Annotated in this window: 60 protein-coding genes, 6 tRNA genes and 1 pseudogene (1 of these 67 cut by a window edge); 38 read left to right on the top strand and 29 right to left on the bottom strand. The window is 44.9% G+C overall.

Features of this window, described 5'->3' with window-relative positions:
* On the top strand, positions 1 to 188 hold the 3' portion of the coding sequence (locus PN466_RS05755) for a hypothetical protein (RefSeq protein WP_271937685.1). 4 nt of this gene lie to the left of the window's left edge; 188 of the gene's 192 nt are visible here — the last part of the coding sequence; its start codon lies beyond the left edge, outside the window; the stop codon is at positions 186 to 188.
* Positions 189 to 377: 189 nt separating this feature from the next.
* Here PN466_RS05755 and PN466_RS05750 read toward each other — a convergent pair whose 3' ends face one another.
* The 6 genes and pseudogenes from PN466_RS05750 to PN466_RS05725 form a co-directional block, all read right to left on the bottom strand.
* Positions 378 to 1640: a GTP cyclohydrolase II gene (locus PN466_RS05750; RefSeq protein WP_271937684.1), complete on the bottom strand. Its 1263-nt coding sequence runs from the start codon at positions 1638 to 1640 to the stop codon at positions 378 to 380.
* 88 nt (positions 1641 to 1728) lie between these two features.
* Complete coding sequence (gene mutY / locus PN466_RS05745) at positions 1729 to 2859, bottom strand: A/G-specific adenine glycosylase (RefSeq protein WP_271937683.1); 1131 nt, start codon at positions 2857 to 2859, stop codon at positions 1729 to 1731.
* Between the two features lie 33 nt (positions 2860 to 2892).
* Entirely contained in the window at positions 2893 to 3234 is a 342-nt protein-coding gene (locus PN466_RS05740) for a DUF760 domain-containing protein (protein WP_271937681.1), read from the bottom strand.
* Positions 3235 to 3440: 206 nt separating this feature from the next.
* On the bottom strand, positions 3441 to 3830 hold the full coding sequence (gene folB / locus PN466_RS05735) for a dihydroneopterin aldolase (protein WP_313898540.1): 390 nt from the start codon (positions 3828 to 3830) through the stop codon (positions 3441 to 3443).
* A 204-nt stretch (positions 3831 to 4034) separates the two neighbouring features.
* Positions 4035 to 4949, bottom strand: coding sequence for a M28 family peptidase (locus PN466_RS05730; protein ID WP_271937680.1), 915 nt, complete (start codon positions 4947 to 4949; stop codon positions 4035 to 4037).
* 9 nt (positions 4950 to 4958) lie between these two features.
* Positions 4959 to 5519, bottom strand: a pseudogene (locus PN466_RS05725) (M28 family peptidase); the annotation flags it as partial.
* Positions 5520 to 5600: 81 nt separating this feature from the next.
* Here PN466_RS05725 and PN466_RS05720 point away from each other — a divergent pair.
* Complete coding sequence (locus PN466_RS05720) at positions 5601 to 6101, top strand: helix-turn-helix domain-containing protein (RefSeq protein WP_271937678.1); 501 nt, start codon at positions 5601 to 5603, stop codon at positions 6099 to 6101.
* 110 nt (positions 6102 to 6211) lie between these two features.
* Positions 6212 to 6652: a transposase gene (locus tag PN466_RS05715; protein ID WP_390889973.1), complete on the top strand. Its 441-nt coding sequence runs from the start codon at positions 6212 to 6214 to the stop codon at positions 6650 to 6652.
* On the opposite strand, the gene PN466_RS26205 is transcribed toward PN466_RS05715, so the two are convergent.
* Both PN466_RS26205 and PN466_RS05710 read right to left on the bottom strand, forming a co-directional pair.
* Positions 6603 to 6779: a M28 family peptidase gene (locus PN466_RS26205; protein WP_390889974.1), complete on the bottom strand. Its 177-nt coding sequence runs from the start codon at positions 6777 to 6779 to the stop codon at positions 6603 to 6605. The two genes, PN466_RS05715 and PN466_RS26205, sit on opposite strands and share 50 nt — an antisense overlap.
* A 9-nt stretch (positions 6780 to 6788) precedes the next feature.
* Positions 6789 to 7067, bottom strand: coding sequence for a hypothetical protein (locus PN466_RS05710; protein WP_271937676.1), 279 nt, complete (start codon positions 7065 to 7067; stop codon positions 6789 to 6791).
* 127 nt (positions 7068 to 7194) lie between these two features.
* On the opposite strand from PN466_RS05710, the gene PN466_RS05705 reads away from it, so the two are divergent.
* Positions 7195 to 8871, top strand: coding sequence for a M14 family metallopeptidase (locus PN466_RS05705; protein WP_271937674.1), 1677 nt, complete (start codon positions 7195 to 7197; stop codon positions 8869 to 8871).
* Here PN466_RS05705 and PN466_RS05700 read toward each other — a convergent pair.
* The 7 genes from PN466_RS05700 to PN466_RS05670 all read right to left on the bottom strand — a co-directional run bounded on the left by PN466_RS05700 (position 8858) and on the right by PN466_RS05670 (position 10160).
* Positions 8858 to 9499 carry a GNAT family N-acetyltransferase gene (locus tag PN466_RS05700; protein ID WP_271937673.1) on the bottom strand — a complete coding sequence of 214 codons (642 nt, stop codon included), beginning with the start codon at positions 9497 to 9499 and terminating at the stop codon, positions 8858 to 8860. The two genes, PN466_RS05705 and PN466_RS05700, sit on opposite strands and share 14 nt — an antisense overlap.
* Before the next feature lie 127 nt (positions 9500 to 9626).
* Positions 9627 to 9702, bottom strand: a tRNA-Lys gene (locus PN466_RS05695).
* An 18-nt stretch (positions 9703 to 9720) separates the two neighbouring features.
* Positions 9721 to 9792: transfer RNA gene (locus PN466_RS05690), tRNA-Gln, on the bottom strand.
* Positions 9793 to 9854: 62 nt separating this feature from the next.
* Positions 9855 to 9927, bottom strand: a tRNA-Glu gene (locus PN466_RS05685).
* A 3-nt stretch (positions 9928 to 9930) separates the two neighbouring features.
* Positions 9931 to 10004 (bottom strand) — tRNA-Trp (locus PN466_RS05680).
* A 3-nt stretch (positions 10005 to 10007) separates the two neighbouring features.
* Positions 10008 to 10083, bottom strand: a tRNA-Ile gene (locus PN466_RS05675).
* Between the two features lie 2 nt (positions 10084 to 10085).
* Positions 10086 to 10160: transfer RNA gene (locus PN466_RS05670), tRNA-Asp, on the bottom strand.
* 141 nt (positions 10161 to 10301) lie between these two features.
* On the opposite strand from PN466_RS05670, the gene PN466_RS05665 reads away from it, so the two are divergent.
* From PN466_RS05665 to PN466_RS05650, 4 genes are all read left to right on the top strand, one after another.
* Complete coding sequence (locus PN466_RS05665) at positions 10302 to 10628, top strand: cupin domain-containing protein (protein ID WP_271937672.1); 327 nt, start codon at positions 10302 to 10304, stop codon at positions 10626 to 10628.
* Positions 10629 to 10819: 191 nt separating this feature from the next.
* On the top strand, positions 10820 to 11308 hold the full coding sequence (locus tag PN466_RS05660; protein ID WP_271937670.1) for a hypothetical protein: 489 nt from the start codon (positions 10820 to 10822) through the stop codon (positions 11306 to 11308).
* Positions 11309 to 11458: 150 nt separating this feature from the next.
* Positions 11459 to 12613 carry an FIST signal transduction protein gene (locus tag PN466_RS05655; protein ID WP_271937669.1) on the top strand — a complete coding sequence of 385 codons (1155 nt, stop codon included), beginning with the start codon at positions 11459 to 11461 and terminating at the stop codon, positions 12611 to 12613.
* Positions 12614 to 12617: 4 nt separating this feature from the next.
* Positions 12618 to 13685, top strand: a complete 1068-nt coding sequence (locus PN466_RS05650; RefSeq protein WP_271937667.1) for a sensor histidine kinase — start codon at positions 12618 to 12620, stop codon at positions 13683 to 13685.
* Here PN466_RS05650 and PN466_RS05645 read toward each other — a convergent pair.
* Positions 13661 to 15139 carry a CIA30 family protein gene (locus PN466_RS05645; protein WP_271937665.1) on the bottom strand — a complete coding sequence of 493 codons (1479 nt, stop codon included), beginning with the start codon at positions 15137 to 15139 and terminating at the stop codon, positions 13661 to 13663. The two genes, PN466_RS05650 and PN466_RS05645, sit on opposite strands and share 25 nt — an antisense overlap.
* Before the next feature lie 101 nt (positions 15140 to 15240).
* On the opposite strand from PN466_RS05645, the gene uraH reads away from it, so the two are divergent.
* From uraH to PN466_RS05595, 10 genes are all read left to right on the top strand, one after another.
* On the top strand, positions 15241 to 15603 hold the full coding sequence (gene uraH / locus PN466_RS05640) for a hydroxyisourate hydrolase (protein ID WP_271937663.1): 363 nt from the start codon (positions 15241 to 15243) through the stop codon (positions 15601 to 15603).
* 84 nt (positions 15604 to 15687) lie between these two features.
* Positions 15688 to 16188, top strand: a complete 501-nt coding sequence (gene uraD, locus PN466_RS05635; protein ID WP_271937661.1) for a 2-oxo-4-hydroxy-4-carboxy-5-ureidoimidazoline decarboxylase — start codon at positions 15688 to 15690, stop codon at positions 16186 to 16188.
* Between the two features lie 25 nt (positions 16189 to 16213).
* Positions 16214 to 18007, top strand: coding sequence for a metallophosphoesterase family protein (locus PN466_RS05630; RefSeq protein WP_313898538.1), 1794 nt, complete (start codon positions 16214 to 16216; stop codon positions 18005 to 18007).
* A 235-nt stretch (positions 18008 to 18242) separates the two neighbouring features.
* Positions 18243 to 18458: a hypothetical protein gene (locus PN466_RS05625; protein WP_271937659.1), complete on the top strand. Its 216-nt coding sequence runs from the start codon at positions 18243 to 18245 to the stop codon at positions 18456 to 18458.
* Between the two features lie 67 nt (positions 18459 to 18525).
* Positions 18526 to 18936: an ExbD/TolR family protein gene (locus PN466_RS05620; protein WP_271937658.1), complete on the top strand. Its 411-nt coding sequence runs from the start codon at positions 18526 to 18528 to the stop codon at positions 18934 to 18936.
* A 101-nt stretch (positions 18937 to 19037) separates the two neighbouring features.
* Positions 19038 to 20675, top strand: a complete 1638-nt coding sequence (locus PN466_RS05615; RefSeq protein ID WP_271937656.1) for a DUF3352 domain-containing protein — start codon at positions 19038 to 19040, stop codon at positions 20673 to 20675.
* A gap of 98 nt (positions 20676 to 20773) precedes the next feature.
* Positions 20774 to 21346, top strand: coding sequence for a DUF6789 family protein (locus PN466_RS05610; RefSeq protein WP_271937654.1), 573 nt, complete (start codon positions 20774 to 20776; stop codon positions 21344 to 21346).
* Between the two features lie 4 nt (positions 21347 to 21350).
* Positions 21351 to 22475, top strand: coding sequence for a hypothetical protein (locus PN466_RS05605; RefSeq protein WP_271937653.1), 1125 nt, complete (start codon positions 21351 to 21353; stop codon positions 22473 to 22475).
* Positions 22472 to 23164: a pre-toxin TG domain-containing protein gene (locus PN466_RS05600; RefSeq protein ID WP_271937652.1), complete on the top strand. Its 693-nt coding sequence runs from the start codon at positions 22472 to 22474 to the stop codon at positions 23162 to 23164. The genes PN466_RS05605 and PN466_RS05600 overlap by 4 nt, the downstream gene beginning before the upstream one ends.
* Before the next feature lie 17 nt (positions 23165 to 23181).
* Positions 23182 to 23559 (top strand): hypothetical protein, encoded by a 378-nt coding sequence (locus tag PN466_RS05595; protein WP_271937651.1) that lies wholly within the window; start codon positions 23182 to 23184, stop codon positions 23557 to 23559.
* Between the two features lie 138 nt (positions 23560 to 23697).
* Here the strand turns inward: PN466_RS05595 and PN466_RS05590 are convergent, their stop codons facing one another.
* Complete coding sequence (locus tag PN466_RS05590; protein WP_271937649.1) at positions 23698 to 24441, bottom strand: DUF561 domain-containing protein; 744 nt, start codon at positions 24439 to 24441, stop codon at positions 23698 to 23700.
* 221 nt (positions 24442 to 24662) lie between these two features.
* Complete coding sequence (gene dcd, locus PN466_RS05585; protein WP_271937647.1) at positions 24663 to 25259, bottom strand: dCTP deaminase; 597 nt, start codon at positions 25257 to 25259, stop codon at positions 24663 to 24665.
* Positions 25260 to 25529: 270 nt separating this feature from the next.
* Here dcd and PN466_RS05580 point away from each other — a divergent pair, with 270 nt between their 5' ends.
* The 11 genes from PN466_RS05580 to PN466_RS05530 all read left to right on the top strand — a co-directional run bounded on the left by PN466_RS05580 (position 25530) and on the right by PN466_RS05530 (position 36444).
* Complete coding sequence (locus PN466_RS05580; RefSeq protein ID WP_271937644.1) at positions 25530 to 26960, top strand: hypothetical protein; 1431 nt, start codon at positions 25530 to 25532, stop codon at positions 26958 to 26960.
* Positions 26961 to 27026: 66 nt separating this feature from the next.
* A complete protein-coding gene (locus PN466_RS05575; RefSeq protein WP_271937643.1) occupies positions 27027 to 28481 on the top strand; it encodes an HlyD family efflux transporter periplasmic adaptor subunit in 1455 nt (484 codons plus the stop codon).
* Positions 28482 to 28483: 2 nt separating this feature from the next.
* Complete coding sequence (locus tag PN466_RS05570; RefSeq protein WP_271937642.1) at positions 28484 to 28831, top strand: hypothetical protein; 348 nt, start codon at positions 28484 to 28486, stop codon at positions 28829 to 28831.
* Positions 28774 to 29499 (top strand): response regulator transcription factor RpaB, encoded by a 726-nt coding sequence (rpaB, locus tag PN466_RS05565; protein WP_271937641.1) that lies wholly within the window; start codon positions 28774 to 28776, stop codon positions 29497 to 29499. Before PN466_RS05570 ends, rpaB begins: the two co-directional genes overlap by 58 nt.
* 90 nt (positions 29500 to 29589) lie before the next feature.
* Positions 29590 to 30645: a phosphate acyltransferase PlsX gene (plsX, locus tag PN466_RS05560; protein ID WP_271937639.1), complete on the top strand. Its 1056-nt coding sequence runs from the start codon at positions 29590 to 29592 to the stop codon at positions 30643 to 30645.
* A 132-nt stretch (positions 30646 to 30777) separates the two neighbouring features.
* On the top strand, positions 30778 to 31770 hold the full coding sequence (locus tag PN466_RS05555; RefSeq protein WP_271937637.1) for a beta-ketoacyl-ACP synthase III: 993 nt from the start codon (positions 30778 to 30780) through the stop codon (positions 31768 to 31770).
* Between the two features lie 93 nt (positions 31771 to 31863).
* Positions 31864 to 32745 (top strand): ACP S-malonyltransferase, encoded by an 882-nt coding sequence (gene fabD, locus PN466_RS05550; RefSeq protein WP_271937636.1) that lies wholly within the window; start codon positions 31864 to 31866, stop codon positions 32743 to 32745.
* 8 nt (positions 32746 to 32753) lie between these two features.
* The gene (locus tag PN466_RS05545; RefSeq protein WP_271937634.1) at positions 32754 to 33650 is read left to right on the top strand and encodes a phosphate ABC transporter substrate-binding protein; all 897 of its coding nucleotides are present in this window, start codon (positions 32754 to 32756) and stop codon (positions 33648 to 33650) included.
* Between the two features lie 12 nt (positions 33651 to 33662).
* The gene (locus PN466_RS05540) at positions 33663 to 34643 is read left to right on the top strand and encodes a Gfo/Idh/MocA family protein (RefSeq protein ID WP_271937632.1); all 981 of its coding nucleotides are present in this window, start codon (positions 33663 to 33665) and stop codon (positions 34641 to 34643) included.
* 44 nt (positions 34644 to 34687) lie between these two features.
* Positions 34688 to 35662, top strand: a complete 975-nt coding sequence (locus tag PN466_RS05535; RefSeq protein WP_271937631.1) for an acetamidase/formamidase family protein — start codon at positions 34688 to 34690, stop codon at positions 35660 to 35662.
* Entirely contained in the window at positions 35659 to 36444 is a 786-nt protein-coding gene (locus tag PN466_RS05530; RefSeq protein ID WP_271937629.1) for a sulfite exporter TauE/SafE family protein, read from the top strand. The genes PN466_RS05535 and PN466_RS05530 overlap by 4 nt, the downstream gene beginning before the upstream one ends.
* Here the strand turns inward: PN466_RS05530 and PN466_RS05525 are convergent.
* Positions 36428 to 36973, bottom strand: coding sequence for a gamma carbonic anhydrase family protein (locus tag PN466_RS05525; RefSeq protein WP_271937627.1), 546 nt, complete (start codon positions 36971 to 36973; stop codon positions 36428 to 36430). The genes PN466_RS05530 and PN466_RS05525 overlap by 17 nt on opposite strands.
* A gap of 173 nt (positions 36974 to 37146) precedes the next feature.
* On the opposite strand from PN466_RS05525, the gene PN466_RS05520 reads away from it, so the two are divergent.
* The 3 genes from PN466_RS05520 to petE all read left to right on the top strand — a co-directional run bounded on the left by PN466_RS05520 (position 37147) and on the right by petE (position 38711).
* Entirely contained in the window at positions 37147 to 37656 is a 510-nt protein-coding gene (locus tag PN466_RS05520; RefSeq protein WP_271937625.1) for a TIGR02652 family protein, read from the top strand.
* A gap of 11 nt (positions 37657 to 37667) precedes the next feature.
* Positions 37668 to 38084 (top strand): VOC family protein, encoded by a 417-nt coding sequence (locus PN466_RS05515; protein ID WP_271937623.1) that lies wholly within the window; start codon positions 37668 to 37670, stop codon positions 38082 to 38084.
* Between the two features lie 249 nt (positions 38085 to 38333).
* Positions 38334 to 38711, top strand: a complete 378-nt coding sequence (petE, locus tag PN466_RS05510; protein WP_278003000.1) for a plastocyanin — start codon at positions 38334 to 38336, stop codon at positions 38709 to 38711.
* A 178-nt stretch (positions 38712 to 38889) separates the two neighbouring features.
* On the opposite strand, the gene PN466_RS05505 is transcribed toward petE, so the two are convergent.
* The 4 genes from PN466_RS05505 to PN466_RS05490 are packed head-to-tail and all read right to left on the bottom strand — an operon-like array spanning position 38890 to position 42612.
* Complete coding sequence (locus tag PN466_RS05505) at positions 38890 to 40047, bottom strand: GTPase family protein (protein WP_271937620.1); 1158 nt, start codon at positions 40045 to 40047, stop codon at positions 38890 to 38892.
* A 27-nt stretch (positions 40048 to 40074) separates the two neighbouring features.
* A complete protein-coding gene (locus PN466_RS05500) occupies positions 40075 to 40524 on the bottom strand; it encodes a universal stress protein (RefSeq protein ID WP_271937618.1) in 450 nt (149 codons plus the stop codon).
* Between the two features lie 34 nt (positions 40525 to 40558).
* Complete coding sequence (locus tag PN466_RS05495) at positions 40559 to 41635, bottom strand: anthranilate phosphoribosyltransferase family protein (protein WP_271937617.1); 1077 nt, start codon at positions 41633 to 41635, stop codon at positions 40559 to 40561.
* Between the two features lie 29 nt (positions 41636 to 41664).
* Positions 41665 to 42612, bottom strand: coding sequence for a LysR family transcriptional regulator (locus PN466_RS05490; protein WP_271937615.1), 948 nt, complete (start codon positions 42610 to 42612; stop codon positions 41665 to 41667).
* A 201-nt stretch (positions 42613 to 42813) separates the two neighbouring features.
* On the opposite strand from PN466_RS05490, the gene PN466_RS05485 reads away from it, so the two are divergent.
* Positions 42814 to 43836, top strand: a complete 1023-nt coding sequence (locus PN466_RS05485) for a DMT family transporter (protein ID WP_271937614.1) — start codon at positions 42814 to 42816, stop codon at positions 43834 to 43836.
* A gap of 149 nt (positions 43837 to 43985) precedes the next feature.
* Positions 43986 to 46814 (top strand): preprotein translocase subunit SecA, encoded by a 2829-nt coding sequence (gene secA, locus PN466_RS05480; protein ID WP_271937612.1) that lies wholly within the window; start codon positions 43986 to 43988, stop codon positions 46812 to 46814.
* Between the two features lie 216 nt (positions 46815 to 47030).
* Here secA and hpsE (PN466_RS05475) read toward each other — a convergent pair whose 3' ends face one another.
* Genes hpsE (PN466_RS05475) through clpB form a run of 3 tightly spaced genes read right to left on the bottom strand, consistent with a single transcriptional unit; the run spans position 47031 to position 51654 of the window.
* Positions 47031 to 48005 (bottom strand): hormogonium polysaccharide biosynthesis glycosyltransferase HpsE, encoded by a 975-nt coding sequence (gene hpsE / locus PN466_RS05475; protein WP_271937611.1) that lies wholly within the window; start codon positions 48003 to 48005, stop codon positions 47031 to 47033.
* Between the two features lie 14 nt (positions 48006 to 48019).
* Positions 48020 to 48994 (bottom strand): hormogonium polysaccharide biosynthesis glycosyltransferase HpsE, encoded by a 975-nt coding sequence (gene hpsE / locus PN466_RS05470; protein WP_271937609.1) that lies wholly within the window; start codon positions 48992 to 48994, stop codon positions 48020 to 48022.
* Positions 48995 to 49005: 11 nt separating this feature from the next.
* Positions 49006 to 51654 carry an ATP-dependent chaperone ClpB gene (gene clpB, locus PN466_RS05465; protein ID WP_271937607.1) on the bottom strand — a complete coding sequence of 883 codons (2649 nt, stop codon included), beginning with the start codon at positions 51652 to 51654 and terminating at the stop codon, positions 49006 to 49008.
* A gap of 90 nt (positions 51655 to 51744) precedes the next feature.
* Here clpB and PN466_RS05460 point away from each other — a divergent pair, with 90 nt between their 5' ends.
* From PN466_RS05460 to PN466_RS05445, 4 genes are read left to right on the top strand one after another with little or no spacing between them, the layout of a single operon-like run.
* Complete coding sequence (locus tag PN466_RS05460) at positions 51745 to 51948, top strand: hypothetical protein (RefSeq protein WP_271937605.1); 204 nt, start codon at positions 51745 to 51747, stop codon at positions 51946 to 51948.
* A complete protein-coding gene (locus tag PN466_RS05455) occupies positions 51936 to 52271 on the top strand; it encodes a XisI protein (protein WP_271937604.1) in 336 nt (111 codons plus the stop codon). The genes PN466_RS05460 and PN466_RS05455 overlap by 13 nt, the downstream gene beginning before the upstream one ends.
* A 36-nt stretch (positions 52272 to 52307) precedes the next feature.
* The gene (locus PN466_RS05450) at positions 52308 to 52685 is read left to right on the top strand and encodes a nucleotidyltransferase family protein (RefSeq protein ID WP_271937603.1); all 378 of its coding nucleotides are present in this window, start codon (positions 52308 to 52310) and stop codon (positions 52683 to 52685) included.
* Complete coding sequence (locus PN466_RS05445) at positions 52672 to 53028, top strand: HepT-like ribonuclease domain-containing protein (RefSeq protein WP_271937601.1); 357 nt, start codon at positions 52672 to 52674, stop codon at positions 53026 to 53028. Before PN466_RS05450 ends, PN466_RS05445 begins: the two co-directional genes overlap by 14 nt.
* A gap of 18 nt (positions 53029 to 53046) precedes the next feature.
* On the opposite strand, the gene PN466_RS05440 is transcribed toward PN466_RS05445, so the two are convergent.
* The 3 genes from PN466_RS05440 to PN466_RS05430 form a co-directional block, all read right to left on the bottom strand.
* A complete protein-coding gene (locus PN466_RS05440; protein WP_271937599.1) occupies positions 53047 to 53883 on the bottom strand; it encodes an ABC transporter permease in 837 nt (278 codons plus the stop codon).
* A gap of 131 nt (positions 53884 to 54014) precedes the next feature.
* The gene (locus PN466_RS05435; RefSeq protein WP_271937597.1) at positions 54015 to 55313 is read right to left on the bottom strand and encodes a glutamate-5-semialdehyde dehydrogenase; all 1299 of its coding nucleotides are present in this window, start codon (positions 55311 to 55313) and stop codon (positions 54015 to 54017) included.
* A 158-nt stretch (positions 55314 to 55471) separates the two neighbouring features.
* Positions 55472 to 56740 (bottom strand): hydroxymethylglutaryl-CoA reductase, encoded by a 1269-nt coding sequence (locus PN466_RS05430; protein WP_271937596.1) that lies wholly within the window; start codon positions 56738 to 56740, stop codon positions 55472 to 55474.
* Positions 56741 to 56998 lie beyond the last annotated feature (258 nt).

Raw genomic sequence — 56998 nt, 5'->3', positions numbered from 1 at the left:
ACAACATCCTTAAAACCCGAAATTCGTCTCCTTCCCCTTCTACCCATGAAGCTTGGGACGGTGAATATAAATCAGAATCTCCTAACTGGGCAGAAAAACTCATCCGAGAAGAATCTGCACCTGATAGTGACTGGGAATGGGGACAATTCATACCCATTTTGCATAATCGTCAGTTTGAGGCTTGCTAATTAATCTCATTTGTCATGATCGCCTGGGTTCTGGATAAGCTGAAATCCTGATTCTAAATTGGTCTCAATTCCCATGCCATCATTAAATCAGTGGTCAAATTCTCTTATCCCGAACTCAGGTTATTTCAACGCCGCATCCTATCCAGTTCGTTGAATTGGTCATTTATGCTAATGGATGGGAATTAATCCCTATCCCTCTAACCCCCGACCTAACGTTTCTTCTAGCATGGCTAGATCAGGAACTTCTTCCGGTGCATAATATCCAGCCGCCCGCTTGGCCGTAATTTCGACTTGTGCATCTTTGGGAATTAACTCAGGAGGAATGGGAACACGCTCAATGACTTCAATTCCTGAATTGGTAATCGCATCATATTTCAGGTTACTCATGGACACCAACCGGTCAATGCGGGTTAAACCTAACCAATGCAAGACATCGGGCATAAATTCCTGAAAGCGCATATCTTGAACTCCCGCTACACATTCGGTGCGCTCAAAATAGGCGGTTGCTCGATCGCCTCCTTCCTGGCGTTTGCGAGCATTATAGACTAGAAACTTCGTGACTTCACCCAGGGCACGACCTTCCTTCCGGAAATAGACAATGACCCCTAAGCCCCCTTCTTGGGCAGTCCGAATACAGACTTCAATCCCATGGGCAAGATAGGGACGACAGGTGCAAATATCGGAGCCAAAGACATCAGAACCATTGCACTCATCATGGACGCGAACAGCGATGGGACGATCTCGATCCGCAATTGCCCTTAAATCGCCAATCAAATACACCGTTGAACCACCGATGGGGGGTAAGTATAATACCAAATCCGGCCGGGTCACCAACTCGGGAAACATGCCCCCTGTCTGTTCAAACAGAGCATGACGCAGATCCATTTCCTCTACCCCAATACGTTTGGCGATTCCCGGTAAATACCACACCGGTTCGATCGCCGCTTTGACCACGACTAAATCCCCACCTTCCTTTAAGATCTGGCCATCAACGTGCAACCGTCCCTGACTGAGGGCTTCCTGAAGTTCGGGCATATTGATATGGGCTTGGGTAATGGCGATCGTTGGCCGAATATCGATTCCTTGTTCGTAGAATTGCGTATAAATGTCACCCACACGAGCGCCAAAAGGGTCTAGAGAAACAATTTTATCTCGATCGGTCCAACTGGAATGGGGGCCAATGTCTGCCACGGGTGCAGTATTGGTTAGATCCGCTCGATGTTCTGGATTTAGCGCTTGACGAGCAACCGCTAGGGCGCGATAAATGGCATAGGAACCGGAATGGGTTCCTATCACATTCCGGTGAGCAGGATTGGTTAATGTAGCAATTACCGGCCCTCTGGCAATCGGATCGGAATTACCCCAATCAATGGCGATCGGTTTTGCCCCACTGCTGCGAGGATGGGAGGTGAGGACAATAGGTTTAGATTTACGACGGGTTGAATCAGCCATAGAGAGCAGGGAAGAGTAGACAAAGGTTGAAACTATACCGTATTGTGTCACGATTTTTGAGACTGGGGCAGAAAGTTAGCAATACAAGCTATTGCTTATACCCTATTCCCTGCTCGCGTAGGGCTTCAATAATTTTCAGATTAGCTTTGGGAAAGGGAAATTGGTCTAATTCTTCTAAGGTAACCCAGCGAATTTCTTGGCATTCTATGGCTTGCGGCGTGCCGGAACAGTAACGACAGTTGTAGACATTTAAGGTGACTCGAAAATGGGTATAGGCATGGTCAATGGTAATCAGATGATCTCCCACTTCTATGTCGATCGCTAATTCCTCTTGAATTTCCCGTTTAATACATTCTGGCAGAGTTTCGCCCGGTTCGAGCTTGCCACCTGGGAATTCCCACAAACCCCCAAGTAATCCTTTGTCTAAACGACGGTCAATGAGCAGTTGTCCTCGATCGTTCCAGATGACAGCAACACCGATGTTTTTGTGGGGCCGAACAGGGGGAGTTTCACGCATGGGCCAATGGGTAGGGGTTCCGGTTTGATGGGCGAGACAATGGGAATTCCAAGGACAGCGATCGCACTTTGGCACTTTCGGAGTACAAAGGGTTGCCCCTAAGTCCATCAAGGCTTGATTAAAGTCTCTAGGATTATCCCGATCTAGAATAGCATCCGATAATTCCCAAAGCTGTTTCTGGGATTTCCCTGGGGGCTTCGGTAGCGTTATTAGTCTAGCCAAAATGCGTTTAACATTGCCATCTAAAATGGAAATGGGCTGATTAAAGGCAGCGCTGAGAATACCTCCAGCCGTTGTCCGGCCAATACCCGGTAGACTTAAAACCGCTTCTAGCTGTTGGGGAAAAATGCCCTGATGCTCTTCCATGACTTGCTGGGCTGCTCGATGTAAATTTCGCGCCCGGCTATAATAACCGAGTCCCTCCCAAAGTTTCAGCACCTGTTGCAGGTCAGCTTGGGCTAAGGTTTCTAGGGAGGGAAAAGCGTGCAACCAGCGATCGTAATAGGGTAGAACCGTCTTCACTTGGGTTTGCTGGAGCATGATCTCGGAAATCCAAATGGGGTAAGGGTCTCGTTCTTTTCGCCAAGGCAAGACCCGACCCGCATCACCATACCAGCGCAGCAAAGAAGTCCGGAGATCTTCAAGAACAGCCGGTTCAGGCGACTTCCAAGGAGTTTGTAGTGATTTAGATAATGAAGACACCTGAACTTACTGGAAACTTGACTTCAGTAAACCTTATTCAGTCTCACTTGCGTGGGATTCAGAAGCTGACCAAGTATGTTCAAACATCATACGCTGTTCGGCATTACGCAAAAAATAGCCACTGATCATGGCAGAGGCTAAGAGGCGACCTAGGTTTTCTCGGTTGGTTGTTACGGTAACCCCAAACTGTTCTGATGGGAGATGTCCCAGAAGTCCCATGATGTTATTTTCCATGACTTGGAAAACTTCCGAAGAGGTAGGTTTAGAGAGTTGAGCCACGGTTTCCGGACTCAAGGATTGAACATAGTCCCATAATAAGTTATTGTCAGTGTCGCCCTGAAATAATTCAGGATTTTGATTCGACGGGTTATTCACGTTAGACCTCCGTACAGTTCACCGCGACAACTTCTAGCCTTTTAGGTTGGAGCCGCTTTTGCATTCGAGATTGAACAAGAGTCTACTGCTGTAGTGTATTGTCAATCTCACCTGCCTATAAACTAATGTAACAGTTTCTTGCAAAAGGCGGGGGTCCTCAAGCGAATTGAATATAATCGATAATCGATCTGCTCCGTTGACTGAAATTAGGCAAATTGGGGATTTGTGCGAGTAATGTCAACCGTGACTTGGCCGCCAAAGTCGGGTATGGGAGGAGATTTGATCACGCGCACGCCGACTTTTTGTAGAGGAGGACGTTGATGGGGTTGGTTTTCTCGGTTCAGCAGTTCATCGGCGATCGCCGTCGCCAATTTCTCAATTAGGTCAAATTTATTGCTACTGACAATTCCTTTAACGATCTCAATCGCTTCACAATAATTGAACGTATCATCAAGATCATCACTCGCTCCAGATACAGATACATCTAACCATAGAGACAGCTCAACTGTAAACCATTGTCCCAGTATTTTTTCTTCCGGTAAGTAGCCAATATATCCATAACAGCGAATATTGGAGACGTGAATACAATCCATCATTAACTTAAGGGCAGGGATAAAGAGTTTGTGCCGTTGATTATCCCATTATCAGGGGACAGCAGGCAACGGGAATGAGTAAGGAGTACACTTTTTTCACCAGTAGTGTAACTTGAGAATAAGATATTCCTATGAATTAAAATGATTTAGACAGAGGTAAGCATTATGATGGGTAAATACAAATTAGCCAAAATAGTACAGAACATTCTAATTGGCAACATCACGAATCACTCGCTCTAAACCTGCCACAACTCGCGCTAATTTCCCATAATTGATCTTATCTGGGGTATCTTCAACCCTATGGTAATAGGGATAGCGAAAAGGAGCAGTATCAGTAACCATTAAAGCGGGATATCCTTGCTGCCAAAATGACCAATGATCCGACCATCCAACTCCTGGCAAAAAGTTAGGCAGTGCTGCCCCCTCTGATGGAAAGAGAGTATGCTGACGAAACGATCCTATTACTTGTTGTACCCAGTTCCCAGAGTCAAGATTCCCAACAAAAGCAATAAAGTTTCCTTGCAGAGGATAAAATAAATTTAAAGGAGCAGGATACTGTTGACTCCCTGGCTTGTCAGAATAGTATCCCATAGTTTCCAGACTCATCATGCCAACAATATTGTCTTGGCGCTGCTTACAAATTTTGGCATAAACTAAACTTCCCATATCTTCTGTCCAGCCAAAAGGATTTTCTTCATTCACAAATTCTACAAATCTCAGGGTTCGCTGTTGTGGTTTTCCCGCAAACCGCCGAGCTAAGGCTAAAACTGCTGCTGCTCCCGAACCATTGTCATTAGCTCCAGGAACATGAGCTACAGAATCATAATGAGCGCCAATTACAATAATTTCCTCCGCTTTAGTTGTGCCTGGAATTTCGACTTCCAAGTTGTCAAATTCTTGGTCATCAATCCTGTATTTGTAGTGAGTAACTTGATATCCTGCACAAGTAAACTCAGTTTCTAGATACTGAGCCGTTACCAGTAAATTATTATAAGCGAGATAATTATGGGGTTCGGAGGCGATTTCCTTGACATCGACCTCTAGCTCTTTTGCTAATGCTTGCTCTTCTACCATCAAAGGCAAGAGTGCATCCTGATAACTTTCCCCTGGCATCTTTAACATAGTTTTCTATTAATTTATATAATGGGTAACATCATGGATGACTCGCTCTAACCCTGCCACAACTCGCGCTAATTTCCCATAATCAATTTTATCCGGAGTATCTTCAGCCGTATGATAATAGGGATAGCGAAAGGGAGCCGTATCCGTAATCATTAAAGCTGGATATCCCTGCTGCCAAAATGACCAATAATCTGACCAACTAATTCCTGGTAAAAGGTTAGGAAAGGCTGCCCATTCCGAGGGGAATTGAGTATGCTGACGAAACGATCCAATGACTTGTTTTACCCAGTTACCAGAATCCATATTACCAATAAAAGCAATAAAGTTACCTTGCAGGGGATAAAATAAATTTAAAGGCGTAGGATACTGGTGACTTCCTAGTTCATCAGAATAGTATCCCAGAGTTTCTGAACTTATCATCCCCACAATATTGTCTTGGCGCTGCTTACAAATTTTGGCATAGACTAAACTTCCCATATCGGGTGTCCCGAAAAAAGGGGGTTCTTCATAGACAAATTCTAAAAATCTCAGGGTTCGCTGTTGTGGTTTTCCCGCAAATCTACAAGCTAATACCCTTTCCCTATGAAGCTGCGCTTCATGGGAAAGGGTATAATAATGGGTAGAAAAGAGCAAAGGAATATAGAGGTATTTATGGCAGGTCGGTTAAAAGTGAGTGTCTCAGAAAGTGTGGGGGAACTTCAAAATCGCTTAAGCAAGTCAAAAACAGCCAGTGAAAAGGAAAGATTACAAATGCTGTATTGGCTAAAAATAGGTAAAGTATCGACGAGAAAAGAGCTAAGTCAAAGGCTATGCAGGAATGAAGCAACAATTACTCGTTGGTTAAGAAAGTATGGAAAAGGTCGAATAAGGGAACTATTAGAAGTAAAAAAAGCGCCAGGAAAAGAAAGAAAAATTAAGGGAGAGTTGTTAGAGAAGTTATCTGAGAGACTAAATGAGCCGAAAGGATTTAATAGTTATGGAGAAATTCAGGAATGGTTGCAGGAAAAACAGGGAGAGATAGTCAAGTATAAAACGGTTCATAAAACGGTGAGATATAAATTAGGAGGGAAATTAAAAACGCCTCGTCCGAGAAGCGTAAATCAGCATAAGGAAGCAGAAGAAACGTTTAAAAAAAAATCAAATCAGCCTTAAGTGTATTGTATAAGCTATTGGGAAAAGGGGAAAAGTGTAGATACTTGGCGGGAGATGAGACTCGTTGAGGACTCAAGACAATTGGGGGAAAGAAGATTACCCTAAAGGGAGTGAAACCCGAGGGAAGTGTACAGTGGAAAAGGGAGAACTTTTATCTGTATGGTGCGGTAGATATAATCAGTGGAGAAAGCTATTTTTATGAGTTTTCTCATCTAGAGGGTCAGTGTTTTCAGTTATTTGTAAATCAGTTATCAAAAGAATTTCCAGAAACTCTGAATTTTCTGCAACTAGATAATGCAGGTTGTCATAAAAATATAGATTTCCCAGAAAATATAATTCCCATTTTTCAACCGGCTTATAGCCCGGAACTCAACCCCATTGAGCGATTATGGGAAGAATTAAAAGCCAAGCTAAGATGGCAGAACTGTAAAGACCTGAAAAGCCTACAGCAAAGGCTTTCACAAGTCCTTGATTCCTTCGATAAGGTAACGATCGCCTCGATTACTGGATGGGACTACTTGGTCGATGCCTTATTAAGCGCAACTTCATAGAGAAATAGTATAAGGCTAAAACTGCTGCTGCTCCTGAACCATTATCATTGGCTCCGGGAACATGAGCTACGGAGTCATAATGAGCGCCAATTACAATAATTTCTTCAGCTTTAGTTTTGCCTGGGATTTCGACTTCTCAGTTATCAAATTCTTGGTCATCAATCCTGTATTTGTAGTGATTAACTTGATATCCTGAATCTGCAAAAGCAGTTTCTAGATACTGAACCGTTGCCAGTAAACGATTATAAGCCAGATAATTATGGGGTTCAGAGGCAATTTCGTTGACATCCGCTTCTAGATCTCGTGCCAATTGTTGCTCTTCTATCGTTAAAGGTGACAGGGCATCCCGATAACTTTCCCCTGGCATCTGTAACATGGTTTTCCATCCTCCCCAGGAAATGCTGATCAAGATCATACTCAAGATTGACAATCTGATCCAAGTAGATTTGCGCTGCAATCTCCAATTGAGCTTTTTCTTGATCATCTGGATTATTTGTCCTAAAATATCCTCAATTATAAAACAATCTCACTCTATTGTCCTGATGACTATTCCGGCGTTTGATTTCAGTCACTATTTCCCCTATCAAGAACTGACAGATTACTTAACCCAGATAGCTCAAGTTTATCCGAATTTGATGCAACTGAAAAGTTTGGGGACAACGGACGAAGGACGAGAAATTTGGTTGGCGACTGTGACCGATCAAATGACAGGAGCAGCTCTTGAAAAACCTGGATATTGGATTGATGCTAATACCCATGCAGCAGAAGTTACAGGTTCGGCAGTCGCTTGTTATATTCTCTATCAGGTTTTAACTCAATATAACCAAGATGCGCAAATCACCCATTTATTACAGAACTATACCCTATATATTTTGCCGAGAATTGCGGTAGATGGGGCAGAAAAATATCTACAAACTCCCTATAATCTCCGGTCTAGTCCCCGTCTCTATCCGGAATCTGAACAGCAAGATGGTTTATATCCAGAAGATATTAATGGAGATGGATTAATTCTGAATATGCGGATTAAAGATTCCTGCGGAGCTTGGAAGATCTCTGAGGATGATCCGCGCTTAATGATTCGTCGGCAACCGGATGAGTTTGGAGGGACTTACTATACCCTAGTCCCAGAAGGTTTAATCCATAATTATAATGGCTATGAGTTTAAGATTTCGCCAGCTTTAGAAGGATTGGATTTTAATCGTAATTATCCCTATTATTGGCAACCGGAAGGCGAGCAAAAGGGCGCGGGAGATTTCCCTTTTTCTGAGCCTGAAACTCGTGCAGAAGCAGAGTTTTGGCGCAAACATCGTAATATTAATGGGTTTATGACTTATCATACGTTTGGAGCGCTAATTTTACGCCCTTATAGTACCCATGGAGACGATCATTTGCCGACCGAAGATTTACGCATCTATCAACTGATTGGGAAAAAAGGTAGTGAATTAACAAAATATAAGTGTGTTTCGGTTTATCATGATTTTCGTTATGACCCAAAAACGGTGGTTTATGGGGCAATGGATGATTATGGCTACGATCATTGGGGATGGTTTGGGTTTACGGTAGAACTCTGGGATGCGGCGAAGGAAGCGGGTGTGGAGAAGCAGAATAATATTGAGTGGGGACGGGAACATCCAATAGAGGATGATCTGAAAATTCTGCAATGGAATGATGAGTATTTGGAGGGTAAGGGGTTTATTCCTTGGCAAAGTTTTGAACATCCCCAACTGGGAGAGGTGGAGATTGCAGGATGGGATATGAAGAGAATGTGGAAAAATGCACCCGCGAAGGCACTGCCAGAAATCTGCGATCGCCATTTCAAATTCGCCATTACCCATGCACTCATGTCTCCCCGGTTATCAGTCGCTCGTAGTGAGGTGAGTCACAAAGGGGCTGATATTTACAGCATAACCGTACAATGGGAAAATTTGGGCTTTTTGCCCACTTACACCAGTAAAAAGGCGCTAGAACGGCAAGCAGTACGTCCTACGCGAGTAAAATTAGGGCTACCGGAAGGAGTTACCCTGATTAGTGGGGAGCAAGAGCAGGAAATTGATCCTTTAGAAGGGCGTTCTAATAAATGGTTCAATGCATCTGCCAATGGGACCGACTATCGCACCCATCGCAGTTGGGTAGTAAAGGGGAAAGCCGGGAGTGAGGTAAGGGTAAAGGCGATCGCCGAACGGGCTGGAACGGTTCGAACTTCAGTTATCCTGAGTTAGAAACCATGGAAGATGCTGATGGCAATTTAACACAAATGCAGCTCTCTCTCTGAGTCAGTACTCCTTCTTTGTTAAGATATTCCACTGTTTGAGTCACGGGTACAAGGGTAAATCCCACTTTTTGATACAGTTCAACCACATAAGCAAAGTCAGGATCGCCGGTAGTCCTCAAGATATAAGGTGTAGAATCATCAAAATAAGCAAATACACTTTGTAAAAGCCGTTTAGCTAAACCTAGCTTACGATAATCCAAGGCTACTCCCACATCAGAAACACACCGGAATTCCTCAATTCTATAGTGTGTTTGCTGACTAAAGAATTCTTGATTTAGCTCAACTTTCTTGCCCTGAAAATTAGCATAAGTTCCCAGAAACGACAATTCTCTGAATTCTTTGGTCTCAGCTAACGGGAGAGTTCCAATAAAACCGATAGGTCTCTCCTGACAGTAGGCAAGATGCAAACTACCAAATTGAACATATTTTTGAAAATAAAACTCAACGTTTTCACGGACAACATTTTCATTAAATGGAGGAGTTGAAAAACATTCATAAACGGTTTGATAAAGTCCGTTGTCCAGAACTTCGTTTAGTAAAGGAAGATCGTCAAACAACTTAATTTGAATATCCATATTTAGGTATCCTCAACATGAGTAACTCTTGTAGAGCCAGATAACGGTTTAGTTTTCCTAGTCAGCTACCTGACTCCGATCTTAGGACAATAGCGATCGCCTCTTCCTATTTGTCTATAGTAGGATTTGGGGGGTAGTGTAGGAGTTGAACCTATCTGATTCTGGTTAAAAGCCGGATGCATCTACCGCTCTGCCAACCACCCAACCGAAAAATTAATTGACTGCTCCGCCAGGACTTGAACCTGGAATCTTCGCATTCAAAGTGCGAGATGTTGCCATTACACCACAGAGCAAAGCATCATGCTGGGATAACTGACAACACCCCCACATTACTCATGACCAGCGCAAAGTCCTATAGCCCCAACGGGACTCGAACCCGTGTTTTTCGATAGAAAGTCGAACGTCCTTGGCCGCTAGACGATGGGGCCATTTGGCGTAGGGATAAGGATTTGAACCTCAAATTCTAGTTTTGGAGACTAGGATGTTACCGTTACACTATCCCTACATTTGGTGGCAGTGGTGGGACTTGAACCCACATCGACCAAGTTATGAGCTTGGGGCTTTAACCATTAAGCTACACTGCTAACGAGGCTGACGGGATTTGAACCCGTGACTTCCTGTTCGACAGACAGGCGCTCTAGACCAACTGAGCTACAACCCCATAAAACGGATTTCTTTAGTTTTCAATATACATAGCTTGAGATAGAGATTTCAGGCTCTTTTTCCCTTGGCCCATCTTTATGCTACAAAAGTATTACAAAAATGTCAAGAGGGCTGTACTATCTTTGTTAAACTCTGCCAAATGTCCCCTAAAGACCAAAACCACGTCTGCATCGATACCAACCAGGCATCTTGGCAACCAGGAGAAGTTTCCGGTTTACAAATGATGCCCCTACGTTGCTTTCATACAGAACAAGTCTTTCTCATGAAGTGGGAAGCTCTAACACATTATCCTCACTATACCCATTCAAGTAGCTCAGAAGTGTTGGTTTTGGATGGAGTCTGGGAAGATGAGTATGGCAAGTATCCCAAAGGGACTTGGTTAAGGTCTCCTGTTGGTAGCAGTCATTCACCTTTTAGTCAGGAAGGTTGTCTACTTTACGCGAAAACAGGTCACTTACCCGCCTAAAGTCCAATTGATGAAATGAATCTTTGGGAGTTAAAAACCCAGTTTTTTACGACAGTTCCCTAACTTTACATCTTTCGATCAGATTGGCCCAATAGTCTAACCGCTCATTATTTCAGTACTCTGGACTCATCAATTTTTGTGGTGTGATCTACTTTTGAATATATTTCATTTTAAGCTGGATGGTCGTCCTTATGAGAATTTTACCTTACGATCGCATTACCCTGGAAACTTCAGCCTCTGTAGCCGAAGTTATCCGTTACCTAGAGCCTCATATTGAAGCCCCCAAGATCTGGCAATGGCGAGTTCCTCCTAATCATGCTCCCTATTGCGGTACGATTTCCGAAGATGGCTTTAAAATTCGGCGAGTCATTCACTATCGCAATTCTTTTTTACCTCAAGTTCGAGGACGATTTGAATCTTTACCCAATGGAACAGCAGTTCATATTACCTTGAGTCTACATCCTATCGTTAGTATTTTTCTCCTCTTTTGGGGTTCATCTTGGGGTAGCGCTTCACTCTTATTTCTATTTGCTGCGTTGTTCTCAGAAGATGTTGGTCTAGAAACCCTCCTGTTTATTCCCTTACCCTTCATCGTTCTTTTTATCTTCTGGTGTGCTTTTTGGTTAGAAGCCAATCGCGCTTGTCAAGACTTGACCGAAATATTAAGAATTCATCATTAAATTAAAGGAGCGCTCTAGTCATTTAAACTGATTCTCATTCACTAGATCTGTAATCTATTGTACTAGCAAAGAAATATTTCAGCGATCGCTCCCTCAGTCATGCTGCCAAGGTTGTAGTATTAAATGTAAACTTTCTTTAGGAATAAATCTATGTTTAAAACAGTAGTCGGCCATAGCAATGATCCAGACTCAGAGTCCGCTATTGTAGAGATTCTCAATCAATGCGATCGAGCCTTATCCGGAGACTTGCCGCAAGCAGGAATTCTGTTAGCGGCGATTGATTTCGATCATGCCGAAATTGTACAGAAAATTGTATCTATTTATCCAGAAATCGAATTAATTGGAGGCACAACTGATGGAGAAATGTCTTCAGTTCTAGGGTTTCAACAAGATTCCCTGGTTCTAATATTATTTTGCTCTGATCGCTTACAAATCCGGGCTGGAATCGGTCGGAGAATCTCACAGGATTTCCATAGAGCACTAGAAGAGGCGATCGCCCAAGCAACAACCGATCTGACCCAACCCATTAAACTCTGTATTACTTTACCTGAAGGTCTCACATCCGTCAGTGCCGTTAAATTAGTTGATTGTCTCAATCAATTATTAGGTAAAGTCCCTATTTTTGGAGGACTCACTGCCGATCAATGGCGCTTTAAGCAAAGTTATCAGTTTTATAAAAATGAAGTTTATAGCGATGCCATCCCCATTTTAGTCTTTTCCGGACATCTACTCTTGTCCCATGGATTAGCCAGCGGTTGGAACCCGATTGGTACAGTCGGTCAAGTCACCAAAGTCGAAGACAATGTAGTTTATGAAATTGACCATCATCGTGCCTTAGACTTTTATTACCGCTATTTAGGAGAACATCCTCCGTCCTCTGAATACCCCCTGATGGTGTTTGATCCCACACGGCAGTATTCTTACATGCGAGCGCCGAGTGGCTCCTACAATCCGACATTGGGAAGCGTAACCTTCTTTGGCGATATTCCAGAACAGGCAATCGTACAAATTACAGAAACAACCCGCGATCGCATTCTCCTAGCCTCTCAAGCCTCCATGCAACAAGCGATCCAGAACTATCCTGGAAGCCAACCGAGTACAATACTCTTCTTTTCCTGTGCTAGTCGGCGACAAATCCTAGGCAGTCGTACCCTTGAAGAGTATAATTTAACTCAACAGTGTCTGAAACAAACCTTAGTATCCTGTGGTTTTTATACGAATGGAGAGATTGCTCCATTAGAACAACACGGTACATCCTATTTTCATAATGAAACATTTATTGCCTTGCTCTTGGGAGAAGAATAACATCATGTCGCAAACTCTAGACACCCTAGATATGGGAGAAAAAATCGCGCGACTGGAAAAAGAAAACCGAATTTTACGCAAGAAATTAGAGCGATCCGAGAAGAACTGTCTAGAGTTAGAAGAAACCAATGAAAAAAAAGAATCTTTACTTCGACAAGTGATCGTCGAATTGAAAAACTCCCAAGAAGAAGTCGCGCAAAAGCGCCAATTAGAAGAAACTTTATCCAAACTCAAACGCACCCAAGCCCAACTGATCCAAGCTGAAAAAATGTCGAGTTTGGGTCATTTGGTTGCTGGAGTAGCCCATGAAATCAATAATCCTGTTAGCTTCATTTACGGAAACTTAAGTCATATTGAAGAATATTTTCAAGACTTGTTAGGGATGATTCATCTGTATCAAGAATACGATTCCGACCCTCAAGACGTGATTCAAGACTATATTAATCACCATGATTTAGAATTTGTGGAGGAAGATTTACCCAAAATTTTAAAATCCATCAAAATTGGCACAGAGCGTATTTGTGAAATTGTTTTATCTTTACGTACATTCTCCCGCATGGATCAAGCTGACGTTAAGGAAGTCGATATCCATGAAGGCATTGATAGCACCCTAATGATCCTACAGCATCGCCTCAAAGAGCAACCCGATCGCCCAGAAATCCAAGTCACCCGAAATTATGGCAAGTTGTCTGTAATAGAGTGCTATCCAGGACAGCTCAACCAAGTATTTATGAATATTCTCGCTAATGCTATAGATGCCCTAGAAGAACTACCTAACCCTCAAAGTTCTCAGATTATTGTCTCCACCACTACAGTGAACTCCGACTGGATACAAATCACGATCTCCGATAATGGCAGAGGTATTCCTGAAACCGTCCAACCCCATATTTTTAACCCCTTCTTCACCACCAAAGCCATCGGTCAAGGAACCGGAATGGGTTTAGCGATTAGTCATCAAATTATTACTGAAACCCACATGGGTCAAATTCTATGCCACTCTACTCCAGGAAAGGGAACCGAATTTATCATTCAAATTCCCATCTCCCCTCAACTTAAACCAACCAACACTTGATCCCAATCCTGCATTTGCTCACCCTCTTTTGCTCTTACCTCAAACGTTAAATTACAGGCTTGGGGTTGGGATAATATCTGAATAGACAATTCAGAAATATCCTCACGACTGACTTGACCACGAATATTATCCCCTTGAGCCACTTCTAAACCATTGCCCCCTGGTGCTTCAGTTAAGGCACAGGGACGAATAATCGTATAGGGAATCCCACTTTCTCGAATCGCATCCTCACCTCGCAACTTCCAGGTTAAAATGCCACCGAGTTGATCGTTGAGTCTCACGGCTGGCGGTTCCTCATCCAGATTTAAACCCGGTCTTCCTGGACGAGTCACTCCTGCGGAACTAATCTGCACAAATTTCGGTAAATTCGGCCCTCCATAGGCGCGGATGGAGCCAATTTCTAGACCAAAGCGTCCTGGAGAAAACTGAGGATTGAGACCTCCATCATACTCAAATTTACTGAGCATCAGTTGAATAGCATAGGTCTGACTGGGGTCAAATGGCGGGGCACTCGGCAAGGTTTTAGCGCGAAAAATGGGAATCAGGCGATCAAACGGAATATCCACCGTCATCCAAGTATTATTGAGGGTATCAAAGGAATAGCAATAACTGATCCCATCCCATCGAGCCTCATTGCGGAGAATAAACTTATAACGCTTACCATCCCCTTGTACTCGCAGACTAATCCCTTCATATCCAGCTAAATTCAGACAGGGTTCAAAGTTCTTTGTGCGAATGGAAACAAATCCTCCAGAGTTAGCAGTAGAAACTTCGCCCGTAAATAAACCATAGTTCGGAGTAATGCGTAGTTCGCTCGAACTCACTCCCCCCATCACCACATCATCAATCACTCCCCAAGTGGTCTTCAAACTTGATGAAGGATTGGTAAAATCGAAAATCATCCGTTCATCCGCCCGACTTAGGTAGGGGGCTACCCTGCGGATCAGATTTTTCATGCCATTATATTCCACCATTTCTGGACTATCTACCACTTCCGGCAGATAGAACTTTACCCCTTGATAATACTTCTCACGGTTGGGGGTATCGCCCTCGACGGGTTGCACGCGAGTACCCGAACAGCAAATAACAGAAATGACATCTTGCATCATTTCCGGTTTCAGGGTTTCGGAAAGGGTTAAATCCGCTTCAAATAATTCAATTCCTTGACCTAAAATAGATTCTGCTCGCTTGGTATCACGCACCAGAGCGCGGACGGGTATCTTACGTTCGACTAAACGGCGAATGACCCGTTTTCCGACTCCACCCGTGGCTCCAACAACTAGAATTGTACCCATAGTTTGTCCTTTTGGCGGTTGAGGTTGTCCGGTGAGGGTTCGTAACCCACGCTGAAGACTACTGAGAATCGGAAACACTTCAAAGGTGTTTAGAGTGTCAATCAATCGATTGAAATCCCAGGGTTTCCGACTACCTTGAACGCGAGTTTTAGAAGCCATTCTCTTACGCTGTGTAGATTGCTCTCCTTGTTTATCTTAACGGAGGAAGGCAAAATGAACGGAAGATTGAGTAACCTAGGAAATGGAGTCAGGATGAGGATATGGTTGGTCAATTAACAACTCATGTATTAGATACGGCGCAAGGTTCTCCTGCTGTGGGAATGGCATTGGAGTTATGGGCAGTCGATCGCAAGTCGCCGATTAAAACCCTGCTCAAACAGACGAAAACCAATGAGCAAGGCCGAACCCATGTTCCTTTATTGGAAGAGGGCGAGTTGGAAGTTGGCACTTACGAATTAGTTTTTTTTGTCGGTGATTATTTTCAGCGTGCGATCGGAAATTTACCAGAGCCGGTCTTCTTGGATCAGGTTCCCATCCAGTTTGGAGTATCTAATCCCCATAGTCATTATCATGTACCTTTGTTGGTGTCTCCTTGGTCTTATACGACTTATCGGGGAAGTTAATTAGGGAATAGGGAAAACCGGGTTCCACTTTTCTACTTGTGAGTTAAAAAAATGTACATAGTCTTAAGTTTTCACGATTAGCTAATGACCTATACGATCGCGCAAATTAATCAAATGAGTCAAGAGCATTTTGTGGAAGCTTTGGGTAGTGTCTTTGAAGATACGCCAACTCTTGCAGCTCAAACTTGGAAAAAGAGGCCATTTCGAGATACGGAACATCTTCATCAAAGCTTCATCTCCCAAATGCTGGAGTTGAGTGATGCGGAAAAAATGGCGTTAATTCAAGCGCATCCTGATTTGGGGAGTCGAGTAAAAATGGCTCCAGATTCGATCGCCGAACAAGCGGGTGCAGGTTTGGATCGCTTGAGTCGCCAACAGTATGATCGGTTTATATCTTTGAATCAAGCTTATCAGGATAAGTTTGGTTTTCCCTTTATTATGGCAGTGAAAGGACAAACCCAAGATAAAATTTTAAAGGCTTTTGAAGAACGATTAAATTACAGTCGGCAAGCAGAGCGAGAACAAGCGCTAGATGAGATTACTAAGATTGTACAATTTCGGTTGGGCGATCGGGTAGTTAACTAAACATTAAAATTTGGGTTTTGAACCTATGGGTCGAAGTCGGCGGTGGAATAACGGTATAATTCTGCTGATTAGCACGTTGGTGCTAATCGCTTTTGGTTGGCTTAGTGGTCCATTTATCTCTCCTCCTTTTTCTATGTTTCCTGCATATCTGCTTACCGATCCGTTTTTACAATTCCCCACTGAAAGTACGGTGCAGGTGGTTTGGTTTACCCCATTTCCGGGAACTGAGCATTGGGTGGTTTATGGGGAAAAGTTAGAGCGTCAAGTGAAGGCAAAAACGACGAAGTTATCGCGCACCCGTGAGGATAAAATCTCCCATATTGACGAAACTTTGCTTGGGGAGCAAGGAGAGTTTCCGGTACTTCGAGATATTTGGCGACATGAAGGGGAAATTACGGGCTTAATGCCTGGGAAAAAGTTGCCCTATGAAGCGATTAGTTTCCATGATAATGGTCAGGAAATTCGCAGCGATCACTTCACCTTAGCCCCCACTCCCCAATCGGGAATGCCATTAAAAATTTTACTCACATCAGACCACCAGCTTAAGCCCATGACTGCGGCAAATATTCAGAAAGTTGGCGAAACCATCGGCTCAGTTGATGCGATTTTCTTTGCTGGAGATTTGGTTAGTATTCCGGATCGGGCTTCCGAGTGGTTTGATGATAAACGAGGAAATGCCTTTTTTCCAGTCCTGCAAGGACGGGCAAATCATGACCTAGAAAAAGAGGGAACAAGAACGACCTATACAGGAGCTGCTTTAATCCAAAATGCCCCCCTATTTTCCGCTTTGGGTAATCATGAAATCATGGGACAATGGTCTGAGGAACAGGGATTAAATAACCAATTTGATGGTTCCTATCCTCGCCAAGCAGCGCAAGCGGATTATGAACAGCAAGCCGATCGGATTAATCCCAGTGGCGATGCGAACATCAAAGAAGATTGGATTAAAGACCATAGCTTCAATAGCGATACCTACGAACAGATTTTTAGTTTACCCAAAAGTCCAGGGAATGGGCGATATTATGCCATCAGCTTTGGCGATATTCGGCTGGTGGTTCCCCAAATTACGAATATGTGGCGATCGCCGAATTTATCAGCCAATACTCAAGGACGCTTTCGAGAACGCGATCGAGACTTAGATCAACCCCAAAATTGGGGCTACGGGCAACATATTTTTGAACCCATAACTCCGGGGAGTCCCCAGTATGAATGGTTGAAAACAGAACTAAATTCGCCGGAATTTCAAAGGGCAAAATATAAAATTGTCATGTTCCATCATCCGCCCCATTCTGTGGGAGAAAATATTGTGCCTGCTTATACCGATCCGGTGCAAATTATTGATCGCGATCGGGATGGGAATCCCTTAGTCATTCGCTACGAGTATCCGAAAGAAAAGGATTATATTATCCGAGATGTAATCCCCTTATTAGAAGAAGCAAATGTTGACCTCGTCTTATATGGTCATTCCCATCTATGGAACCGGTTTGTTAGCCCGAGAGGCATGAACTTTTTAGAAACATCTAATGTCGGCAATACTTATGGGGCGTATAGGGGTGAATCTCGCCGTTATGTGCCCCCTGCTTATCAACCTGAATATTCGCCTGTAGGCGATCCGAATGGCTTAGAGCCGATGATTCCTAGCCTAGCACCACTCAGAGAAAACAACCAACTCTTACCCTATATTGCTAGTAATAATATAACAGTATTTAGTATTCTAGATACGGAAACAGCAACCGTCAGTAGCTATTTCTTTGATACCCGCGAGCCAGATTCTAATGTGGTTAAGTTCGATGAATTCTCAATTCGTCGTCAAGGATAAAATAGACTGCTTTCACAAATCAGAGAATATTATTAATATTAGTAAACAAATATGAAGTTTTCTCTCGAATCACCATGAAATTTGAATTTATTTCTAAGGCATGTTGCATTAGACAAAGGATTGTAAATAAAAAAAGAGAGTTGTTTTCACACTGATTAAAAGTTTATTAAAAGCCCTGATTAAAGGCTGACCATTGTGTTAAATTTTTCTCCAAGAGTTCTCAGGAGAGAGAATCATGACTTTCTTAGATTCATCTGGTATTAATCTGTTTGGTGAAGAAGATTTAGTAGAAAAAGTCTCTAGAATTTATAGCACAGGTTTCATTAGTTCAGATGAGTATCATCGCTTAGAATCCTCGGCTACCTCCTCTAGGCTGGCAGCAGAAGAGTTAGATATGATCACTCGTTTGCGTCATGCAATTAAGCGAGGATGGGTGAAAACAACAACCTAAGCTTGATTGGCTTCCCTAGTTTTACGTGCATTACACTAGGAGTGGTAATTGACCTAGACTGTAATTCATGCGTTTAGTTGATGACGATCCCGATCTGCCGCCTCAAATCAACATCTTGCCGATGATTGATGTGATCTTCTCAATTTTGACGTTTTTCATGATTGGGACGCTGTTTTTAACCCGTAATGAGGGGTTACCGGTTAATTTGCCGGAAGCAGGAACGGGAGAAGTTCAACGGCAAGAGCGCATTACTGTTTCGATTAATGCCCAAGGCAAGATAGGCTTAGATGAAACGATGATTCCTTTAGAGCAACTGGAGGCAAGGGTGGTTCAGTTGATGCAAGGGAAATCAACCCAGTTAGTGGTGATCAAAGCTGATGAAGCGATCGCCCATAAACGAGTGATCGAAGTGATGGATCGCCTCAGAACCATTCAAGGGATTCGTTTGGCGATCGCCACTGAATCAATGAGAAATTAAAAATTACGTCCCATTACCCATGACCGATTACCCATTACCAGGGCAGTGCCCTATATAGTATGATGGGGCTTGGCTCATCGAATGGTAAGGGTGAGGGAATCATGAATCTAGCCCCGATCGCCCAATGGGGTAAAACAATATTAAAAGTATCTACGCTGGTCGCCTGTGGATTGGTATTCTGGTTAAGTGGATGTGCGCGATCTCCGGTTTCGGGAGATTTGTCGGCAGTGGAAGCGTTGGAAACGGCTCGCTTTATCTCTAAACAAGCGCCTGTAGTGGTGTCATTATCCCAGAAACCGGAGCAGGTGTTATCGCAGATAAAAGGATTAGATCGGCCAGACAAACTCCTACAAAATACTCTCCTCGATAATACTGGATTGGACTATAAACAGGATATTCAGCCTTGGCTCGATGGGGGTGGAATTTGGGCGATGACGAGTACGGATGTCGATCGCCAAGGGGAGAATGGACAACAACCCGGTTATTTGGTGGTGTTACCGACGAAAAATGCCCAGCTTTCCCAGGAATTATTAGAAGTCTATTGGCAGCGAGAGGCGATCGCCGGCCAAGATTTAGTCTTTGAACCCTACAAAGGCACACAATTAATTTATAGCCAAGAAGAGAACCGCATTTCTACAACGGTTGTGGGGTCACGGTTTGTATTATTAGCCAATTATTCTAAAGTTCTCAAAGAAGCCATCAATAATGTACAAGTTGCCGAACTGAGTTTAGGCGCAACCCCAGACTATCAAGAGTTACAAGAACTCAATAGCGAGAAGAAGGAGGCGATCTCCTGGCTCAATCTTCCCAGGTTAGCGCAAAAGTTGGGCATACAAGTCAATCATCCCCTGTATCAAGCCTTGGGAATGGCGGTGCAGTTGCAACCGGAAGGAGTTTTAGCCCAAACCCACTGGTTACCCACCGATCCAGCGTTGCTTGAAGGAGCAGAAGCGCCCTTAAATTCCTCGTCCTTATTAGCCTATCTCCCCTCCAGCAGTTATTTAGCGATCAATGGGGTGAATTTGCGTCAGTTTTGGCAACAAATGCAAACAGAAACTGCTGGTTATGGCAACATTTCCGAGATTATTCGCCAGCCCTTGCTCGACTGGGGGAAACAATGGAAATTGGATGTGCAAGCCGATATTCTTGATGCGATTGAAGGAGAATATGCGATCGCCTTGTTACCTGATGAAGCAGAAAAGGATTTAGATTGGATTGTGATTCGCGAAAACACGGGAGAGAGTTTAAGCGATCGTTTGGATCGCATTCTTAACCAGCAAGGCTTTAGTATTGGCTCATTTCAGTTAGACGATCAAACCCTCGTCGCTTGGACACAATTAATCGCCGATCCGATAACCGATGGAGAAGAAACCGCTAAAAGTCGGGTATTAAAAGCCAAAGTGCAAGGAGTGCATACCACACTGAACCAGTATGAGATTATTACCTCGTCTATTGCTGCCATGGATCGGGTACTGAAAGCCAAAAGTACAGGCAATTCCCTGGCAACCGATGCCCTGTTTCAAGCCAGTATCGCCCCTTTACCAGAAGTTAACCAGGGCTATTTCTTTATCAATTGGCGATCGGCTCAAAAACCCCTCGAACGTCAAATTCCCCTGTTAAGGCTAGTAGAATTGGCAACCAAGCCCCTCTTTGACCCCTTAGAATCGGTCGCTATAGCCAGTTATGGTGATGCCCAAGAGCGTCAAGCCGATGTCTTCTTGAATTATACCCATCCTTAAATCCCCATAATTCGATCGAATAATATGATTAGTGTTAGGTAATACTAATGGGACATACAAAGTATCCAAAACCGCACTTGATTCTAGGGACTGCTTCTATGGCAAGTGGTGCAGCATTAGTCATCTCGATCGTCACTAATGCATCCTTGCCAATAATACTTATTTGTCTGGGAATATTTGCTGGATTTCTCAGCATCTCAAAATGGTCTCGTTCCTCCCATCAAGAGCGTAAGATCATCCAAGCAAAAGCTATAACAGGTGTAGTGGCAGGAGCTATTGCTACAATAGCTTATGATGTTTCCAGGGAATTGATAGTCAGGTTATTCAATATTCCATTAGATCCATTTAAGGCATTACCTGTATTTGGCGAACTGATTGTCGGTTCTAATGCTCCTGAAACGACAATCATTATTTCTGGCATCCTCTATCACGTTCTGAATGGAGTCTTATTTGGAGTTGCTTACTGTTTCTTTTTTGGTAATCGAAACTGGAAATGGGGAATTGTTTGGGCTATGGCGTTAGAGATTGCCATGTTTACTATTTATCCCACATGGCTTAATTTAGATGCAGTAATGAGAGAATTTACATTAATTTCAATGTCAGGGCATATTGTTTATGGGGCTGTTTTAGGACTCCTATGCAATCGCTGGTTAAACATTAACAATAGGTGAAGTGATGGAAGAAAAGCTCAGAAATATTTGGTGGCATAGACTCCCCTTATGGGGAAGTAAAATTTCTATTTTCAGTTCAGTTGTTTTAGCAGATGGCATTTATCTCAATCACTGGAAAAAACTTGCAGCTTATGCTCACCCCATTTCACTCATCTTGGGATTCTTAATAGGGTGGTTGCATTTTACGCCAGGAAATACCTTTACCTATTCGATTGCTATTATGGCCATCCTAATGGCAATTTCTAGTTTAGGTGCAGGATTAGGGAGTTGTTTGCTTTTTGGGTATGCTGTCGGCGATTTTTTTCTATTTCAACATCCAACTAGAAGTGATATCATACAGACTTTTCTCTTAGTTAAAATTCCCTTGTTACTTTCCTATGGTCTGTTATCAATCCTGCTCATATCAATTCCCTTAGCTGCTCAGGGACTGCGCTTGCAAACCGTCCCTCGCTTAAAACAATTTGGAGTGCTTGGTTTAGGTGTAGAAGCATTCCTTCAAGCATTAATTCAGAGTGGTTTAGTATTTGTTTGGACGCAAGCAGTACCTATTCTAATTCGTCCTGTGTATACCTGGCAAGGTAGGACACCACCAATACAAGCAATACAACCACTTCAAGAAAATGGGCATATCCTGGCATTATTTGCCGCAATTCTAGGTGCTTTCAGAATATTCCTAGAATATAAAAGCTCATTTGATACACAAATCACAGAACAAGCAGAGCAACTTCGAGATGATATTTTGCGTCTTGAAAATGAGCATATTTCATTACCCACTGTAATTGTTGTCTTACTAAAAGCAGTTGCTTCTACAGCGATGCTTTCAGGAATGTTATCGAATTGGTTTGAGGCAATTGTTCTAGCAGCATCTATGGCTGGAGTCCTGTTGTTACGAGAAAAGACTCCAAAGATCTTACTGAAATGGTCTAACTTAATGAATTATATTCCTGTCATATTACGATTAATTGGAGCGACAGGATTGAGTTATTGGTTAGCATTAATAATTATAGATGCTATGTGGAGAGGAAATTCTTTCATCTCAATTATAATTTCAACATTGGTTGGTATTATCGTATTTTCACTGCTAATCCCTAATCCTCAGTCTACCGTGTTGGAGGATTCAAACTCATGATAAAGAAAATATGTTTTCTGGTTGTAGCTTGCTGTTTCCTGTTGTATGTACAACCAGGATATGCGGATAACTGTAGCGGACTTCAAGATTGTTATCAGCAATCTAAATCTGCTGCTTTAGTTGCCGCCCTGATTGCTTTAGGGTTGAGCTTAATGCTTGATTTTTCACCTATTGGCTATGCAAAAGGCTTGCTAGAAGCAGTGGTAGGTAGAGATATACTAACAGGTGAGAAGTTAGCATGGTGGCAGAGAGCATTGAATACTGTTCCAGGAGGTAAAGGAGTCGGAACAGCAGCTAAAGCAGCTAAAGCAATTGATAAAGCTAGTGATATTGCTAAGGCTACAGATAAAGCTAGTGATATTGCTAAAACTGTTGATAAAGGTACAGATATCGCAAAGCGTGTTGATAATCCATTTAAGTCTGGTACTACGCCCAAGGCAAGTGAAATTGCTCGTTGGGCACAAGATCGAGGCTGGAAAAAAACACAAACACCCAACGGACCAGTTAAATACATAGATGATAATGGAGTTGAACGAGTTACTATTAAAAGAGGTAGTTCGCGCACTCCTGGCAGTGAAAATCCTCATGTAGCTTTAAGAGATTCAACTGGACAAAGAATAGATGCATCTGGAAACCCTGTAACTCGAAAATCACCGGGTAATCACACACCCATTGACTACGACCTATAACTTGAGAGGGATTATATATGCAGCAACTAGAATATTACAAACTGCCAGGTTTGGAGAATGTATATCTAGAAGATAGTTATGTATTAGAGATTGTCGAAGAACCTACTCTATTGCGTTTTGTATTGGATGTTGTCTTGACAGAAGAACATCCACACTATCAAGAGCCGAAGATTGAAGAACAGTATTGTTATCGTCAAGCATGGCTAGAATTTTCAGGGATTGAGGATATTATATGGGTTAAAAAAAACATACATCCTTTTACTGATGCTACAGGATCGTTAGATTATGGCAATATTGATGTGTTTTACCAATCAAACACCAAATATCACATTGAAGGGGATTGGGGCATAATGGATGTTACATCAAAAAAATGCACTCTTATGTTTCTAGAATAAACTATTTCATGCTCCAGAGACTCGAAAGTTTATGGAATTCGCGATCGCCTAAAACCCGTTCTCTATGCATTTGCCCTTAACAAGGGGCTGAGAGTAACTCGTCAACCCCTTGCCTCTCAAGGCTTTATCCAGAGTGAATTAGGAGCGCACAACGATCGCCGAATTCAATGCTTCTACCAGAGAACGTACCCCAGCAACCATAGCTACTTCATTATCTAACCGGTTGATTGCCGAACCCACCCCAATGCCTTGAGCGCCAGAGGCGATCGCCATTGGTGCAGTAACATTAGATAAGCCAGAAGCACATAAGACCGGAACCTCGACCCCACGGGAAATTTCATAAGCAGCCGCCAATGTAGGAGCTGCTTTTTCAATTAATCCCAATGTGCCGGAATGGGTGGGTTGACTGCTGGTTCCGCCTTCCGTTTGAATCACATCTGCCCCTTCAGTAACCAGCGCTCCAGCTAACTGTACCTGTTCATCCAACGGTAAAATATGGGGAACTGTCACCGAGAGCATAATATCCGGAAGCAGCGATCGCACTTCCTGAGTCAGTACCAACACCTCATCCGCCTCAAATCGCCGTCCTTGGGCATAGAACGCATCAAAATTCCCAATCTCAATCAAATCCGCTCCCGCGTCCACTGCCGCCACAAATTTCTGCGGCTCCACGGCAGAAACACACAGGGGTAGGTCAGTTAAAGTGCGGCAAAGACGCACCAAATTCGGATCGGCTGCAATATCCACAAATGTCGCCCCTCCGCGATCGGCAGCCTTAACCACCATAGCTGTGCGATCGGCATCAAAATTCATTAACCCACTAATCACTTTCAGCGCCCGTCCTTGGGCTAAAGCAGGTTGCAGTTGAGGAAGAATCGTCATAAGACCTCAGTTTGTATAGCAATCATTGTTTATTCTCCATTGTGCCACTATCGATGTCCTTGAGAGGCTAAAGATTAAAATCGGGATAAATTTTATCGCTCGATCGCAGATCCAAAGAACAGCTATAGTTCCTTGACAGGAGAAGTGAACACCACAGTCCCTTGCCGAACGAATAAATTCGCAAGGACTTATGGTAGTAAATTCTCCTGACATCAGATCATTTACACTTTCGGTAAAACCACTTGATGGGTTTGATCTTGATACTTACCCAATCGGTCTTCATAAGTGACGTTACAGGGTTCTCCTTCAAAAAACAACAATTGGGCAATCCCTTCATTGGCATAAACCCGACAGTCGGCACTGGAAGAATTGGACAATTCTAAGGTCAGATGACCTCGCCAACAGGCTTCTGCGGGAGTCGCATTAAGAATAATAGAGCATCTAGCATACGTTGATTTACCCAAACAAATAACCGTGATATTGGGTGGAATCTCTAGACGCTCTAGGGCAACACCTAAGCCATAGCTATGGGCAGGAATAATGAAAAAGTCGCCCTGTTCATCCTGGTGCAGGGGAACCGATTCAAGGTTGTCGGGATTAAAATTTTTCGGATCGACAACTGTACCGGGAATGTGCTTAAAGATGAGGAATTCTTTGGGACTTAATCGGATATCATACCCATAGGAAGAAGCGCCATAACTTAATACTTTTCTGACCAATCCCGGATCGCCTTCAATGGCCCGAATTAATGAAGGCTCAAACGGGTCAATCATTCCCTTCTGGGCTTGTTCTGCTATCCACTTATCATTCTTGAGCATATCTAGATTTTAGTTCACTAAGACTTTAGATCATACCTGAAATTCCCATCGCTGTTCGTGTTGGCACTCACTCTGGGGCGATCGCCAAAATGTCCACTTCAACCTCCACTCTGTGAAGAAATATTACAGTTTTCGGGATTTTGCATAAAAACCGCCTCCAAAAACTGAGAACCCTATAGGAGGGAGAAAATTACTCAATCCTGCCGCTATCCTCTCGAAGGAGAACTCAGTTCTCCTTCTTTTATCTATCCATCGCGTCTACCCAAGAAGATGAACTCCGAATCATCCCCCCCACTTTCTCAAAGCGATACCCTGATTTGTCCGAACTTGGGACAATATTGGAAACTCGGTAAAGTTAAAGACTCCAACCAAGTCATCCTTAAAGCATCGGGACAACAGTTCCTGTTTCCACCAGAAGAAGGTTATGCTCTGCGCTACTTTACCGGACAATTTAGCCTAGAGAGTATCCAAAAAGCTTGCCAAGATGAGTTTGAAGGCACACTTGACCCCAACTTTGCAGGGCAACTGCTCGAAAAATTGATCGGTTTGGGAATCTTGACTTTTGATGGAGTCGAAGCAACCGAAATACCTGAACCTCCTCCTGGGGGTTCCCAACTCAAACCCTGTCTGGAGTGGATTGAACACCGAGACTATTGGGTACTGCGAAACCCAGAAAATGTGACGTTTCTGCAAGTGGGGACCCAAGATAAAATCATTATTGAACAGATTGGCGTGCGATCGCCCCAAGCCATTATCCAAGAATTTTGCATTCCCCCCGATCATCTCAAAGGTCTGTTGCAAATGCTGGCCGCCACCGGTATGTTAGTAGGAACCGAACCAGCAAAATCCCGTAGAGGCAAATTTACCCCCCTACAACTGCTCTTTTTCCGAATTCCGCTTTTTAACCCCAATCGCTTCCTCAACGCCCATATCGACAAAATACGCTGGCTCTTCTCCCAACCTGCCGCCGTTCTCCTCTTAGTATTTCTCAGTTTTTCTGCTTCCCTGGGACTCTACCATCGGGACATCATTGTATTTCAAGGGCAACAACTGGTGAGTGCCTATGGTAGTTCGTTGATGTTGCCCTTTATTCTCTGTAGCGCCTGTGTCGTCACCCTACACGAATTTGGTCATGCCTTCACCCTCAAACATTATCGAGGAATCGTGCCCGAAATAGGTCTATTGTTCATGATGCTGATTCCCGCAGCCTATACCAATACTAGCGATAGTTACTGTTTGCCGCGATCGAAACGGTTGTTGGTAGTCGGAGTTGGAATCTTAGTGCAATTCATTTTAGCGGCGATCGGATTTTGGATCTGGCATTTTTCCACCGACGGCATCTGGTTACATCAAACCAGTTTTCTCCTCATGGCTGCCGCCCTCTTTACCCTCGCCCTCAATCTGAACCCCGTTGCCAAATTTGATGGCTATTATCTCGCTGTTGCTGCCACCGGCATTAACAACTTAAGAGGTCGCGCCTTTGGATTATACATTAACTTTTTCACCGGCAAACCCATCCGCGAACCCATAAAAGATCTGTGGATTTTAGCCCTTTACGCCCCATTTAGCTTACTCTACATCTGGTTTGTATTTGGATTTCTCTTTTGGCGTATTTTCACCTGGAGTTTTACGAATATGCCCATCACCGCCTTATTGTTACTCGCAATTTGGGCTGTTTACTATTTCTGCCCTAGAGACTAATCATCTTCTGCATCATTTCCTGAATGTTGCTTTAATCCTGCCGTTCTTTTATTTTGGGTATCTACGATGACTAGCACCCCTGAACGCCAACACCCTTCCTTAAAAGCTGTTCCTCCCAATAAAATCAAATCCTCTGCCCCATCTGCACCGAAATCTCCAGAAATGCCTGCCCAAGAATCCATGCCTGTTCCCGAAAAACCTGGCATCAACTGGGGCAGAATTTTCTTTTTATCCGTCGTCTTAGGCGGTGGCTTTTGGCTCTCACAACTGGAAGTTCCGATCTCAGTGCGCGGAGAAGGGAAACTCACCCCTTTACAAGAGAATATCCACCCGGTTTATCTAGAAGAACCCGGAAGACTCGTTAATTTCCTGGTTCAACATGAAGATGAAGTCAAAGCTGGAGACACTTTGGCTGAAGTTCAAAGTCAAGATTTGAAAGAAGAGATTCTAGCCGAACAAATTAAACTAAAAGAAGAAAAAGCAAAGTTAACCTCTGCCCGTGAAAGGATTTTTATTTTAGTAGCTCAACAAAGCGAAGCAGAGCAGCGAGTGAGAGCGATACAGCGGCAAGTGGAAGACGCTCGGCAAGATGTGAATCGATTGTCAAGCAGTTCGCCGCCTCCAGAAATTCAAAGTATCACCCATGAAATTGAAGCGATGGATCGACAGATTGGAGGATTAGAGAAGGCAATCGATCATCGCGATCGGCGAATGGAACGTTTGCAACAACAAATTGATGATGCACGACAAGCTATTGAAGAAAAAGCACTTTCTAGAAATTATCAACACGATCTTGAAGAAAGAATCCAGATGCTGCAAGAAGAGTCAGCCATGAATGACGCTAGAATTGAAGAATTGACCACTCATCAGTTGTCTAAACGTGCAGAAATTGCCGCGATTGGTCAGAAGCTAGAGCGCTCCCTGGAGAGAATTGAAGATGATTTGAGAATGGAAGAAGAGCGTTTATCGACCGTAATTCAGGAATTGCAATCTGCCGAACAAGAAAAGTTAGCTCAATCAGAGATCGTCGAGATCCGTCAAGAAACCATCGCCACTTTACAAGAGCAACAGTCAAAAAACCAAATTATTGAAGCCGAGCATGAAGGAACTGTTTTTGCTGAAAACCTATCAGATAATAAGGGAAAATGGTTAGAACGCCAGGATCTAATTATGGAAATTGTGCAAATGGATCGACTAGAGGCGAGAATTTTTGTCGATCAAGCAGAAGCAGATTTAATTCAACTGATCCTGAAAGAAGGATCGGCGCAAGTGATATTAAAACCAACGCAACCGGGTTATGAGATTGAAACAGTAGATGTGAGCAATATGAAAAAAGCGGCGCAACCCGATTCTTCTCAACAAACGAAGCAATTGGTTTTAACAGCAACCGTGGATAATTTAGACCAGCAGGGATTGGTCAATGGTGAATTCTATGCCGAAATTCCCGTTGGCACGATGCCATTGTATGAACGAGTGCGCCGAGAGGTAATGAAGGTGTTGAAATTGCGCCAATATTTCTAGGTATGTCATGGGAACATGGGGAGATTACCTCGGATGGTTCTTCTCTATGCGATCGCCTGTACAATTGGTCAACAGCCATGGACACAGGGCGATCGCTCCGACAATTTGCCGAAACGAAAAGGCAGGAATTGAGTCAGTCACTCTCTCGTTTGCTTAACTTGTTACCCAATATCTATTCCCTATTCCCCATTCCTTATTGCTCAAAAGCCCAACCACATAATATCGTAGTGTTAAGACAAGTTAAGATAAAACTTTTGCAGCAGAATTCAGAGGTCAAGGAGAGTTACGGCACTTGGACAAAGAAAAAATTCTGGTTGTTGATGACGAAGCCAGTATCCGACGCATCTTAGAAACCCGATTATCAATGATCGGGTACGATGTCGTCACGGCTGGTGATGGGGAAGAAGCCCTAGAAACCTTTCGCCATATCCTGCCGGATTTGGTGGTTTTAGATGTGATGATGCCCAAGCTCGATGGTTATGGAGTCTGCCAAGAACTCCGTAAAGAATCAGATGTGCCGATCATCATGTTAACCGCCCTCGGAGATGTGGCCGATCGCATTACGGGGCTAGAATTGGGAGCCGATGATTATGTGGTTAAACCCTTTTCTCCCAAAGAACTTGAAGCTCGCATTCGTTCAGTTCTCCGCCGGGTCGATAAAACCAGCACCTCTGGCATTCCTAGCTCCGGCGTGATCCAGGTGAGCAATATCCGCATCGATACCAATAAACGACAAGTTTATAAAGGAGACGAACGCATTCGCCTCACTGGGATGGAATTTAGCCTTCTAGAACTCTTGGTGAGTCGTTCAGGAGAACCCTTCTCCCGCTCCGAGATTCTACAGGAAGTATGGGGATATACCCCAGAACGCCATGTGGACACTCGCGTAGTCGATGTTCATATTTCGCGACTGCGAGCCAAGTTAGAAGAAGACCCCAGTAACCCCGAATTAATCCTCACGGCTAGGGGAACAGGGTATTTATTCCAACGTATTCTGGAGGCAGGAGCAGAGGAATAGCCCCAGAAAATTAAGCGATTGCTTTCAGAAGGCGATCTCTGGGGTGAAACGATTTGGTAGAATTTGTAAGGCTTTTATCACTGGCGAGCAATGGGATCAACTCCGGCAAGAATCGCAATAGACGCAATGGGTGGGGATTACGCCCCCGATGAAATTGTCACAGGAGCGCTAAGGGCAAAAGAGGAACTCGATGTCCATATCCTGTTGGTGGGCGATCCCGATCGGATTGAAGAATCAATCGGCAAGCACACCCAATCACACCAACTGGAAATTGTCCCTTCCGAAGGCGTGATTTCCATGAATGAGGAACCTCTGGTTGCTCTCAGACGCAAGAAAAATGCCTCCATCAGTGTGGCGATGAATTTAGTAAAAGAAAATAGAGCGGATGCAGTGGTATCGGCCGGTCATTCTGGGGCAGCCATGGCAGCAGCCCTGCTGCGGTTAGGTCGCTTACCAGGGATTGACCGTCCGGCGATCGGGGCAATGTTTCCCACCCTGATGGCTGATAAATCCGTTCTGATTTTAGATGTTGGGGCGAATGTCGATTGTCGCCCCCAATTTTTAGAACAATTTGCCCTCATGGGTACAGTTTATAGTCAGTACGTTTTGGGAATCGACCAGCCCAAAGTGGGACTATTAAACATTGGAGAAGAATCCTGCAAAGGAAATGACTTAGCCATTCGTACTCACCAGTTATTAGATGAAAATCCTCTGATTCCGTTCATTGGCAATGCAGAAGGTCGCGATGTCCTATCGGGTCAGTATGATGTGATTGTTTGTGATGGCTTTGCTGGTAATGTGTTGCTCAAATTTGCGGAAGCAGTCGGGAGCGTCATGTTACAGATTGTGCGAGAAGAGTTGCCCCAAGGTCTTCACGGCCAAATCGGTACAGCGATCCTCAAACCCAATCTCAGACGGATCAAGCAACGCTTAGATCATGCTGAACATGGAGGAGCATTACTGTTGGGAGTCGCAGGAGTTTGTATCATTAGCCATGGCTCTGCCCAAGCCCCAACCATTTTTAATGCAGTGCGTTTAGGTAAAGAAGCGGTGGATAATCGCGTCTTAGACCGACTCCGAGGACAATACCAAAAAACGGTAGCCAACTTAGGCACAGTTTCAGCAAACCAGGAGAGTGAGGGATAACTTGGATATATAGCGCCTCGCCCTCGAGCAATAGGCAATAAACCTACGTTAGGTAACAGTAAGTCTGTGCTAACTGCCTGGGTGGTTGCTATACAAGCCAGGATTGTTTCCTTGAAAAAATAAACAACAGATATGAAACCTATGGGCATTGCAATAACCGGTAGTGGTTCAGCTACCCCTGGAGCGAAACTGACGAATCAGGGCCTATCCCAGAGAGTCGAAACTTCAGATGAGTGGATTACTACTCGGACGGGAATTAAAAATCGTCGTGTGGCTGGAGAGGGGGAGTCGTTAACGGCGATCGCCACCCAAGCAGGACTTCAAGCCTTAGAGCAAGCAGGACTTTCCCCTGCCGATCTCGATTTGATTATCCTGGCTACTTCAACCCCCGATGATTTATTTGGCAATGCCAGTCAAATCCAAGCCGCATTAGGGGCCCATCAAGCAGTCGCTTTTGACTTAACCGCTGCTTGCTCTGGGTTCCTCTTTGCATTGGTGACGGCGGGGCAATATATCCGGACGGGAGCTTACCAGAAAGTGTTGGTCATTGGGGCAGATCTGCTCTCTCGATGGGTCAATTGGAGCGATCGCACCACTTGCGTTTTATTTGGTGATGGTGCAGGAGCTGTTGTCATGGAAGCCAATCCAGAAGATCGGCTTCTCGGATTTGAACTCAAAAGTGATGGCAGCCAAAATAACTGTCTGCAACTAGCCTACCAACCCAAATATGAGGAAATCCTTCCTAATCTCACCGTCGGTCAAGGAACCTATCAATTTATCAGCATGAATGGCAAAGAAGTCTATCGCTTTGCTGTACAACGAGTTCCTGAAGTCATTGAAAAAGCCCTCTTTCATGCCCAAATCGGCAGCGATGAAGTTGATTGGCTGATCCTCCATCAAGCCAATCAACGCATTCTTGATGCTGTGGCTAAACGGCTCAATATTCCCGATCGCAAAGTCCTGAGTAATTTAGCTAACTACGGCAATACCTCCGCTGCCTCCATTCCCCTGGTACTTGATGAAGCCGTTCGCGCTGGGCAAATTAAACCTGGCGATTTGATTGCCGCTTCTGGATTTGGTGCAGGACTAACCTGGGGATCGGCAATCTTTCGCTGGGGACATTAATCAATAGGGAATAGGCAATAGGAGAAAGCGGAGATGACCCATTACCCATGACCTATTCCCTATTACTCTTTATCCATTACTAACTACTAATCTATGACAAAAACAGCTTGGTTATTTCCCGGACAAGGATCGCAAAAAACAGGTATGGGTATCGACCTTAAAGATACCAAAATTGCACAAGATCGTTTTGTTCAAGCCGAACAAATTTTAGGATGGTCAGTTTTAGACCTCTGTCAAAGTCAAGCAGAAACCTTATCTCGCACTCTTTATACTCAACCTTGTCTGTATGTCATTGAGACTATTCTGATTGACCTGCTACAAGAAAAAGGACACTCCCCCCATCTGGTCGCTGGCCATAGTTTGGGTGAATATGTTGCCCTGTATGCGGCTGGAGTCTTTGATTTCGTTACAGGACTGCAATTGGTTAAGCACCGGGCGGAACTGATGGAGAATGCTTCAGGGGGTAAAATGGCTGCCTTGATTGGATTCGACTTCAATCAACTCCAGGAGGTGCTAGAAAAAACGCCAGATGTGGTCTTAGCCAATGACAATAGTGCTAAACAAGTGGTGATTTCTGGGAAACCGGAAGCCGTCGATCGGGTTATTGCTCAAATTAAGCTCAGAAAAGCCATTCCCTTACCCGTTTCTGGTGCATTCCATTCCCCCTTTATGGATGCGGCTGCGCCAAAATTTAGAGCATTTCTGGAAACCATATCCTTTGCGACAGCGAAAGTTCCCGTTCTGTCCAATGTCGATCCTTCCCCCACTACTGATGCCAATACTCTCAAAACTCGTTTACTTGAGCAAATGACCGGTTCAGTGCGGTGGCGAGAAACTTGCTTAAAGCTCGTGGAAGAAGGGATTGAAAAAGTGATTGAGCTTGGCCCGGGTAATGTGTTGACCGGCCTAGTCAAACGGACGTGTCCGGGGTTAGCGTTAGAGAATATTGGCACATTAGCTCAAGTTCCTGGCTAACCGAGATTATGGCTCAAAATCGCGACCCATCTCCATTTTTGTTCATTATCCTGTTTGTGATCTTGGGAACTGGAGGAGGCTATTGGTTTTTCTTGCGCCAACCCCCTTCATCTCCTGGGGAAAATTTGGAAATAGAGGATCGAGTATCAACTCCTGCTCAACCCACTGTCGATAATAGCCAAGCCCCTCAGTTTGTCAAACCGATATCTGTTCCAGGAGGTACGGTGATTCGTATTGATGGGAGTACCAGTATGGTGACGCTGAATCAAACCCTGAAAAAGGGCTTTGAAGGGCAATTTTCCAATACCACGGTCGTCACTCAGGCGAATGGTTCAGATAAGGGGATTCAAGGGGTATTGATGGAACAGTTGGATGTGGCGGCGGTGTCTCGTCCTGTGTCGTCCCAAGAGATGGAGGAGGGGTTAATGGCGTTTCCAGTGGCGAGGGATCAAATTGCGATCGCCGTTAGCAATAGTAATCCTTTCTCTGCTGGCTTGACGGCTCAACAGGTGAAGGACATCTTCCAAGGAAAAATTACCAATTGGTCAGAAGTTGGGGGGGCAAATCGCCAAATTCGAGTGATTAACCGACCTACAATCAGTGGAACCCGTCAGACGTTTCAATTGTTAGCACTACAAGGGGAGAATTTCGGTACAACCCCGAATATTACGACTTTAGACCGAGATGCTACCACTCCCATGCTACGGGCATTAGCTGAAGATGGCATTGGTTACGCTACAGCCGATCAAATTGTTAGTCAGAGTACGGTGAGAGCGTTGGCTATTGATGGGGTGTTACCTGGATTTTCCAGTTATCCCTATACGCGCGACTTATTCTATGTCTATAAAAGTCCACCGAATGAGGCGGTGAAGGCATTTTTGGGCTATGTGGAAAGTATGAATTGATGGGGGAAACCATTGGAAACTGATCTCAAGGTTGGTCTAATTGGTACGGGGTTTGCGGCTCGTCTGAGGGCAGAAACCTTACACGCTGACTCCCGTAGTCGCCTGATGGCGGTCGTGGGGTATAATCCCCAGAAAACGGCTGAGTTTGCCCAAAAATATGGCGCAAGGATGCTAGAGTCTTGGCAAGAATTAGTCGATCTTGATGAATTGGATCTAGTCATTATTAGTACAATTAATCGAGACCATGGGGCGATCGCCAAAGCCGCCTTAACCGCTCAAAAGCACGTCGTCGTTGAATATCCCCTAGCGCTTAACTTTGAGGAAGCCCAAAGCCTCTGGATACTCTCGAAAACCCAACACAAACTTCTGCATATTGAGCATATCGAAATTTTAGGTGGACTCCATCAAGCCTTTAAACAAACCCTACCCCAACTCGGAGAAATTAGTTATCTGCGCTATAGCAAAATCGCCCCTAAACATCCTGCACCCCAGCGCTGGAATTATCAAAAAGAGGGCTTTGGATTTCCTTTAGTCGCATCTCTTTCTTGTATCCACCGTTTCACCGATGCATTAGGAACAGTGGAAACAGTTTACGCCCAAAACCGCTATTGGCCGGAACATTCAGACTATTACCACGGCTGTTTTTGTACGGCTCAACTCCACTTTACCTGTGGTACAATTGCCGATATTATTTATGGTAAAGGGGATGTCTTTTGGCATCCCGAACGGAAACTTGAAGCCCATGGGCACCAAGGCACTCTGATATTTGAAGGCGATCGAGGTGCCTTAATTCAACTCGATAAAACGACAGAAATTCCCGTAGGCACTCGCAGAGGACTCTTTGCTCAAGATACTCGCCAAGTCTTAGATTATTTAACGGAAGGGACAGAACTCTATGTCAATCCCCAGTCTAGTTTATACGCACTAAAAGTGGCTTGCGCTGCCGAGAGATCTGCCGCAACTGGACAAAAAGTTACGGTAAATGTCTCATAAAAGTAGGGATGAAAAATTGAGGAAATAGCCTATTCCCTAAACTCATGAAAGAACATTTCTTAAAAGCGACTTGCGAGACAGTACATTTGGGGGGATTTTCGGATAAAATTCCGCCAGTGCTTACGGTGGAGGGGGGCGATCGCATTCACATCGAGACCTATACTGGATTTTATCTGAGTAAGGAACGAGATCGCGCTCCCCAAGCCTTCTTCCCTCCAGAACTGCTCAACATCTGTCACCATCTCCCTCCTGAGCGCAAAATTGGCCCCGGCCCCCACCTGCTTACCGGCCCCATCTACATCCAAAACGCTCAACCTGGCAACATCCTAGAAATCCGTCTAGAACGCATTACCCCCAGTCTACCCGTCGGTTTTAATGCCATTCGTGCCGGTTGGGGTGCCTTACCCCAACAGTTCCCCGATCCAGCGCTGCGCTTTATTCCCCTAGACCTCGACCAACAAACCGCCCACTTTCCCGGTCATCCAGACCTGAAAATTCCTCTTCAGCCCTTTTTTGGTATTTTAGCCGTTGCTCCCCCCTCAGAACCCCATTCTTCCATTCCTCCAGGCACATTTGGTGGTAATATAGACAATCGAGAATTGCAAGCTGGAGCGAGGCTATTTCTGCCCGTCCAAGTCCCTGGGGCCTTACTCTCGGTTGGCGATGGTCACGCAGCTCAAGGGGATGGCGAAGTTAACGTCACCGCCATTGAAACCTCCATGAATGGAACCCTTCAAGTGATTCTCCATCAAAACTTTCCCCTTCCCGTCCCCCTTGCGCAAACCCCAACTGACCTGATTACCATGGGATTTGCCTCTACCCTAGACGAAGCCTTAGAACAGGCCTTGGAACAGATGATTCAGGTGCTGGTATACTGCACAGGTCTCACCCCAGAAGAAGCCTATGTTCTCTGTAGTTTAGCCGCTTCTTTTCGGATTACCCAAGTCGTGAACCGACCACAAAAAGGGGTTCATGGCCTATTTCCCCTGAAGATGCTTCCTCAAGGTTTTCCAGTATGACATCCATTCAAATTATTTTCTTAGCCAGTGGAGGACTCTTTGCCGGAATTCTAGCCGGTTTTTTAGGCATTGGTGGGGGAACGGTTTTAGTGCCCCTATTAACGACATTAGGGTATTCCCCCGTAGAATCTGTTGCCACCAGTAGCCTCTCCATTTTAATTACTGCCAGTTCGGGAACCGTGCAAAACTGGCGCATGGGTTATTTAAAATTATCTCAAGTCTTACTCTTAGGATTACCCGCAATTATTACTGCTCAATTCGGGAGTATTTTTGCCGATCGCATTCCCTCCCATCTCCTCCTATTTTCGTTCGGCCTTCTCCTACTGCTCAACCTCTACTTAGTGCAAGTCCGCAAGAACATTACCCAAAACCAACTCACCATTGAGAAACCCAAGTTTAATCCCACCTTTGCGAGAATGATTACCGGATCGATCGCCGGAGTTATGGCGGGATTTTTAGGCGTAGGAGGAGGAGTCATTATGGTTCCCTTACAAATTTTATGGCTCGGCGAAACCATTAAAGATGCCGTTCGCATCAGTTTAGGGGTGATTGTCCTCACCTCCCTATCCGCTTGTATCGGTCATGCACTGCAAAATAATGTGGTTCCCTTAGCTGGAATTTTATTGGGAACCGGGGGATTAGTGGGGGCACAAATCAGTACCCGATTTTTGCCCAAATTGGACGATCAAGTGATTACATTTTGCTTTCGTCTACTGTTGGCACTATTGGCGATTTATGTCTTTTGGCAAGCATGGCTTCAGTGGACTATTCAGGGGCAGTAAATCCGATATCTGTTCCTTTGTTGGCGTGAACTAGGGCTAACTGATAATATTTCTGGGCATGTTTAATTAAATCATCAGCTTGCTCTTTCGAGAGTTCTCGCGATCGCTTCGCAGGCATTCCCACCACCAGAGAAAAGGGCGCGACATCTTTAGTTACCACTGCTCCTGCACCGACAATAGAGCCTTCACCCACGGTTACGCCATCCAGAATAATGGCCCCAATACCAATTAAAGATCCTCGGCCGATGGTAGCACTATGAATGACAGCTCGATGGCCCACAGTAACATAGTCTTCTAGAATCGTAGGTTTACCTGGATCTCCGTGTAAAATAGCTCCATCTTGGATATTAGTATAGTCTCCAATATCAATCCGTTCCACATCGCCCCGAAGCACTGCGCCATACCAAACACTAGAGCCTAAGCCTAATTGAACGTTACCGACTAGGGTAGCATTCGAGGCAATAAAGGCTGCTGGGGAAGTATCGGGGAGTTCCCAGTAGGTGGGAAACGGGGTTTCAGAAGGACTCATATGGGATGTTTACTCAACTGACAACGACAGAACAAGTATTGATTATATATAGATATGCTGAGTTGACCCATTCCCTATTGCCTGTTCCCTGTTCCCAGCACAAAGCGCTATAACCTGCCATGTGTTACAATCCTTGACACAAGTGCGATTTCTTCTGTCAAAAAAAACGCTCCATGATCAACCCTGTGTTTCAATATCCCGTTTTCGGGCCAGAGATACAGTGTCCTCACTGTCGTCAAACCATTCCAGCGTTGACGTTGACGGATACCTATCTTTGTCCTCGTCATGGCGCGTTTGAATCCGATCCGAAAACTAAAGAGCTACTCCATATCCAGTCTGGCCGTCATTGGCGACTCTGGAAAGACCAATGGTATCGACAACATACCCATCCAGATGGCATTCGCTTTGAGATCCATGAGGGTTTAGACCGGCTTTACACTCAGGGATATCGGGCGACTAGGATTATTATTGCTCGCCGCTATCAGGATTTAATTTATTCTTATTTAGAGCGCAATTCGACTTGGCGCAATAGTAAAGATACCCAACCCCCTAAATTATATGGATTGCCGGTTGAATTTAGTCCCGACCCGTCGGAGGAACCGTGCTGGGAAGTGATTAATTTTGATTTGGAGAAGGAACCGGGCGCACCAGTACGTTATCCTTATTTCCGTTTGTTTGAGTAAGTAGAAGTCTCATGCACCATGTTTCGATTCGCACGGGTAATATTCATGAGGCGATCGCCTTTTATGAGATCCTGGGATTTGAGGTGACGGAGCGCTTTACTACAGGTATGACGTTAGCCTGTTGGCTGGAAGGGTTAGGGGGACGGATCGAGTTAATCCAGATTCCTCAACCCCGTCCAGCCGCCGATGCCTTTGGGGATGAACACTATACGGGATATTATCATCTGTCGTTTGATTTAACGGATTCGGCTTCGGATTTACCGAGTTGGTTGCAGGATTTACAAGCAAAAGTAACGGCTTCTCCCCATCTATCTCCCCTCAAGGTTTTATTAGCGCCGATGCAACAAATGATTGGCGATCGCGTTTATGAAGTAACATTTATTGCGGATACAGATGGGTTGCCTCTGGAATTTTTACGTCGATTATAGTGCTTTGTGCTAGGGAACAGGCTTTGGTGCATGTAGTTGATTCGATTAACAGTAAGACATAGTAGTAGGGGCGAAAAATTTTTCGCCCCTACTACAGATACAGCCATAACGCAAGCAAAGTGCTATATCTTCCCTCTCCCCCACGCAGAGAGCAAAGCAGTGTATGGATAACAAGGTGCGATCTGCAAAAGTGGCCGGAGTATCGTACAATAGAAAATTAAGAAATCCTTAAGTTAAATCGTCTTTGAGATGAAATCTATGAAAGCTTTAGCTCGAACTCTTGTTTGTGTGGCGATCGCCATCCTTCTGAGTGTTGGCATCAACCTCGCACCAGCCGCGGCAGAGACCATTGAAGTAAAAATGGGTGCTGATAACGGTATGTTGTCCTTTGTTCCCAGTAATATTGAAGCCTCTCCTGGAGATACCATTACTTGGATCAATAACAAGCTTGGCCCTCACAACGCTGTAGTTGAAGGACAACCTAAACTCTCTCAGAAGCAACTTCTGTTTAAAACGGGTGACAGCTACACTACTGAAATCCCTGGCGATCAGGCATTGGGAAGCTACACCTTCTATTGCGAACCCCATCGCGGTGCAGGAATGCAAGGTAAATTGATCATTAAATAGGATCTCCCTTGAATCGAGTCTAATGATCTTGCCCCCTTGAATAATTCCCCTCTCTATTTTGAGAGGGGTTTTTATGGGCGAATTCTATACAGCGCTTCGCGCGGTAATGGGTAATCTCAAGTCCGGTTAATTGACTATGATGCCATGCTTCATGTTGGGGAATAGGGACTGTTAATGATTAATTATTCTTAAACCGTTCCTTTGCTCCTTGAAACGCTTCGCGCATGACCAACTGAATCTTACTGGGATCGGGTTTTTTGCCACCCATTAAATCGCCAAAATACACACAAGCCGTTTCCCCTAATGCAAACGTATAAGCGGCAGCCCAAGATGCGGCGATCGCACTACCAAAGCCTGGAATAAACTTCACCAACTCTCGGCCAATGGCTTGGGCCACAAATCCACCGGCGATCGCACTCACCAGTCCTCCCGCCTGAGACACGCTCAAGGTTTGGCCATAAAGTTTACCCAATACGCCCACCATCGACGCTTGCAATGCCGTTAACACCGGCATCGTCGCAAAGGGCAAAGGAACCGCCGCAGCCGTTGCCGCCATAACTGAAAATGCAGCAATATATCGCCGTCCTACGTCCCGATAGAGGTTTCCTAACTGCTTACCCACCCCCTGATCCAAAAGCTGATAAATAGCGCGAGACTCAGCTTCTGGTAGCAAATCCCCCAGAGTATCCCGCAATTGTTCCAGACCATAAAATACCGGCGTATACCCATCTTCCTCAAGGGTAAAATCAATCAAAATCACCCGATCCGGTTCCAGGGAGCGATCGCCCTTAAATCCCTCTTCAATGGCAGAAGCTGCCCGTTGTAAAGACTCAAACTGTGGAGGATAGGGTGGGTGATTCTCCACATCCAGAGGATACAGCTCATGCAAACAGGTAATTGCCAATAAACACGGAACTTGAGGATACTTTTGACGCAGTTTTTGCACCACTTGACGCAGACTATCTGTGGCAAAATCATTAATCTTAACGGTTAAAATCAATACTTTTGCGCCAACTGCCTCCCCTTCCAACTCCTGGGCCAACTCTTCAATAATCTGCTCCGTATCCTGCTCGACATCCCCCAACCCCACTGTATCTGTAAAAATCAGTAGGGGTAAATCTTCCGAAGGATAAGCATAGCGCTCGGTATGTTGGGTATGGGGACGGAAACCTTGACCGACTATTTCCGCAGAAATCCCTGTTAGTCCCCGTACGATCGAACTTTTCCCCGTTTGCGGTTTCCCAATCAGTAGTGCTTCTGTCGTTGGTAACTCTGAGCGCACCCGATCCAGAATTTGGGCAATTTGCTCCTCACTCACCCTAAACCACTTGAGCATTGATATTTCCCAAAATTTTCTCAAAACTTACTGTGCAAGTTCTTCCTTGGGAGGAATCACTAAAACTGGACAGGGAGCTTTAGGCAAAATTTCCTGGCTCACACTCCCTAAGAGAAATTTTTGCAGACCACTGCGCCCATGGGAACCGACAATAATTAAATCAGCGCCTAATTTTTCTGCCTCTTTTAACAAGGCTGGCACAGTCTGGCCTTGAACTAATAACCCCACTGTCTCAAATCCTTGATCCCGTAGCAATTTAGCTTCTTCTTGAATGTGATGATGTTCATTTTTGTAGATTTCGGCCAGACGGTCTCTTTGATCTTGAGGTCCGGTGGACATACCGATAAATTCTGGTTCTGGATCGGCCACATGAATGAGCCATAGCTTGCTCTGGAAGATTTGGGCAAAAGTCTGAGCATGGGCGAGAATTTCAGAGGTTTGGTCAGAAAAATCTAGGGCAACAACTATCTTTTTCATAGAGAAACCGAATCATAAAGAATAGGATTATGGCTTAAGGATTGACCCGTTTACGCAGGTTATCCAGAGTTTTAGCGATCTGGTCTCCAGAGAGGAGATCTTTCGCCATGGATAAACCCGTCTCTACGCTATCACAATACCCACAGCGCCAGAGATAAAATCCACCATTCCAGATTGCAGAGTTTAAGAGAGGGGTGGGCTGATGGTCTAAAATGGCATTTAGGGAAGCGATCGCCATCTCTTCTGATTCTAAGGACAGGTCGGATGGAGTCAATCCATAGTCTCGACAGTTTATACAGAAGCGTTCGAGAGCAATTTCTGGCTTCTCAGTCCCTGAAATCTCAACAGAGCGATCGCCACTGAGTCCGGTAATAGCAGTCCGAGACAGAGGGAGATCGCAACTTCCTTCTAAGCCTTTGATGGTCGTCAGTTGCTCAATCCCACGTAGAGCCAAAGTTTTTTTAAATAGGGTTTCTGTCGGAGGATGCACGTACCCAGTCATTAGATGAACGGGCCCAGAATAGGGACACCACATCAGTTCAATGGTTGCGAAAGGCGGCCGTTTACCAATTTCTTCCCGGAATGAAACTAAACTATCAGCTCTCGGAAAATGCTGAGGTAGATAAACAAATCCTAAACCCGTTTGGTTAAAAATCTCCTGAGTTTGATCTAGGGAAAGTGATTCCCAATTTACGCCTAAGCCTTTCCACAGCTCAATCAGGGGAATGCCATATTTACTGGGCATCCGAGTTCCTCCATGGAGAATCACGGGGATACCCACGGTGTTGAGCATGAGGACGGTAATGATATTGACTGGAACTAAGCGCGATCGCCCATCGTAGGGAATTCCCAGAACCACTACCTTTTCTCCGTCCTGACGTGGACTTAATTTTTGACCCAACTCGTCATAAGTATCCAAAATTCCAGCTAACTCTTCTGGTGTCGGTCGTCTCATTCGGTGAGCAATCATAAATGCACCAATTTGAGCAGGTGTGGCTTCTTGAAGTAGCATCTGTCGTGCGGCTTGCGCCGACTCTGTGCGAGTGAGTAGTTTTCCAGTATGGGGGCCACTCCCTACTTTTTTTAACAGTTCTCGGAAAGAATGACTCATAATTTATTCCCTATTACCGATTACCTAATTTATCTTCCACTTGCGATTGTCGCTTGTCGAGCAAATTGAGGCGGAATACATTCTAGGGCTAAGGTACGAAACTTTTCAATAGGGGGAATTTGCAGCCGATCTTTAGTGGTGACTAACACCACATTACGCGTTAGAGGTTTTCCCCCATCATGAACACTCGGTTGTAGGGGACAGGAAATCACGCCGGGATCTTCACAGGCTAATCTTATTGCTGATTCAGGTAAAATAGCCAGGAATTCTCCTTGGCGAATCACACCTCGAAAAGCGTCTAAGGTATTCAGTTCTAAAACGACTCGATAGTGAAGATTGTGTTTGCTAAACTGCTCATGAACCAGTCGTTGCATTCCATATCCATCCTTAAATAGCACTTGCGGATAGTGGGAAATCGCTTCCCAAGATAACCCTTGTTCTTGACATAAAGGATGATCGGCTGCCATTAACACAGCAATAGTTTCTTCAAAGAGGGGATCGACCACTAACTCAGCACTAGTGGTTAAAAAACGATTTTGCATAACGAGCGCTAAGTCTACTAAACCATCTTTAAGCACTTTCAAGGCGCGATCGCTCCCTAAAGCTGTTACTCGTAACTGAACATCTGGATGAGACCAACAAAATCGCTGTAAAACGAGGGGTAAACCATACGAACAAAGGGAAGGAATGGCTGCAACACACAGTTCCTGTTGCTTTCCTGCTAAGAGTTCCGAGATTTCCTGTTGAGCCGTTTGCCATTCTTGGCAAATGCGTCGAGCATGGGGAAGTAGAGCGGCTCCACCCACTGTCAATTTGGCGATCGAAGAACGATGAAATAAAGCCATTCCCAGATCTGCCTCTAATCCTTGAATTTGTCGGCTAATCGTTGATTGAGTGACCCCACACTCATGGGCTGCCTGTTGAAAGTTTCCAGTTCTAGCAACGGATAAAAATGCTTGTAATTGCTCTAAACGCATAGGCAGCCTAGCCTATCCCTAAGTCTAAGTTATCTTAAAACCTTAGCGAACATCAAACTGATATTTGGTAGTTAGGACTACAATTGATCAATTAAAAATTAAAAAGTAAAAATCCCAAATGGGTATGACTTAGAGAAAATTTATTCTAGTGACGCTAACATAGGATCGACAGGGCAACCCTCACCCCATTCCCCATTCCCTATGAATCTCCTCAATCGCCTTCCAGGACGCATTTATTTAATCTTAGCAACCCTGATTTTTGCTGCCTCCAGTTCAGTCACCCGCCAAATCATCAACTTAGGAGAACAACACCTGATTAACGGTCGAAATCCTATCTCTTTTTGTAATGTCTTATTGGTCGGCAATATTTGGGCATTGATTATTTTAGTTCTGCTCTATCGTCAAGAAATCCAGACCCATCCCTGGAAAAAACTGAAGAGCAAAGATTGGGGATTCTTAAGCCTGATTGCCCTATTATCAGGAGCATTAGGACCAGCCCTGATATTTTCGGCTCTAGATCAAACCAGCGTCAGTAATGTAATCTTGATTGGCAGAATTGAACCGCCACTGACGTTAGCCTTATCTGTTCTATTTCTCAAAGAACGAGTCAATCTTTGGGTGATTGCTGGGGCTATCCTGGGCTTTATCGGAGTTGGGTTAACCGTACTCATTGCGCCTGCTTCAGATTCCATGGTGGAAATGGCAACATTCGAGATTGGAGTTGGAGAATTGTTAGTGATTGCTGGAGCGGTAGCCACGGCGATCGCAACTATAATCAGTAAAATTACCCTACAACACATTTCTCTCGGTTTTTTTAGCCTCTATCGCACCACCCTAGGAACCCTAATTTTCTTCATGATCGTAGTCAAACTCTTTGGTTGGTCTCATTTTACCGATGTTTTTGCCCCTGTAATTTGGCAATGGATGTTAATCTACAGTGCCATCATCGTGGTTGGCGGACAATTTTTTTGGCTCAAAGGCCTCAAACTCAGCAATGCGTCCGAAGTCTCCCTCGTGAATGCCTTCAGTCCCCTAGCTGCGATAGTCTTTGCCTATCTCATTGTCAGAGAAGTTCCCACCTTCGGCCAGTATATCGGCGGCTCAGTCATTGCGATCGCCATCATTATCAACCAAATCGGCCTTAATCGTCTCTCTCCTCCCCCTTCTCCCAAACCCCTATCCGCTTCTGGACTAGACCGCTCCGTTGGCTTTAAAGGCATGTAATATCCCTATGCCCTAGCGCGGATAAGGAAGATAGGAATCCCGGGATACGGTGATTACCCATCACCTATTACCCATTACCCATCTTAGAGGTGATACCATGAGGAGAAGTTTTTAATTACCCTCAAAGTGTCTGGTAGAGTACATCGATTATGCTGAAAAACCTGTTTGGTGATCCCAACACCCGCAAACTCAAAAAATATCAGCCCTTCGTTTCTGACATCAGCCTCTACGAAGAAGACATTCAAGGTCTATCGGACGACGAATTGAGGGGCAAAACCGCAGAATTTAAGCAAAGTTTGGAAAAAGCGGGTTCTGAGCAAGCTCAAAAAGACTTACTTGATGACATCCTTCCCGAAGCATTCGCCGTTGTGCGCGAAGCTGGCAAGCGCGTCTTGGGGATGCGCCACTACGATGTACAAATGATTGGGGGGATGGTCCTCCACGATGGCCAGATTGCAGAAATGAAAACCGGGGAAGGAAAAACCCTGGTGGCTACGCTTCCAGCTTACTTAAACGCCCTCACCGGAAAAGGAGTTCATGTTATTACCGTCAACGACTACCTGGCCCGTCGGGACGCAGAATGGATGGGGCAAGTCCATCGATTCCTGGGATTAAGCGTGGGCTTGATTCAACAGAATATGCCCCCCTCAGAACGCCGCAAAAACTATAACTGTGATATTACCTACGCGACTAACTCCGAAGTCGGATTTGATTATCTGCGCGATAATATGGCTTCTTCCATGGCTGAAGTGGTGCAGCGGCCGTTTAATTTCTGCATTATTGACGAAGTAGATTCGGTCTTAGTTGATGAAGCACGAACTCCTCTGATTATTTCAGGTCAAGTAGACCGGCCCAGTGAAAAATATATTAGAGCGGCTCAACTGGCCCAAGGTTTAGTTGCCTTAGATGAGGAAAGTGGTAATGGCCATTATGAAGTCGATGAAAAGGCCCGTAATGTACTGTTAACCGATGACGGGTATATTGCCTCTGAAGAATTTTTACAAGTTGCCGACTTATTTAACCCAGATGACCCTTGGGCCCATTTTGTATTTAATGCGATTAAGGCCAAGGAGTTGTTTATTAAGGATGTTAACTATATTGTCCGGGACGATGAAATTGTCATTGTGGATGAGTTTACCGGTCGCGTAATGCCGGGTCGTCGCTGGAGTGATGGACTACATCAGGCCATTGAGGCGAAGGAGCATGTGGAGATTCAGCCAGAAACCCAAACCTTGGCTAGCATTACCTATCAGAATTTCTTTTTGCTCTATCCCAAGTTATCGGGAATGACGGGAACAGCAAAAACAGAGGAAGCAGAATTTGAGAAGATTTATAACTTAGAGGTGACCATCGTTCCCACCAACCGGCCGACAGGGCGTAAAGACATGGCCGATGTGGTGTATAAAACAGAGGAAGCGAAGTGGAAAGCAGTAGCACAAGAGTGTTCTGAACTTTACCAAGAAGGTCGGCCGATTCTGGTGGGAACCACGAGTGTGGAGAAGTCGGAGGTCTTGTCAGAGCTGTTGAGCGGGTTGAGTGTGCCCCATCAGTTACTCAATGCGAAGCCGGAGAATGTGGAGCGGGAATCGGAAATTGTGGCGCAAGCCGGGCGCAAAGGGGGAGTTACCATTGCCACGAACATGGCAGGACGGGGGACAGATATTATACTCGGTGGTAACTCGGATTATATGGCCCGGTTGAAGTTGCGGGAGTATTTTATGCCCCGAATTGTGAAGCCGGAAGATGAGGATGGCTTGGGCGTGCAGAAAGTGGCGGGTACGGGTAAACGGAAGGCTGCCCAAGGGTTTAGTTTAGATAAGAAGGTGAAAACTTGGAAGGTGTCCCCGAAGATTTTCCCCACGGAGTTGTCGGCGAGTACCCAAGCTAAATTGAAAGAAGTTGTTGATTTTGCCGTAGCAGAGTATGGGGAGCGCTCTTTACCGGAATTGACGGCTGAGGATAAGGTAGCGGTAGCCGCAGAAAAAGCGCCGACCAATGACTCGGTGATTCAAAAGCTGCGGGAAGTGTTTAATCTCATTCGCTCGGAATATGAGGAATTGACTGACCAAGAACATGACGAGGTGATTAACCTCGGTGGTTTGTTTGTCATTGGTACAGAGCGCCATGATTCCCGACGTATTGATAATCAGCTCCGAGGTCGTGCGGGTCGTCAAGGTGACCCTGGAACGACGAAGTTTTTCCTCAGCTTACAGGATAACTTGCTGCGGATTTTTGGGGGCGATCGCGTTGCCGGTCTGATGGGGATGTTCAAAGTGGAAGAAGATATGCCCATTGAGTCAGGAATGCTCACCCGTTCCCTGGAAGGAGCGCAGAAGAAAGTCGAAACCTACTACTACGATATCCGCAAGCAGGTGTTTGAATATGACGAGGTGATGAATAACCAGCGCCGAGCCATTTATGCCGAGCGTCGCCGCGTCTTGGAAGGACAAGACTTGAAGGAACAGGTGATAGCCTATGCGGAACGAACTATGGACGATATTGTTGAAGCCTATGTTAACCCAGAACTACCCGCCGAAGAATGGGATTTGGGCCAACTGGTGAGTAAAGTCCAAGAGTTTGTCTATCTACTCAGAGACTTGCAACCTCAACAACTCCAAGACCTGAGTTTTGCGGAGATGAAAACCTTCTTGCACGAACAAGTCCGCATTGCTTACGACTTGAAAGAAGCGGAAGTAGACCAAATTCAAGCGGGGTTAATGCGTCAAGCAGAACGGTTCTTTATTCTCCAGCAAATTGATACCCTTTGGCGGGAACATCTCCAACAAATGGATGCCTTGCGAGAGTCTGTGGGACTGCGCGGTTATGGACAAAAAGACCCGTTGATTGAGTATAAGAGTGAAGGCTATGAACTATTCTTAGAGATGATGATTTCCATTCGCCGGAATGTGGTTTATTCTCTGTTCCAGTTCCAACCCCAAGGACAACCCAAAGCAGCCGCTCAACAGGAAACCGTGTAGATGATAGCTGTGAGAAGAAGCTGGGTTTCCACCCAATACACCAGAAACTCAGTTTCTAGGTTATCGTGTGGCATATAGCGATTCTCTCTTCTATAGCAGAGCAAGGAAGAATTAGCAGATTTTCTATTGCCTATGGCCTCAAACCATGACTTAGCATTCTAACCAACTCTTTCTCTGCTATACAATCCAAATTTACGCTTGTTTCTCGCCATAACATTATTTATGGATCAAATTTGTATAAATTTCTAAGAATGGACTATACATCTGGCCAATTTTGCATTGCAACTCACATTGTTTAGAGAAGTCGCGATCTAAATCATGTCGATTTTTGTAATAAAACATCATTACTCTTAAACCACCACGTATAAAGTATGCAGGTCGAAGCAACTGCAACCAGGGACGTTGCCAAGGATAATATCGTGCTAAACGAGTTAAATGATTAGATAAACCATAACCTCTAGCTAACTTAAGAAGATAGTCTTCTTGTAGGCGGTGAGCATAGATATGATGCCAAATCTCCATTTTGGGATTATGCCAAACTTCCCAGGAACTATTTTGGATATAAAGCATCATTTCTGCATCTTCACCCGCAGCCATTGTCCTTGGATCTCGTCCTGAAATTAACAATTTTTCTGGAGCAGGCATCGCCTCTTGCCAAGCTTCTTTACGAATCACAACACCGGGTGCAGGGGGAATTCTGCGAATCTTATTACTACGTTTATATTGGAAAGGCTTAGAACCGCGATTGCATATGGTTAGATAGTTTTTCATCTGGCGAAAATAACTGGGTGGATCGATATCCAGTTGGGCATGAATGATTCCACCATACGCACCAATATTAGGATTTTTTATGCCAAAATCAACACTTTCTGCAACCCAATTTGCTTTCGGTAAATTATCATCATCTAGAAACCCGATTAAACTTTTACTCTTGGCTTCTGCTACCGCACGATATCGGGCATAAGTTGCCCCTTGACGACTCTCAAATGTATAACGAAGTTGACTATCTGTACGCCAAGTTTTCCCATATTGCAAAACGACTTCGCGAGTGTTATCTTCGCTATTGTTGTCAACCACTAAAACTTCCCAGTTGATAGAGTTTATCTCTTGCTTCAATAAACACTCTAAAACTTCTGGAATCCTTGTGGCTCCATTATAAGTAATAATTGCAATGGTAAAATCTACTGTCATAAGTAATGAATCTCTCAAACTTTAGACCTATCAATTGTCTTATTAAAATACCCTTGCATCCACAAATAAAATGGACTCCTCAAACTATTGAGGAGAATTTCTAATTGACAGGTTGCAACGATATCAGATTGGACGCGATCGCGGTAGCGCAGTAGCAACATTAAAAGCTTTCTAGTATCATTGATCATATAAAGGGGATAAATCAAAAGCCTCTGCCAATCCTTAGCTTTTAAGGTACGAGTAACATATCGACTCAGACCAATTCCTCGAAACATCTGAATTAAATAATCTCGTTCTAAACGCCAAGGGGGAATTTTATGATCCAATTCCATCGCTGGATTGTACCAAATATCCCAGCCTTTGTTTTGAATGTAGGATAGTAGCTCTAAATCTTCACCACTAATAAACTTACCGTTGATTCTTCCGCTTAAGGTTAATTTTTCCGGCACACTTTCTAACCAGGCTTGTTTGCGAATGACAATACCAGCACCTGGAGGAAGGAGGTTATTTCGAGGAGAGTAGAGTCGGGGTTTAGAACCTCGTTCAACCAGAGCTAAATAAGGTAGGAGGGGTTTAAGCTCTTCTGAAGGAGGAGATTCAAATAAACCGTGAACCTGACTACCCAATGCTCCCGCTTTAGGATGTACTTGCCCAAACTGGTAAGCTGAAATCAACCAATTGGGATAGGGTAAATTATCGTCATCAAGAAAACCCACCCACTCTCCTTGCGCTACTTGAAAGGCACATTGTCGAGCAAAAGCAAGTCCTTGTTGTGGCTCAAAGACATAGCGCAAGGGAATGTCTAAATCCCAATTGTTTTGGTACTCTTGAAAAACTTGTTTCGTCTTGTCCGTACTGTTATTATCAACTAGGATAATTTCCCAGGTCAGGGAATCGATACCCGTTTGTTGGCGCAATTTATCCAAAACTTCTGGAAACCGGTTTGCGCCATTATAGGTGGGGATAGCAACCGTAAATTGTACAGACATTTTTCCTCTCTTTACTCGGAGATCGAGGCAACGGGTTCAGGTTCTGGAGATCCGATTACATCACTGAGTTTACCGAAGGTGAGCGCACCCTCTTGGCAATCAATTTTAATAGCATCTCCTTCAATGAAGCTATTGTCTAAAATTCGGGTGGCGATCGCATTTTCCACCTGTTTTTGAATCGCCCGTTTTAGGGGACGGGCCCCATAGACCGGATCGTAGCCTGCCTCTACCAGATGGTCAACCGCAGCCGAAGTAATTTCCAGCGTAATCTTTTGTTCCGCTAACAACTGCTGAGTGCGTTTGAGTTGAATATGGACAATACTGCCCAATTCTCCTTTACCCAAGGCATGGAAGAGGATCAGATCGTCAACGCGGTTGAGAAATTCCGGTCGAAATTGTTTGCGGAGTGCCTTTTGTACCCGTTTGCGCATCTCCTCATATTGGCTATCATCACCAGAAACATCGAGGATATGCTCCGATCCAATATTACTGGTCATCACAATCACCGTATTGCGGAAATCAATCATCCGTCCTTGGGAGTCCGTAATTCGCCCATCATCAAGGACTTGCAGCAAAATATTAAACACATCTGGGTGCGCTTTTTCCACTTCATCCAACAGTACCACAGAATAGGGACGACGACGGACTTGCTCGCTCAGTTGTCCCCCTTCCTCATATCCCACATATCCCGGAGGCGCACCCACTAAACGGGAAACGGCATGTTTCTCCATATACTCGGACATATCAATTCTCACCATGGCTTCTTCCGAGTCGAATAAACTGGCAGCCAAGGCTCTCGCTAATTCCGTTTTTCCCACCCCGGTCGGCCCCATGAACAGGAACGAACCGATGGGACGACCGGGATCTTTCATTCCTGCTCTAGCGCGGCGTATGGCTTCAGCAACCGCCTGTACAGCCTCATGTTGACCGACGACGCGCTGGTGTAAATAGCTCTCCAGGTGTAGCAGTTTTTGCCGTTCCGACTCCAGTAAACTATTGACCGGAATACCCGTCCACTTAGCAACAATTTCGGCAATATCGGCTTCGGTGACTTGTTCGCGCAATAGAGCCGAACCTTGTTCCTGTAGCGCTTGCAGTTGTCCTTCTTTCGTTTCCCGCTCCCGTTCCGTTTTCTCTAATTTGCCATATTTGAGTTGCGCTGCCCGATTTAAATCATAAGCCCGTTCTGCTTGTTCAATTTGCACGCGCAACTGGTCTTCTAATTCCTTGAGGATATTAATATCATCGATCAATTGTTTTTCCCCTTGCCATTGATCGTTCAATTCTTTCTGTTCTTGCTTGAGTTCGGTAATTTCTTGCTCAATGCGTCTGACTCTTTCTTGGGGTTCTTTCGTTTGTTCCCCATCCAAAGACAGTTTTTCCATCTCTAATTGCATGATCCGGCGATCTCTAGTTTCCAGTTCCACCGGTTTGGATGTAATATCCATTTTCAGTTTAGCGGCTGCTTCATCGACTAAATCGATCGCCTTATCGGGTAAGAAGCGGTCGGTAATATACCGGTTTGATAACTTGGCTGCTGCTACCAGAGCCGAGTCCGTAATTTTGACTCCATGGTGGACTTCGTAGCGCTCTTTTAACCCCCGCAGAATGGAAATCGTATCCTCGACACCGGGTTGATCGACATACACCTGTTGGAAACGACGCTCTAGGGCGGCATCTTTTTCAATATAATTGCGGTATTCATCCAGAGTCGTTGCTCCAATGCAGCGCAACTCGCCCCGCGCTAACATGGGTTTGAGTAAATTGGAGGCATCCATGGCACTCGACTGTCCGGAACCGGTTCCGACTACGGTATGTAGCTCGTCGATAAACAGGACAATTTGCCCTTCGGAGTGGGTAACTTCCCGCAAAACTGCCCGCAGTCTGGCTTCAAATTCGCCCCGATATTTGGCTCCAGCGATTAAACTCCCCATATCTAGGGTGATCAGTTGTCGGTTTTTGAGAGACTCTGGTACTTCATTATTAACAATACGCTGGGCTAGGGCTTCGGCGATCGCCGTTTTTCCCACTCCGGGTTCCCCAATTAACACCGGGTTATTTTTCCGTCTGCGGGAGAGGACTTGTATCACCCTCCGAATCTCCTCATCCCGCCCGATAACGGGGTCTAGGTTGCCCGATCTCGCCAATTCTGTCAAATCTCGCCCGTACTTCTCCAAAGCGTTGTAGCTATTTTCTGGGGCTTGATCCGAGACCGTTTGACTGCCGCGAATGTCTTTAATGGTTTGTTCCAGTTGGGTGCGGGTGCGGTTAAACCGACGCACCAATTCCCGCCCAATCCGTTGATCTTCGGCAAGAGCCAGTAAAATATGCTCGACGGAGATATATTCATCATTCCAACTTTGGCGGGCAGTTTCGGCTTCATCGAGGAGCTTATCCAAACTGCGACCGAGATAAAGTTGATCAACATTGTAGGTGGTTTTCTGGCGACTATCAAACTGGTTGAGTTGCTGTAATAAGCGCCCTGGCTCAATTCCCGCCTTTTCTAGGATGGTTTTTGCCAGTCCTCCTTGCTCCAAAAGAGCGATCGCCACATGCTCGACTTCCAACTGCTGATGTTTCCCGCGACGAGCGACATCCTGAGAGTTGACAATGGCTTCCCAAGCTTTATTGGTAAATTTCGATGAATCAGTTGGCTGCATGGTTAGGGTAATGGGCGATCTTCGCGCTTTAAGCTTACTATTATAATGATCAAGTTCTAGATTAAGATAACAGGCTGGCAGCAAAGTGGAGTGGGAAGTTGGCAGAGTGGGCAGGATAAGCCGCAACATAGTTCAAATTCACACAAGGGCTATCAGGAGCTGAATGCTATAATTCAAAAAAGCGTATCCGATCCAGAAACTTCTTTAGAGATTCCAGAACTCCATCAAGCCTTTGACATGACTCAATTGGTTTTCGATGAACAGTACGAGGTCATTAATCAATGGATTCCCTAGATAACTATTATGAAGTCATTAAAAGCATTCTGGTAGAATATGCCAAGCTTCCCTATGCCCATGGGAAACTAGAGCGCAAATTGGTGATTGGAGAAGATCGCCGGAATTATGTATTGTTAACCGTCGGAGAATTGAAAGGAAAGCGAGTCCATAGTTGTATTGTCCATCTAGAAGTAGTTGGAGATAAAATCTGGATTCATGAGGATGGTTTAGAAGATGGTATTACTGATGATTTACTCAGAGCTGGAATTCCCCAAAATAAAATTGTCCTAGGATTTTATCTTCCCCATATCCGACGTTATACGGAATTTGCAGTCAATTAGATCGATTATTCTATAAAGATTAGGAGAGAATTGTGGATGGAAACCAATCTTGAACCACAACTGGGGCAGATTAATATACCGATCGCGCAAATTTACCAACGGTTGCAAGTCACTCCGGAACAAGTTGTGGCATTTTGCCAGAAGTGGAAAATTATAGAATTATCAGTGTTTGGATCGGTACTACGGGACGATTTTCGGTCAGCAGACAATGATCCCAGTGATATCGATCTACTGTATGTTTTCGATCCAGGAGTCACTTATGGATTTGATTTTTGGGATATCCAGGAAGAGCTAGAACGTTTATTCTGCCGAAAGGTTGATTTGGTCAGTAAGCAGGGTATTGGGAAAAGTCGTAATTGGTTAAGACGTAAATCAATCCTGGAATCAGCGCAGGTGATTTATGGAAAGAGATAAACAATCGATTCTTGATATTGTTGATTCAATTCACTTAATCTTTGAGTATCTTCAATCGACGAATTGGGAAAATTTTGAACAAAACACAAAAGATCAAGATGCAGTTATTCGTCGATTAACGATTATCGGTGAAGCGACTAAGCGTCTATCCCATGAATTCCGATCTCGGAATCCAGAAATTCCTTGGAGGAAAATGGCTGGTTTACGTGATATTATTGTGCATGAATATGACGATCTTAAATTAGATATTATTAGACAAATTATTGAGGTAGAGCTTCCTGCGGTATTGCAATCACTTCAACCTTTATTACCGCCTCCTCCAGAAAATCAGAGTAATGACTAGAGGTTGATTAACTCCCGTTTATTTTTCGCTCTTATAGCGCCAAAATTCCGCCAGGAAAGCCACTAATCCGGACATCACAATCAGGATCACGCTTAAGGCGTTGATATCGGGTTTTACGCCGGTTCGGATGCGGCTAAAGATTTCCATAGGCAGGGTGTTAAAGCCACTGCCTGCGGTGAAACTGGCGATCAGGAAATCATCCATACTGAGGACAAATGCCAGTAGACAACCGGAGACGATACCGGGTAATAATTGAGGTAAGAGGACTTGCATAAAAGCGTTAAAGGGGGTTGCACCTAAGTCTAAAGCTGCTTCTTCCAGGTGTGGGTCTAAATCAGCGAGTCGAGTGGAGACGACGAGGGCAATGTAGGCGAGACAAAAGACAATATGAGCCGCGACAATTGTCCACAGATTGAGGGGAATGGCGAAGACGGCGAGGAAGACAAGGGTAGCAACGGCGATCGCAATATCAGGAATAATCAAAGGTAAATAAGATACTCCCAAATACAGGGATTTCCCTCGGAATTTATATTTGGCTAATCCCACTGCCATCAGGGTTCCCAAAATTGCTGAAGCACCGACGGCACAAAACGCAACAATTAAGCTATTTTGCAGAGAGGATAGGATTCTGACATCCGAGAACAGTTTCATGTACCAATCCAAAGTAAACCCTTTCCAATTGGCACTATAAGCAGATTGGTTAAAACTATAAAAGGCTAAGACGGCAATGGGTAAATACATAAACCCAAACATGATCGCAGTAAACCCAATTTGCCAGGAAAAGGAAAATTTAGATTTAGATCCCAAGGAGTCAGGGATTACAGTTTCTTCAGGGGGTTGAATCGATTGTGTCATGGTTAGGGAATAGGGAATGGGGAATAGGGAATGGGGAATGGAGAATGGGGGAATGGGGAATGGGGAATAACCGCCATGTTTCCGTGTCTCCGCGTCTCCACGTCTCCCTATCCCCCTATCTCCCCATCTCCCTATCCCTCTACTAGCTCTTTGTGGGTAAAGGATTTCGCCTCCGCTCCAGTGTAGGTAGCGGAAATATGACCATTACCGGTAACTTGATATTTATAGGTGATTAACCCTTCTAATCCTACAGGGCCGCGCGGGGGCATTTGTTGGGTACTGATGCCGACTTCTGCGCCAAAACCATAGCGAAATCCGTCGGAAAACCGGGTGGAACAGTTATGATACACGCCAGCAGCATCAACTTGATTCAGGAACAGTTGCGCGACTTGGGGGTTTTCGGTGACGATCGCATCAGTATGCTTCGATCCATAAGTATTAATATGATTCACTGCCTCCTCTAGAGAGTCCACCTGTTTAATCGCTAAAATCAGATCGCTGTATTCTGTAGACCAATCCGCTTCTGTGGCTGCGGGAATTGCCAATAATTCAGAAGTTGGATCATCTCCGAGTAATTTCACGCCTTTATCTTGTAGCGCTTGGGCAACTGGGGGAAGAATTTGCGGGGCGCAGGAGCGATGGACTAACAGGGTTTCGATGGCATTACAAGCAGCCGGATATTGGGTTTTGCCATCAACTGTAATGGCGATCGCCTTTTCCAGATCCGCAGATTCATCTAGATAGAGGTGACAAATACCATCCGCGTGACCCAGCACCGGAATATTCGTATTCTCCTGAACAAACCGGACAAACGAATTAGAACCTCTAGGAATAATTAAATCCACATATGGGTCTAACTTCAACAGCGCCACCGTTTCCTCGCGGGTGGTCAAAAGTTGCACCACATCTGGACTCACCGCTGTTTGTGATAACCCTTGTCGAATCGCCTTCACAATTGCCTCACACGACTGAATCGCTTCCTTTCCCCCCTTGAGAATCACCCCATTTCCCGACTTAATTGCCAACGTAGAAATCTGGATGGCTGCTTCAGGACGCGCTTCAAAAATCACCCCCAAAACCCCCAACGGACAACTGATCCGTTTCAGAACCAAACCCTCATCCAACTCTCGATGAATTTGAACCGTCCCCACCGGATCGGGTAACTTTTGTACATCTCGCACCCCAGCGATATTTCCTTTCAGCTTCGTTTCATCCAATTTCAGACGATGATAGAGGGGTTTAGCAATGCCTGCGGAAGTTGCCGCTTCACAGTCAGCTTGGTTTGCGGCTACAATTTCTGGTGTAGCCTGTTCCAATGATTTGGCGATCGCCTCAATAGCCTGATTTTTCTCTTCTGTCGTCAATCCAGCTAACTGACGCGCCCCTTGTCGTGTTTTCTGGGCCAATTCGACTAACGTGGAAGAACTCATGAGCAATTAACAATTAACAATTAACAATTAATAATTTTCATATCGGCGACAGCCGAAACAATTGGGTTGCCTCCACTTTTAGGAAGAGGCTAGTGTTCTCAAAAGTCTACCACATCCCCATGTCTCCCCATTCCCCCATTCCTCGACCCCATTCCTCTTCACCGCTCCCGCGCCAACCGAGCATGAGCCTGCACAAACTCTCCCGCAGACAACGCCCCAATAATTGACAACTCCCCAGCCAACGCCAACCCCGCGCACATCTCAGCAAACGCCCTCGCCTTACCCGCACCTGCTAACCCCAAAATCTGCAAACAAGCCTGCTGACTCGGCAGCCCAGTCCCTCCACCCACCGTACCCACAATCAAATTCGGCAACGTCACCGCCGCATATAAATCCCCCTCTAGCGTTAACTCAAACCGCGTCACCCCCACCGCAGACTCCGCCACACAAGCCGCATCCTGACCACACGCAATATACAGCGCCGCCAACCCATTGGCATAATGGCCCTGAATACCTATCGTCCCACTCATCGTTCCCCCCAAAGCCGACATCCGCCAATAGTTCACCATTTGTTCTGGAGTCGTGTGCAACCGTTGGGCAACTAACTGAGCTGGTATTTTTACTTCCGCTGTTACTTTTTTACCTCGCACTCCAGAAAATGATTGGGCGCTGGCCTTTTTATCTCCCGATAAATTAGCCTCAATAAACCAATATTGGGGAGCCACAGGACTCTGGCTGAGGATATACTGACAAATTACATCCGTTGCCAAAGTCACCATGTTTTGGCCAGCCGCGTCCCCTGTCGTAAACTGAAAATCCAGATAAACATGATTGCCTTCTACGGTAATTCGAGTATCGATTAATTTTCCGTAGCGCGTAGTTTGTTCTGCTTCTTGCTTAAAGGTTTCCTGTTCCCCTACCACCCAAGCCAAAAACAAGCCCACCTCTTGCAAGGTGCTAAACGCAAATCCAGGAGTGCGGTTGACCGCTTCATTGAGTAATAATGCTTGACATCCTCCTACTTCCGAAATCAGTTGGCATCCCCGCGAATAGGAGGCGACTAGGGCCGCTTCAGTAGTGGCTAAAGGCACATGATAATCTCCTTGAGCAAACAGTCCATTCACCCGCAGGGGGCCGGCAATACCCACCGGAAGTTTCACTGTACCGATAAAGTTTTCAATATTATACTGATAAGCTTCCAGTTGAGAGAGTGTTTGCCCATCTAATAAATTGGCTTGGGTTTCTGGGAGAGTCTCCAGTTGCTTCCAATGCTGTTCCACCCGTTGACGACTGAGGCGAAATGCACCGCGAAATTTGCGGGGTAAGGGTTTAGGGTTGGGTAGCAGTTTGTCTGAGAGTTCCGTTAGGCGGTTCTGTTCTAGAAGTTCTCGGACATATTGGTTGGCTTGACGATGGGGGGTAGACATAATGGGTTGAGGGAGAAGGTTTAATGGTTATTGTTTCAGGCATAAGTTGCAGAACTTAAGGGTTAAAAATGAGTCTAGAATATGGGTTTTATAAGAAATATAGCGCTTGGTGATGGGGTGATATCAAGTCCGTTGAATAAGTTGTGATATAGCAGTGAGTTCACTCCACCCGTAAAAATCGGTTAACCCTCCAATTAATTCTGGCTGTTTCAATAAGGTTTGGCAGCGCTGGTACAACACTTCTTCTAGCTGATCGAG

Origin of the sequence: Roseofilum reptotaenium CS-1145, assembly GCF_028330985.1 — a bacterium.
Taxonomy (GTDB): domain Bacteria; phylum Cyanobacteriota; class Cyanobacteriia; order Cyanobacteriales; family Desertifilaceae; genus Roseofilum; species Roseofilum reptotaenium.
The sequence above is the reverse complement of the archived record's forward strand: the minus strand, read 5'-3'. Positions and strand labels throughout refer to the sequence as shown.

Coding starts and splice junctions, on each gene's coding strand:
- PN466_RS05750 (WP_271937684.1), bottom strand. CDS start 1,640: ATGGCTGATTCAACCCGTCGTAAATCTAAACCTATTGTCCTCACCTCC.
- folB (WP_313898540.1), bottom strand. CDS start 3,830: ATGATGGATTGTATTCACGTCTCCAATATTCGCTGTTATGGATATATT.
- PN466_RS05730 (WP_271937680.1), bottom strand. CDS start 4,949: ATGTTAAAGATGCCAGGGGAAAGTTATCAGGATGCACTCTTGCCTTTG.
- PN466_RS05720 (WP_271937678.1), top strand. CDS start 5,601: ATGGCAGGTCGGTTAAAAGTGAGTGTCTCAGAAAGTGTGGGGGAACTT.
- PN466_RS05710 (WP_271937676.1), bottom strand. CDS start 7,067: ATGATCTTGATCAGCATTTCCTGGGGAGGATGGAAAACCATGTTACAG.
- PN466_RS05705 (WP_271937674.1), top strand. CDS start 7,195: ATGACTATTCCGGCGTTTGATTTCAGTCACTATTTCCCCTATCAAGAA.
- PN466_RS05700 (WP_271937673.1), bottom strand. CDS start 9,499: ATGGATATTCAAATTAAGTTGTTTGACGATCTTCCTTTACTAAACGAA.
- PN466_RS05665 (WP_271937672.1), top strand. CDS start 10,302: ATGTCCCCTAAAGACCAAAACCACGTCTGCATCGATACCAACCAGGCA.
- PN466_RS05660 (WP_271937670.1), top strand. CDS start 10,820: ATGAGAATTTTACCTTACGATCGCATTACCCTGGAAACTTCAGCCTCT.
- PN466_RS05655 (WP_271937669.1), top strand. CDS start 11,459: ATGTTTAAAACAGTAGTCGGCCATAGCAATGATCCAGACTCAGAGTCC.
- PN466_RS05650 (WP_271937667.1), top strand. CDS start 12,618: ATGTCGCAAACTCTAGACACCCTAGATATGGGAGAAAAAATCGCGCGA.
- PN466_RS05645 (WP_271937665.1), bottom strand. CDS start 15,139: ATGGCTTCTAAAACTCGCGTTCAAGGTAGTCGGAAACCCTGGGATTTC.
- uraH (WP_271937663.1), top strand. CDS start 15,241: ATGGTTGGTCAATTAACAACTCATGTATTAGATACGGCGCAAGGTTCT.
- uraD (WP_271937661.1), top strand. CDS start 15,688: ATGACCTATACGATCGCGCAAATTAATCAAATGAGTCAAGAGCATTTT.
- PN466_RS05630 (WP_313898538.1), top strand. CDS start 16,214: ATGGGTCGAAGTCGGCGGTGGAATAACGGTATAATTCTGCTGATTAGC.
- PN466_RS05625 (WP_271937659.1), top strand. CDS start 18,243: ATGACTTTCTTAGATTCATCTGGTATTAATCTGTTTGGTGAAGAAGAT.
- PN466_RS05620 (WP_271937658.1), top strand. CDS start 18,526: ATGCGTTTAGTTGATGACGATCCCGATCTGCCGCCTCAAATCAACATC.
- PN466_RS05615 (WP_271937656.1), top strand. CDS start 19,038: ATGAATCTAGCCCCGATCGCCCAATGGGGTAAAACAATATTAAAAGTA.
- PN466_RS05610 (WP_271937654.1), top strand. CDS start 20,774: ATGGCAAGTGGTGCAGCATTAGTCATCTCGATCGTCACTAATGCATCC.
- PN466_RS05605 (WP_271937653.1), top strand. CDS start 21,351: ATGGAAGAAAAGCTCAGAAATATTTGGTGGCATAGACTCCCCTTATGG.
- PN466_RS05600 (WP_271937652.1), top strand. CDS start 22,472: ATGATAAAGAAAATATGTTTTCTGGTTGTAGCTTGCTGTTTCCTGTTG.
- PN466_RS05595 (WP_271937651.1), top strand. CDS start 23,182: ATGCAGCAACTAGAATATTACAAACTGCCAGGTTTGGAGAATGTATAT.
- PN466_RS05590 (WP_271937649.1), bottom strand. CDS start 24,441: ATGACGATTCTTCCTCAACTGCAACCTGCTTTAGCCCAAGGACGGGCG.
- dcd (WP_271937647.1), bottom strand. CDS start 25,259: ATGCTCAAGAATGATAAGTGGATAGCAGAACAAGCCCAGAAGGGAATG.
- PN466_RS05580 (WP_271937644.1), top strand. CDS start 25,530: ATGAACTCCGAATCATCCCCCCCACTTTCTCAAAGCGATACCCTGATT.
- PN466_RS05575 (WP_271937643.1), top strand. CDS start 27,027: ATGACTAGCACCCCTGAACGCCAACACCCTTCCTTAAAAGCTGTTCCT.
- PN466_RS05570 (WP_271937642.1), top strand. CDS start 28,484: ATGTCATGGGAACATGGGGAGATTACCTCGGATGGTTCTTCTCTATGC.
- plsX (WP_271937639.1), top strand. CDS start 29,590: ATGGGATCAACTCCGGCAAGAATCGCAATAGACGCAATGGGTGGGGAT.
- PN466_RS05555 (WP_271937637.1), top strand. CDS start 30,778: ATGAAACCTATGGGCATTGCAATAACCGGTAGTGGTTCAGCTACCCCT.
- fabD (WP_271937636.1), top strand. CDS start 31,864: ATGACAAAAACAGCTTGGTTATTTCCCGGACAAGGATCGCAAAAAACA.
- PN466_RS05545 (WP_271937634.1), top strand. CDS start 32,754: ATGGCTCAAAATCGCGACCCATCTCCATTTTTGTTCATTATCCTGTTT.
- PN466_RS05535 (WP_271937631.1), top strand. CDS start 34,688: ATGAAAGAACATTTCTTAAAAGCGACTTGCGAGACAGTACATTTGGGG.
- PN466_RS05530 (WP_271937629.1), top strand. CDS start 35,659: ATGACATCCATTCAAATTATTTTCTTAGCCAGTGGAGGACTCTTTGCC.
- PN466_RS05525 (WP_271937627.1), bottom strand. CDS start 36,973: ATGAGTCCTTCTGAAACCCCGTTTCCCACCTACTGGGAACTCCCCGAT.
- PN466_RS05520 (WP_271937625.1), top strand. CDS start 37,147: ATGATCAACCCTGTGTTTCAATATCCCGTTTTCGGGCCAGAGATACAG.
- PN466_RS05515 (WP_271937623.1), top strand. CDS start 37,668: ATGCACCATGTTTCGATTCGCACGGGTAATATTCATGAGGCGATCGCC.
- petE (WP_278003000.1), top strand. CDS start 38,334: ATGAAATCTATGAAAGCTTTAGCTCGAACTCTTGTTTGTGTGGCGATC.
- PN466_RS05505 (WP_271937620.1), bottom strand. CDS start 40,047: ATGCTCAAGTGGTTTAGGGTGAGTGAGGAGCAAATTGCCCAAATTCTG.
- PN466_RS05500 (WP_271937618.1), bottom strand. CDS start 40,524: ATGAAAAAGATAGTTGTTGCCCTAGATTTTTCTGACCAAACCTCTGAA.
- PN466_RS05495 (WP_271937617.1), bottom strand. CDS start 41,635: ATGAGTCATTCTTTCCGAGAACTGTTAAAAAAAGTAGGGAGTGGCCCC.
- PN466_RS05490 (WP_271937615.1), bottom strand. CDS start 42,612: ATGCGTTTAGAGCAATTACAAGCATTTTTATCCGTTGCTAGAACTGGA.
- PN466_RS05485 (WP_271937614.1), top strand. CDS start 42,814: ATGAATCTCCTCAATCGCCTTCCAGGACGCATTTATTTAATCTTAGCA.
- secA (WP_271937612.1), top strand. CDS start 43,986: ATGCTGAAAAACCTGTTTGGTGATCCCAACACCCGCAAACTCAAAAAA.
- hpsE (WP_271937611.1), bottom strand. CDS start 48,005: ATGACAGTAGATTTTACCATTGCAATTATTACTTATAATGGAGCCACA.
- hpsE (WP_271937609.1), bottom strand. CDS start 48,994: ATGTCTGTACAATTTACGGTTGCTATCCCCACCTATAATGGCGCAAAC.
- clpB (WP_271937607.1), bottom strand. CDS start 51,654: ATGCAGCCAACTGATTCATCGAAATTTACCAATAAAGCTTGGGAAGCC.
- PN466_RS05455 (WP_271937604.1), top strand. CDS start 51,936: ATGGATTCCCTAGATAACTATTATGAAGTCATTAAAAGCATTCTGGTA.
- PN466_RS05450 (WP_271937603.1), top strand. CDS start 52,308: ATGGAAACCAATCTTGAACCACAACTGGGGCAGATTAATATACCGATC.
- PN466_RS05445 (WP_271937601.1), top strand. CDS start 52,672: ATGGAAAGAGATAAACAATCGATTCTTGATATTGTTGATTCAATTCAC.
- PN466_RS05440 (WP_271937599.1), bottom strand. CDS start 53,883: ATGACACAATCGATTCAACCCCCTGAAGAAACTGTAATCCCTGACTCC.
- PN466_RS05435 (WP_271937597.1), bottom strand. CDS start 55,313: ATGAGTTCTTCCACGTTAGTCGAATTGGCCCAGAAAACACGACAAGGG.
- PN466_RS05430 (WP_271937596.1), bottom strand. CDS start 56,740: ATGTCTACCCCCCATCGTCAAGCCAACCAATATGTCCGAGAACTTCTA.